The sequence below is a fragment of the Psychromonas algarum genome (assembly GCF_004376845.1).
Taxonomy (GTDB): Bacteria; Pseudomonadota; Gammaproteobacteria; order Enterobacterales; family Psychromonadaceae; genus Psychromonas.
On the sequence record NZ_SNUW01000010.1, the window covers coordinates 1 to 57,671 of the forward strand.

Annotated in this window: 51 protein-coding genes, 3 tRNA genes and 1 pseudogene (1 of these 55 running past the window's edge); 30 read left to right on the forward strand and 25 right to left on the reverse strand. The window is 36.0% G+C overall.

Annotated elements, in window-relative coordinates; all coding sequences use genetic code 11:
• Positions 1–415: 415 nt before the first annotated feature.
• Both E2R68_RS10205 and E2R68_RS10210 read right to left on the reverse strand, forming a co-directional pair.
• Positions 416–1,111: pseudogene (locus tag E2R68_RS10205) on the reverse strand (IS6 family transposase).
• A 66-nt stretch (positions 1,112–1,177) separates the two neighbouring features.
• Complete coding sequence (locus E2R68_RS10210) at positions 1,178–2,755, reverse strand: DNA cytosine methyltransferase (protein ID WP_134277590.1); 1,578 nt, start codon at positions 2,753–2,755, stop codon at positions 1,178–1,180.
• Positions 2,756–3,154: 399 nt separating this feature from the next.
• On the opposite strand from E2R68_RS10210, the gene E2R68_RS10215 reads away from it, so the two are divergent.
• Entirely contained in the window at positions 3,155–4,600 is a 1,446-nt protein-coding gene (locus E2R68_RS10215) for an MvaI/BcnI family restriction endonuclease (RefSeq protein ID WP_134277591.1), read from the forward strand.
• Positions 4,601–4,854: 254 nt separating this feature from the next.
• On the opposite strand, the gene E2R68_RS10220 is transcribed toward E2R68_RS10215, so the two are convergent.
• Genes E2R68_RS10220 through E2R68_RS10230 form a run of 3 tightly spaced genes read right to left on the reverse strand, consistent with a single transcriptional unit; the run spans position 4,855 to position 6,609 of the window.
• Entirely contained in the window at positions 4,855–5,211 is a 357-nt protein-coding gene (locus tag E2R68_RS10220; protein ID WP_134277592.1) for a hypothetical protein, read from the reverse strand.
• Positions 5,204–6,388 carry a site-specific integrase gene (locus E2R68_RS10225; RefSeq protein WP_134277593.1) on the reverse strand — a complete coding sequence of 395 codons (1,185 nt, stop codon included), beginning with the start codon at positions 6,386–6,388 and terminating at the stop codon, positions 5,204–5,206. The genes E2R68_RS10220 and E2R68_RS10225 overlap by 8 nt, the downstream gene beginning before the upstream one ends.
• An 8-nt stretch (positions 6,389–6,396) precedes the next feature.
• On the reverse strand, positions 6,397–6,609 hold the full coding sequence (locus E2R68_RS10230) for a hypothetical protein (protein WP_134277594.1): 213 nt from the start codon (positions 6,607–6,609) through the stop codon (positions 6,397–6,399).
• A gap of 136 nt (positions 6,610–6,745) precedes the next feature.
• On the opposite strand from E2R68_RS10230, the gene E2R68_RS10235 reads away from it, so the two are divergent.
• Entirely contained in the window at positions 6,746–6,952 is a 207-nt protein-coding gene (locus E2R68_RS10235; RefSeq protein ID WP_445177084.1) for a helix-turn-helix domain-containing protein, read from the forward strand.
• 162 nt (positions 6,953–7,114) lie between these two features.
• On the opposite strand, the gene E2R68_RS10240 is transcribed toward E2R68_RS10235, so the two are convergent.
• From E2R68_RS10240 to murB, 5 genes are all read right to left on the reverse strand, one after another.
• Positions 7,115–7,189 (reverse strand) — tRNA-Gly (locus E2R68_RS10240).
• 93 nt (positions 7,190–7,282) lie between these two features.
• Positions 7,283–7,366, reverse strand: a tRNA-Tyr gene (locus tag E2R68_RS10245).
• A 10-nt stretch (positions 7,367–7,376) separates the two neighbouring features.
• Positions 7,377–7,452, reverse strand: a tRNA-Thr gene (locus E2R68_RS10250).
• A gap of 117 nt (positions 7,453–7,569) precedes the next feature.
• A complete protein-coding gene (birA, locus tag E2R68_RS10255) occupies positions 7,570–8,541 on the reverse strand; it encodes a bifunctional biotin--[acetyl-CoA-carboxylase] ligase/biotin operon repressor BirA (RefSeq protein ID WP_134277596.1) in 972 nt (323 codons plus the stop codon).
• A complete protein-coding gene (gene murB, locus E2R68_RS10260) occupies positions 8,534–9,592 on the reverse strand; it encodes a UDP-N-acetylmuramate dehydrogenase (RefSeq protein WP_134277597.1) in 1,059 nt (352 codons plus the stop codon). The genes birA and murB overlap by 8 nt, the downstream gene beginning before the upstream one ends.
• A gap of 95 nt (positions 9,593–9,687) precedes the next feature.
• Between murB and E2R68_RS10265 the strand changes: the two genes are divergently transcribed.
• Positions 9,688–10,113 carry a GNAT family N-acetyltransferase gene (locus tag E2R68_RS10265; RefSeq protein WP_134277598.1) on the forward strand — a complete coding sequence of 142 codons (426 nt, stop codon included), beginning with the start codon at positions 9,688–9,690 and terminating at the stop codon, positions 10,111–10,113.
• Positions 10,114–10,116: 3 nt separating this feature from the next.
• Here E2R68_RS10265 and msrB read toward each other — a convergent pair whose 3' ends face one another.
• Positions 10,117–10,563, reverse strand: coding sequence for a peptide-methionine (R)-S-oxide reductase MsrB (msrB, locus tag E2R68_RS10270; protein ID WP_134277599.1), 447 nt, complete (start codon positions 10,561–10,563; stop codon positions 10,117–10,119).
• Positions 10,564–10,879: 316 nt separating this feature from the next.
• Between msrB and leuA the strand changes: the two genes are divergently transcribed.
• Both leuA and E2R68_RS10280 read left to right on the forward strand, forming a co-directional pair.
• Positions 10,880–12,430: a 2-isopropylmalate synthase gene (leuA, locus tag E2R68_RS10275; RefSeq protein ID WP_134277600.1), complete on the forward strand. Its 1,551-nt coding sequence runs from the start codon at positions 10,880–10,882 to the stop codon at positions 12,428–12,430.
• 208 nt (positions 12,431–12,638) lie between these two features.
• Positions 12,639–13,268: an MBL fold metallo-hydrolase gene (locus E2R68_RS10280; RefSeq protein WP_134277601.1), complete on the forward strand. Its 630-nt coding sequence runs from the start codon at positions 12,639–12,641 to the stop codon at positions 13,266–13,268.
• Between the two features lie 63 nt (positions 13,269–13,331).
• Here E2R68_RS10280 and E2R68_RS10285 read toward each other — a convergent pair whose 3' ends face one another.
• Positions 13,332–14,546 (reverse strand): DUF945 family protein, encoded by a 1,215-nt coding sequence (locus E2R68_RS10285; protein WP_134277602.1) that lies wholly within the window; start codon positions 14,544–14,546, stop codon positions 13,332–13,334.
• 161 nt (positions 14,547–14,707) lie between these two features.
• Between E2R68_RS10285 and nhaA the strand changes: the two genes are divergently transcribed.
• Complete coding sequence (gene nhaA, locus E2R68_RS10290) at positions 14,708–16,003, forward strand: Na+/H+ antiporter NhaA (protein ID WP_134277603.1); 1,296 nt, start codon at positions 14,708–14,710, stop codon at positions 16,001–16,003.
• Between the two features lie 70 nt (positions 16,004–16,073).
• A complete protein-coding gene (gene cobO / locus E2R68_RS10295) occupies positions 16,074–16,682 on the forward strand; it encodes a cob(I)yrinic acid a,c-diamide adenosyltransferase (protein ID WP_134277604.1) in 609 nt (202 codons plus the stop codon).
• A gap of 144 nt (positions 16,683–16,826) precedes the next feature.
• Here cobO and prlC read toward each other — a convergent pair whose 3' ends face one another.
• Both prlC and yihA read right to left on the reverse strand, forming a co-directional pair.
• The gene (gene prlC / locus E2R68_RS10300; protein WP_134277605.1) at positions 16,827–18,878 is read right to left on the reverse strand and encodes an oligopeptidase A; all 2,052 of its coding nucleotides are present in this window, start codon (positions 18,876–18,878) and stop codon (positions 16,827–16,829) included.
• Positions 18,879–19,080: 202 nt separating this feature from the next.
• Entirely contained in the window at positions 19,081–19,761 is a 681-nt protein-coding gene (yihA, locus tag E2R68_RS10305) for a ribosome biogenesis GTP-binding protein YihA/YsxC (protein ID WP_208380203.1), read from the reverse strand.
• 128 nt (positions 19,762–19,889) lie between these two features.
• Here yihA and E2R68_RS10310 point away from each other — a divergent pair, with 128 nt between their 5' ends.
• The 9 genes from E2R68_RS10310 to E2R68_RS10350 all read left to right on the forward strand — a co-directional run bounded on the left by E2R68_RS10310 (position 19,890) and on the right by E2R68_RS10350 (position 28,801).
• Entirely contained in the window at positions 19,890–20,492 is a 603-nt protein-coding gene (locus E2R68_RS10310; protein WP_134277606.1) for a c-type cytochrome, read from the forward strand.
• A gap of 197 nt (positions 20,493–20,689) precedes the next feature.
• Positions 20,690–21,277, forward strand: a complete 588-nt coding sequence (yihI, locus tag E2R68_RS10315) for a Der GTPase-activating protein YihI (protein WP_134277607.1) — start codon at positions 20,690–20,692, stop codon at positions 21,275–21,277.
• A gap of 19 nt (positions 21,278–21,296) precedes the next feature.
• Complete coding sequence (locus E2R68_RS10320; RefSeq protein ID WP_243834651.1) at positions 21,297–21,770, forward strand: DUF2489 domain-containing protein; 474 nt, start codon at positions 21,297–21,299, stop codon at positions 21,768–21,770.
• Positions 21,771–21,897: 127 nt separating this feature from the next.
• Positions 21,898–23,265 carry an oxygen-independent coproporphyrinogen III oxidase gene (gene hemN, locus E2R68_RS10325; protein WP_134277609.1) on the forward strand — a complete coding sequence of 456 codons (1,368 nt, stop codon included), beginning with the start codon at positions 21,898–21,900 and terminating at the stop codon, positions 23,263–23,265.
• A 22-nt stretch (positions 23,266–23,287) separates the two neighbouring features.
• Positions 23,288–24,391, forward strand: coding sequence for an anhydro-N-acetylmuramic acid kinase (locus E2R68_RS10330; protein WP_347876588.1), 1,104 nt, complete (start codon positions 23,288–23,290; stop codon positions 24,389–24,391).
• A 186-nt stretch (positions 24,392–24,577) separates the two neighbouring features.
• Entirely contained in the window at positions 24,578–25,075 is a 498-nt protein-coding gene (locus tag E2R68_RS10335) for a DUF4124 domain-containing protein (protein WP_166738845.1), read from the forward strand.
• A 199-nt stretch (positions 25,076–25,274) separates the two neighbouring features.
• Complete coding sequence (gene nfo, locus E2R68_RS10340) at positions 25,275–26,123, forward strand: deoxyribonuclease IV (protein ID WP_134277612.1); 849 nt, start codon at positions 25,275–25,277, stop codon at positions 26,121–26,123.
• 92 nt (positions 26,124–26,215) lie between these two features.
• Positions 26,216–28,339, forward strand: a complete 2,124-nt coding sequence (locus E2R68_RS10345) for a RelA/SpoT family protein (protein WP_134277613.1) — start codon at positions 26,216–26,218, stop codon at positions 28,337–28,339.
• A gap of 27 nt (positions 28,340–28,366) precedes the next feature.
• On the forward strand, positions 28,367–28,801 hold the full coding sequence (locus E2R68_RS10350; RefSeq protein ID WP_166738846.1) for an META domain-containing protein: 435 nt from the start codon (positions 28,367–28,369) through the stop codon (positions 28,799–28,801).
• Between the two features lie 15 nt (positions 28,802–28,816).
• Here the strand turns inward: E2R68_RS10350 and E2R68_RS10355 are convergent, their stop codons facing one another.
• Positions 28,817–30,490, reverse strand: coding sequence for a DUF2813 domain-containing protein (locus E2R68_RS10355; protein ID WP_134277615.1), 1,674 nt, complete (start codon positions 30,488–30,490; stop codon positions 28,817–28,819).
• Positions 30,491–30,757: 267 nt separating this feature from the next.
• Here E2R68_RS10355 and E2R68_RS10360 point away from each other — a divergent pair, with 267 nt between their 5' ends.
• Complete coding sequence (locus tag E2R68_RS10360) at positions 30,758–31,111, forward strand: hypothetical protein (protein ID WP_134277616.1); 354 nt, start codon at positions 30,758–30,760, stop codon at positions 31,109–31,111.
• A gap of 302 nt (positions 31,112–31,413) precedes the next feature.
• On the forward strand, positions 31,414–32,376 hold the full coding sequence (locus E2R68_RS10365) for a metal-dependent hydrolase (RefSeq protein WP_134277617.1): 963 nt from the start codon (positions 31,414–31,416) through the stop codon (positions 32,374–32,376).
• On the opposite strand, the gene recQ is transcribed toward E2R68_RS10365, so the two are convergent.
• The 6 genes from recQ to plsB form a co-directional block, all read right to left on the reverse strand.
• Complete coding sequence (recQ, locus tag E2R68_RS10370; protein WP_134277618.1) at positions 32,371–34,173, reverse strand: DNA helicase RecQ; 1,803 nt, start codon at positions 34,171–34,173, stop codon at positions 32,371–32,373. The two genes, E2R68_RS10365 and recQ, sit on opposite strands and share 6 nt — an antisense overlap.
• 109 nt (positions 34,174–34,282) lie before the next feature.
• Complete coding sequence (gene hemG / locus E2R68_RS10375) at positions 34,283–34,816, reverse strand: menaquinone-dependent protoporphyrinogen IX dehydrogenase (RefSeq protein ID WP_134277619.1); 534 nt, start codon at positions 34,814–34,816, stop codon at positions 34,283–34,285.
• A gap of 49 nt (positions 34,817–34,865) precedes the next feature.
• Positions 34,866–36,323 (reverse strand): TrkH family potassium uptake protein, encoded by a 1,458-nt coding sequence (locus E2R68_RS10380; RefSeq protein ID WP_134277620.1) that lies wholly within the window; start codon positions 36,321–36,323, stop codon positions 34,866–34,868.
• Positions 36,324–36,335: 12 nt separating this feature from the next.
• Positions 36,336–36,959 (reverse strand): YigZ family protein, encoded by a 624-nt coding sequence (locus tag E2R68_RS10385; protein ID WP_134277621.1) that lies wholly within the window; start codon positions 36,957–36,959, stop codon positions 36,336–36,338.
• A complete protein-coding gene (locus tag E2R68_RS10390) occupies positions 36,952–37,350 on the reverse strand; it encodes a rhodanese-like domain-containing protein (protein ID WP_134277622.1) in 399 nt (132 codons plus the stop codon). Before E2R68_RS10390 ends, E2R68_RS10385 begins: the two co-directional genes overlap by 8 nt.
• A gap of 10 nt (positions 37,351–37,360) precedes the next feature.
• Complete coding sequence (gene plsB / locus E2R68_RS10395; RefSeq protein WP_243834653.1) at positions 37,361–39,685, reverse strand: glycerol-3-phosphate 1-O-acyltransferase PlsB; 2,325 nt, start codon at positions 39,683–39,685, stop codon at positions 37,361–37,363.
• Positions 39,686–39,983: 298 nt separating this feature from the next.
• Between plsB and dnaB the strand changes: the two genes are divergently transcribed.
• The 5 genes from dnaB (at position 39,984) to lpxL (ending at position 46,005) form a co-directional block, all read left to right on the forward strand.
• The gene (gene dnaB / locus E2R68_RS10400; RefSeq protein WP_134277623.1) at positions 39,984–41,384 is read left to right on the forward strand and encodes a replicative DNA helicase; all 1,401 of its coding nucleotides are present in this window, start codon (positions 39,984–39,986) and stop codon (positions 41,382–41,384) included.
• A gap of 2 nt (positions 41,385–41,386) precedes the next feature.
• Positions 41,387–42,490, forward strand: a complete 1,104-nt coding sequence (alr, locus tag E2R68_RS10405; protein ID WP_243834654.1) for an alanine racemase — start codon at positions 41,387–41,389, stop codon at positions 42,488–42,490.
• Between the two features lie 18 nt (positions 42,491–42,508).
• Complete coding sequence (gene menC, locus E2R68_RS10410) at positions 42,509–43,528, forward strand: o-succinylbenzoate synthase (protein WP_134277624.1); 1,020 nt, start codon at positions 42,509–42,511, stop codon at positions 43,526–43,528.
• Entirely contained in the window at positions 43,516–44,955 is a 1,440-nt protein-coding gene (locus E2R68_RS10415; RefSeq protein WP_134277625.1) for an AMP-binding protein, read from the forward strand. Before menC ends, E2R68_RS10415 begins: the two co-directional genes overlap by 13 nt.
• A 129-nt stretch (positions 44,956–45,084) precedes the next feature.
• On the forward strand, positions 45,085–46,005 hold the full coding sequence (gene lpxL / locus E2R68_RS10420; protein WP_134277626.1) for an LpxL/LpxP family Kdo(2)-lipid IV(A) lauroyl/palmitoleoyl acyltransferase: 921 nt from the start codon (positions 45,085–45,087) through the stop codon (positions 46,003–46,005).
• Positions 46,006–46,117: 112 nt separating this feature from the next.
• Here the strand turns inward: lpxL and glnE are convergent, their stop codons facing one another.
• Complete coding sequence (gene glnE, locus E2R68_RS10425; RefSeq protein ID WP_134277627.1) at positions 46,118–48,973, reverse strand: bifunctional [glutamate--ammonia ligase]-adenylyl-L-tyrosine phosphorylase/[glutamate--ammonia-ligase] adenylyltransferase; 2,856 nt, start codon at positions 48,971–48,973, stop codon at positions 46,118–46,120.
• 328 nt (positions 48,974–49,301) lie between these two features.
• Here glnE and E2R68_RS10430 point away from each other — a divergent pair, with 328 nt between their 5' ends.
• The 4 genes from E2R68_RS10430 (at position 49,302) to E2R68_RS10445 (ending at position 51,534) form a co-directional block, all read left to right on the forward strand.
• On the forward strand, positions 49,302–49,715 hold the full coding sequence (locus E2R68_RS10430; RefSeq protein WP_134277628.1) for a YjfI family protein: 414 nt from the start codon (positions 49,302–49,304) through the stop codon (positions 49,713–49,715).
• A 33-nt stretch (positions 49,716–49,748) separates the two neighbouring features.
• The gene (locus E2R68_RS10435; RefSeq protein ID WP_134277629.1) at positions 49,749–50,432 is read left to right on the forward strand and encodes a PspA/IM30 family protein; all 684 of its coding nucleotides are present in this window, start codon (positions 49,749–49,751) and stop codon (positions 50,430–50,432) included.
• Between the two features lie 113 nt (positions 50,433–50,545).
• Positions 50,546–51,193 carry a hypothetical protein gene (locus E2R68_RS10440; protein WP_134277630.1) on the forward strand — a complete coding sequence of 216 codons (648 nt, stop codon included), beginning with the start codon at positions 50,546–50,548 and terminating at the stop codon, positions 51,191–51,193.
• A 2-nt stretch (positions 51,194–51,195) separates the two neighbouring features.
• Positions 51,196–51,534, forward strand: a complete 339-nt coding sequence (locus E2R68_RS10445; RefSeq protein WP_208380205.1) for a hypothetical protein — start codon at positions 51,196–51,198, stop codon at positions 51,532–51,534.
• 141 nt (positions 51,535–51,675) lie between these two features.
• Here the strand turns inward: E2R68_RS10445 and E2R68_RS10450 are convergent, their stop codons facing one another.
• Positions 51,676–53,187: a CYTH and CHAD domain-containing protein gene (locus E2R68_RS10450; RefSeq protein WP_134277632.1), complete on the reverse strand. Its 1,512-nt coding sequence runs from the start codon at positions 53,185–53,187 to the stop codon at positions 51,676–51,678.
• A gap of 179 nt (positions 53,188–53,366) precedes the next feature.
• Between E2R68_RS10450 and E2R68_RS10455 the strand changes: the two genes are divergently transcribed.
• The 3 genes from E2R68_RS10455 (at position 53,367) to E2R68_RS10465 (ending at position 56,040) form a co-directional block, all read left to right on the forward strand.
• Positions 53,367–54,047 (forward strand): TIGR00153 family protein, encoded by a 681-nt coding sequence (locus E2R68_RS10455; protein WP_134277633.1) that lies wholly within the window; start codon positions 53,367–53,369, stop codon positions 54,045–54,047.
• A gap of 15 nt (positions 54,048–54,062) precedes the next feature.
• On the forward strand, positions 54,063–55,328 hold the full coding sequence (locus E2R68_RS10460) for an inorganic phosphate transporter (protein ID WP_134277634.1): 1,266 nt from the start codon (positions 54,063–54,065) through the stop codon (positions 55,326–55,328).
• Between the two features lie 112 nt (positions 55,329–55,440).
• The gene (locus E2R68_RS10465; RefSeq protein WP_243834655.1) at positions 55,441–56,040 is read left to right on the forward strand and encodes a TIGR04211 family SH3 domain-containing protein; all 600 of its coding nucleotides are present in this window, start codon (positions 55,441–55,443) and stop codon (positions 56,038–56,040) included.
• Between the two features lie 95 nt (positions 56,041–56,135).
• Here the strand turns inward: E2R68_RS10465 and E2R68_RS10470 are convergent, their stop codons facing one another.
• Both E2R68_RS10470 and E2R68_RS10475 read right to left on the reverse strand, forming a co-directional pair.
• Entirely contained in the window at positions 56,136–56,957 is an 822-nt protein-coding gene (locus E2R68_RS10470; protein ID WP_134277635.1) for a general secretion pathway protein GspB, read from the reverse strand.
• Between the two features lie 7 nt (positions 56,958–56,964).
• Positions 56,965–57,671: the end of an AAA family ATPase gene (locus E2R68_RS10475; protein ID WP_134277636.1), read on the reverse strand. The gene runs 931 nt beyond the window's last position; only the last 707 of its 1,638 coding nucleotides appear in the window; its start codon lies off the right edge, out of view; the stop codon is at positions 56,965–56,967.

A 57,671-nucleotide genomic window follows, 5' to 3' on the forward strand; every position in this document is an offset into this window, starting at 1 on the left:
AGAAATGGACGATGCCAATAAGAAATTGGAAAACGGCCTTGAATCGTTTTATGATAACGTTCGAAGACCGTCTTAAAGACTACGTTTAAAAACCGCAGTTACACAGAATTATTTACAGGGTCTTATTTTCGGACTTTTGAAAGCTTTGATGTGATGGACGCACCTCCCCTTCTAGCGTCGTTGTACCAAACTAATAGTACAACCAGTGAGAACAGGAGTAACAAATATGTCTATTAAAGTTGTCGGTATCGATATAGCAAAAAATCTCTTCCAAGTATGTGTGTTGAGTACTGATGGACAAATTTTGTCAAACAGAAAGATAAAGCGAGATAGGCTTCTTGATACTATCCGCCGGTACTGTCAACTTATCGAGTTTAACCAAGCAAATCCATTAAAATTAGCTCTAAACTAAATTTTAGACACAACTCACCCTATCCCATTCGACAAAGGAACGATCGCGGAAAAAGCGATAATGTTTCGCTTGCATTAAATGTCGACCAGGTCGAAATAAGTTATTAATCACACCATGGCAACTCAAAAAACGTTGAGCTTGACCATGGGATTTGAATCGCCTCATTTGCCTTTCTTGTTGCCGAGTAGGCTGATGTGATAACTCACATCTATTGTTTTCATACTGAACGGTTGAGTGTTCAATACTTGGCATTAATTCTTTTTTTGCGGCGGAGTAAATTGCCAATTTATCTGTCACAATTTTCAACTGCATCACTCCCTGCCCTTTTAATAACAGCTTAAAGAAACAGATGGCTGCGCCTTTATCTTTGCACTTTTGCACTAAAATATCTATTTCATCACCGTCTTGATCTACCGCTCGCCAAAGGTAATGTAATACGCCATTGATCTTAATAAAGACCTCATCCAGATACCAAGTATCTCCAAGCTGACTACGGCTCTTTTTTATTTGATTGCAATACATTGCTCCATACTTTTTGCACTACTGACGAATCGTTTCATAACTAACAACGATACTTCTGGCCGCAAGCAATTCTTCAATATCACAAAAGCTAAGTGTAAATCGATGATAAAGCCAAACTACGTGACTGATTATTTGGGCAGGATAACGATAACCTGCATAGATATTTAAATTTTTCATCAGCAGATTATCCCACAATTGATTGAGGGGTTGTTAAGTTGACAGTGCCAATCCGCCTAATATTCATTAAAGTAGAATTGTAGATAGACATTGCCCTAATCGAAGTCCTAACAAAGGAGGCACCGCATTTCCTACCTGTGTATACTGGGGCACTTCAAACTTACGCATCTGGCCACCTGTAGTCACCTTTGAACGAAATACAAAATTATCGGGAAATGACTGAATTCTTGCCATTTCTCGAACAGTTAATACTCGAAGTTCATGTTCATCATAGTGACAAGCATCATCTGGAATAGATAACGCTGCGGGTGCTGGAGCATCCGCGACTAAAGCTTTTTGTGTTTGTTTTTTTGTTGGATGTGCTTGAAGATATTCAACAAATAGTTTCTTCGATGAGAAAGCAGAAAGTTCTCCATTCACTTGAAGATATTTATGCTCACGACATACACTCCAAACATCATCAGATAAATCAGTTTCGTTGCCTTTTAAAACAGTAAATATTTCCAGAGTAATGGAACGTAGACCGATGGCTTGCAACACTTGATACAACCTAAAGCGGCGTTGAACAACTTCACCGTTTCTGCGGAAATCATGATTTAATAATGAAATTCGGTTTGGCAGAGCTTCAAATGTCGTATTTAGATTATTTATAAACGCAGAAGGCTCAGCTGGATTATTTTGCTTTAAATCATCCAATACATCTTGAACAGTGACTATGTCGCCATTCACTAAATGAGACAAAAATGACTCTTCAAATAACTTAATGTGGATAGGCTTAGTTGCATCAAAATAATCAAGATGACCAAAAGGTAATGACTCCCCTAACTCTTGTACTAATTCATAGAACTTAAGTGAGGGTGTAAATAACTGCTCATCTGCACAACCTGCTTCAAACTGTTGAGCAATTTTTTCATAATGATCATGCCTAACTGCCATCATGATGAAACGAGGACGATTTTGTGCAATACCTGCTAATCGGGCGTTAATGTGCAAACAAAGAGGCACATATCCAATTGATGCAAATACTTTTGCCACCTCATACCAAGCATGAAAGCTATTGCCCTCAGAATCTTTGAAAGCACGTAGAATGCCAGTTACGTTCTCAAGCATGGCAATTTTGGGTTGCGTATGTTGAACAAATTTCGCAAATTCCCATGGAAGCGTATTTTTTTCACAATCACGTTTACGTAAACCAGCCATACTAAAACTTTGGCATGGTGGTCCACCAGAAACTAAATCAAGTCCTCGCGGTGAACCAAAAGCAGTTCTCAGCTGTGTTACTAATTTTTCATCTGAATCTAATAGTCTATTTAACTCAACAATACTTCCGACAATTAGCTTACCTTCGAGGTCTAAAGTATTAATAGGTATATCAGTGTTAGCATCAACATGATAAGCAGGGAAGGTAAATGGGTTCTCACGTAAACGAGGCTTTAATTCAGAAAAATTACTATTTAGCCAAAGGGTATGTTGAGCTCGCTCTCCATTATTAGCTAACTCTTCTAAGTTTTCATTAAAGAAGTTGTATGCAAATGATTCAGCTGCCATTGGTGAAAGTTCATTGGCCATCGTAAGCTCAAAGCCACTTTGCTCTAAGCCCAAAGACAATCCACCACACCCTGAAAATAACTCAATATGATTCACGCATAACCTCGATAATTATAATTTACAGGGTAGATTCTATACAAATAGAATCAAATGTCCAGGCCTATCTTTTAGATACAAGCACATTGACAGCTATTCACAATATAATATATTGTTCTTAAAGGCTTCTGAGAGAAGCCAACCTTTTATAAGTAAAGACCCCTTCTGGTCCTCTCTGTAGATAAACCGACAAAATTGTTGGTGTCGTTTGCAGTTGAGCACAACTCTTACAACACAACTCCTTTGTAGCTTATCTACCTAGACATTTGTATAGGTGGTTTTCATTCTGCGTCCCCTTACTTTGTCAATTTAGGCTTGAAAGGGGAGCCTGTGAACCAAACGCCTCAGCGTACCCAATGTTTCTATATTTCTACGCAGAAATAATTTGGGTATAACCTAATGACAAATCACAATATAACTCTACCTACAATTAATAGAGTTAAACAACGCGCTAAAAAGTTAAAAATAGAACGTGATATCTCACACTCAGAAGCCCTTTTACTGATAAGTAGTGAACATGGTTTTTCTGATTGGAAATCATTTCAAGAAGAGCTAAAAAATAACGAACAAGCCAAAGCCCCTACCCCTCAACCTTCAATAGCATTCGTCGAATATGACGATGTTGAAATGAGCGATGATGATTATGACTTGCTTGATCAAGAGCGGGAAGCAGAGTTAGCTGCAGATATTAAGAAAAGAGTCGCTAGTAATAAACGACAACTGACAAAGCTAGGTATTGAATTCTCTGTGTTTGAGCCAACGATAACGGGCTTAAAAAAATCTATCTTAGATGCAACACAGCAGATTAGAGTCCATTTTGAATTAGAAAACTTTCATTTTTACTGGGCTCAAGGACAAGGCCCAGACTACAAAGTAATGAAAAATGCGTATCTCTTAAATGATAATGAAGTCACGGAATCAAAAGCCAGTTTATATAGGCCAATGACAAAACAAGGTGATCCAAGAGTTTGGTTTAGAAAACTACCTTCTTATACGACACCGGGTGATCAGGTCGCAATAATAATCAAAGACGATGAAACTTATCTTATTAACCTGACCACTATAGTTATTGAAGAATCATTAAGCGATAGCAAATCCCACATTAAAAGCTTCCTAGACAACTTTGTAACACAGCACAATACGATTGCAGATGAGTTGTTAGGGAAATTAAAAGAACTCGCTAAATCACCATTTCCAGCGCTTCGCACAGGTGATACAGCAATTGGTTTTACGCTAGAAGAGAAGCTGGGAATATCAGCTAACTCTAGCAAACTGCCTGACTATAAAGGTATAGAATTAAAATCAGGTAGAGGTAATAAAACTCGTACAACACTGTTTGCACAAGTCGCAGATTGGAGCATTAGCCCTTGTAAAAAAAGTGCTGAAATACTGAATAAATACGGTTATGAACGAGAAGATGACTTTAAGTTGTATTGCACAATTACTACACAAAGAGAAAATACACAAGGGCTAGCCTTCATCTACGATCAAGCCAAAGACCAATTACAAGAGTGGTATAACAACACAGATCTCGTTGCAGTATGGCCCGGCGCTTTGTTACGAAAAAGACTGAAAGAGAAGCACGCTGAGACTTTTTGGGTAGAAGCAAAAAGTGAAGTCGTAGATGGGGTAGAGCAATTCCAATTATTAAAAGTAACCCATACTAAATCACCAATTCTTAGCCAGCTCTTACCTCTAATACAATCCGGGGTTGTTACCATGGACCACTTAATAAAACGTAATGGTAGTAATAATCGAGTGAGTGAGAAAGGACCTTTGTTTAAAATAAATAAGCGGGATCTTGAACTGCTATTTCCTCAACCAGTTATTTATTCTTTAATTTAATAATAGATACATACAGTGATGAGGTGATATTCGAGCAGTCCAAGAGCAACTAGGACATTCTGATTTAAAATATACACACATGCATTATAAGCCGGCAATAATTGTATAAGAGCCTATTATCAGACTAAATAACAGCAAGCCTGATTATCAAAAACTAATTAAATCTAACTCACAATGTCCTTCTTAGCACCTTAAAAAATAAATCGAGTCAATATGTAAAGTACTTATGCTTATTGACTCGATTACATATCAAATTAATACAAAAACATATCCTGTTGTAGGCTGTTTAATCGCATCAAAAGGCGGTTCTGTAGTTCACTTACAGGGCAATAAAACTCACACTGATTCAATTCCACTAATTGCTCAAGTAACCATTGTTCAACCATTTGAATGTTAGTCAGATACTCATAACCAAAGAGTAAAGCAACTGCCCTTTCTTGTTGTTGAATATTTAAGTTTCGACAAAGTATTCGCGCATACTCATAAGTAGACTTTAATAACGCCTTGGTTTTAGCAATTCGCTCCGTCTGTAAATAAGCCAACTTCGCTTCACGATGAAGTATTTCATTATCAATTTGTTGCACTATTGGATGATCTTGGACACTAAGCATTGTTTTCTCCTTGTGTTTCGATATAACGATCAAAAGCACTACCATCTTGACGAGTAAGATTGGGTACATAACGCGAATAGACACGAAACAACATCGTCGTAGTGCTATGCCCCATTTGTTGAGCAATCCATTCTGGTGACTCACCTGCGGCTAATAGTAGAGTCGCAAAGGTGTGACGAGTTTGATAAGGATTACGGTACTTAAATTTCAAACGCTGAAGCATTGGCTCCCAAATAACGCGACTGATTGTCTGATAATTGAAGGGTTTGCCATCTTTTTTACAGAAGACAAATGGCCCTAAGTGCTTGGTCATTTTCATCTGGATTTTTAATGCCTCTACAACGCGGTCAGTTAATTGAATGACACGATTGGATCCATCTGTTTTGGCTTCTGTCATCACTCCTTTTACAAGGCTTTGATCAATGTAGATTTGCTTTTTATCTAAATCGACTTTGTCCCAATGAAGTCCATCTATTTCCCCCGTTCTCAACCCAGTGAAGAAACGCACTGTGTAATAAGGTTTAAAATCTTCTGGTGCTGTTTTGATAAGTCGTTCAACTTCATTCAAAGAGAATGGGTTTACCTCTGTACGAGGGACTTTTAAGGCTTTTATATTTTTCCAAGGTGTCGTAAACTCATAGCGATCAGCGGCTTCGTTAAGCATCATTCTTAGTGGTGTCATGATATGATTGATACGAGAGGTCGACAGTGTTTTCTTTGTTCGAGTCTGGACTTTGGCGAGAGCAGCTCGAAACGTTAAGATATCTTGTTTTTTGATGACGCTGATCTTCATTTTTCCAAACGCAGGAATAATGTGAGACTCTAAGATACCTTCGATAGATTCCTTATGACTTTGACGCCATTCAATGGCTTTTTCATTAAACCAAATGACAGAAAACTCTTTTACTGTTGGTGCATCAGTACTGTTAAAATAATTTGATGCTGTTTGTTTGCGTTCTTGAATTTCTATAAATTTCGCTGCACGTTTACTGTTTGGAAAGTATTTACAAAAATCAAAAGTATTCAACATAATTTCTGCCTCTATTACTTTTAATAGTTTTTCCATACGTTTACGATTTGCAGGAGTATCAACTAATTTTGTTTGTTCTCTGCAACGAAGCCCTTGAGCTCTAAACTCAAGCACTAACATATTACTTCTTACACTTATATTTCCCATTTTTAACCTCACATGCCGATTGTTAATGTATTTAATGAAACACCATTCAACATTTCTTCTTCGATACGCTCCCATAGATACAAAATTTTTCTTCCGCCAAATGGGCGAATATAATGCACCCCTTCGAATAGCACTGAATCTTTCAATTGTTCACGAATTGTTCTTTGATCATATTTAATGCGTTCTGATAACTCAGAAGTTGTCATATATGTAATATTCATAATATAATCTCCTATTAATAAAACTAACTGTCTAAAGAGAACTTTAATCTCCTACAGGTCAAAATATAGCATTAAAATATAACATTGCAAGACATTTTGTCTCGCTATAGAACATTTTTTAACTAAGGAGAACATTTTGAAGTGTCATTTATCAAAAATCATGGGAGTTAAGCGATTAAAAATCGCAGATGTAGCAAGAGATACAGGAATCAATAGAGGGACGATCACAAGGTTATATAACGAGACGGCAACAAGAGTTGAACTGGAAGCAATTGATGCGTTGTGTGCTTATTTAGATGTGCCTATTGGGGAGTTATTTGAAGCAGGTGAATTAATAAAATAATTAAAAGTATTTTATTTTGTATGGTTAAGGGAAATGTAACGTGGGAACGACAATAAATAGCATTTGCCACAGATTGGCCACAAAGTTGCCACAAATTAATTTTATTGGAAAGCAGAAACAAAAAAACCAAGCACAAGTGCTTGGTTTTAAAGTATAAATAGTTGGAGCGGGCAGCGGGAATCGAACCCGCATTATCAGCTTGGAAGGCTGGAGTAATAGCCATTATACGATGCCCGCAAATAGTGCATCAATTATAGCAAAGCTATAAAGCAAAAAACAATGCGCTGCATTGTTATTTACTGTCTCACTGTGACAAGTGAGATAAAAATATGGTGGAGGGAGGTGGATTCGAACCACCGAAGCTTTCGCGACAGATTTACAATCTGTTCCCTTTGGCCACTCGGGAACCCCTCCAGGACTTAGATGGTGCCGACTACCGGAGTCGAACTGGTGACCTACTGATTACAAGTCAGTTGCTCTACCTACTGAGCTAAGTCGGCGCTGTCTAAGTGCCGCGAATATTAAAGAACTTGAGCGCACCTTGCAAGTGTTTCTTAGTAATTAATTGGAGTTTTTTGATTGATTGCTTAAAAACAAATCAATTTATTTAGTTTCGATTAATTATTCGCCAAACGCAATGAAATCTCTCCACCAATAAAGGGTTTTATTTGTTGGTCAATTTCTAACAATAATGCACCTTGTTCATTAATTCCTCTACAAATACCTGATTGTACTTTGTCTGCCACAATCAAATTTACTTGTTGATTAATAAAACAGTCGAGGTCAAACCAGCGGCTTAAAAAAGGAGACAAGCCTTTTTCTTCATAGTCCATTAATAACTGATGCAGTTCTTTAATTAATAAACCAGAAAGTTGATTTCGATCGACAGGTTGTACGGTAATACTATTTAAATCAACCCAAGGTTGATCAATTAACTTACCTTGTTCTGCAGACATTCGCACGTTAATACCAATACCAATCACACTATGACAGGCATCCGATGCTTGGGCTTTTAATTCAATTAAAATACCTGCTAATTTTTTACCTTGATAATAGAGATCATTAGGCCACTTTAAGCCGACGCCTTGAATACCTATTTTTTCTAATGCATTTACGGTTGCAATGCCCACCAGCAAACTTAAACCAGAGGCTTTTTCAATGCCTGCATCTAAACGCCAATACATTGAAAAATACAAATGGGATGCAAAAGGTGAAATCCATTCTCGCCCTCTTCTTCCTCGCCCTGCTGTTTGATATTCTGCAATACAAGCGGTACCATTTTTTAAAAAATCCATGTTATCTAATAGGTACTGATTTGTTGATTCGAGTATTTGTTCTACATGAATATGTTCTACACCACTTACTTGTTTAATCGTTTGTTTATCTAACAGTGTTAATGGAGTGGCACTGCAATAGCCTTTGCCAGTTACCTTGTATATATCCAAGCCAATTTCTTGTAAGGCTTTGATGTAGTTATTCACTGAAGTACGTGAAACGCCTAATAACTCACCTATTTTTTCACCTGAATGAAACTCACCATCTGCGAGTAGATTTAACAGTTTATTTCCTTGCTCATTCAATTCAGACATTGTTTATTACTCGCTGTAAATTAGTTTCACCTAAGGCATCAATAAAGCGCACTTCATGCTCTAATAACACGGCAAATTTTTGTAATACCTGTTCTCTCACAAACCATGCTAGTTGGATAACATCTTGTGCTGTTGCGTTACCGTTATTAATTAACACTAAAGCTTGGTCTTTATGCACTGCTGCACCACCAATTGTTTTACCTTTTAAACCACACTGGTCAATCAACCATCCGGCGGCTAATTTAACCATGCCATCTGCTTGTGGATAATTTGGCATTTCTGCATGGTGCGATAAAAGCTGTTCAGCTAGATTGGCACTAACTACTGGATTTTTAAAAAAACTCCCCGCATTACCTAACACCCTTGGGTCTGGTAACTTTTCACTACGAATACGACAAACATTATCAAATATTTGTAGTGCACTGACTGAGGCTTCAGTTTCATCTAAGTCTTTTAATAAACCATAGCGACAATGTGCTTGCCATTGTTTAGGTAATTTTAAAGAAACAGAGGTAATTAAGGTGCGATCTTTTAACTCACCTTTAAAAATACTATCACGGTAGGCAAACAAACAATCTTCATTAGATAGAGTTTTAAGTTCACCATCAATCAGATCAACATAATCAACACTGACACAAACATCTTTAAACTCAACACCGTAAGCTCCAATATTTTGTACAGGTGCAGCTCCGACTACGCCGGGAATTAATGCTAAGTTCTCTAACCCATATATTTCTTGTTGAATTGTGCTTTTAACGAGTTGATGCCAATTTTCACCTGCTGCAACTTGTAATAAATGATGGAGTTCATCTTCACTTTGAGTAATACCCATCAGCTCAACTTTGATCACAAGGCCACTGAAGTCATTACAAAATAACGTATTACTACCACCGCCTAAGACTAAAACGGGTTTATTAAGCGATCTCATCTTTTTAATCAATGTTAATAATTCAGGCAGTTGAGAAAGTTGCTGGAAATGAAAAAGTAGATGCGCATGGGCATCAATTGAAAAACTATTAAAAGTTTTGAGTGAGCTATTTTTTTCAATCATGATAACCTCTTATACATTGATACGTTACCCTACTATAAAATATGTCGATACAGTCTACCTCATCAAACACTTGAAACAAGCAACTCGGAACTGAGATGGATCTTAACTCACTACAATTTGAACAATTACAGAAACAACAGACCCCATTGGTGAATCAATTTTATAAACGAGTTTATAAAAAGGGAGTGGCCAATAAGAATGATCACGTATTTATATTAAAAAATCAGCAGATATTATGTGCGGCACGATTAAAAGAAGTGCAAGGGGAATTATTATTAACAGGGGTTGCTTGTGCACCTGATGTGCGAGGAAAAGGCATTGCAAGTTTATTGATTAAAAAGATTCTTCACTTACAAACACAAGCCATTTATTGCTTTCCTTACCCTCATTTACAGAGCTTTTATCAACAACTTGGCTTTGAACTTTATTCTCCAGAACAATTACCTGAAAGATTAAATATGCGATACCAAGGCTACAATAGCCATAAACCATTATTGTGTATGATAAAAAAGATCGCCTAATTTCTAACCTTCAAATAACGTTAATAAATGTTCATAACCTTCTTCTGCCATTTTATTTTTGGCAATAAAACGAAGTGAAGCAGAGTTAATACAATAGCGTAATCCTGTTGGTGCAGGGCCATCATCAAATACATGCCCTAAATGAGAATCCGCTTCTGTACTTCTTACCTCTGTACGTTGTGAGAATAATTTATTATCTACTTTTTCTGTTAACGCCGTCTGAGCTAATGGCTGCGTAAAGCTTGGCCAACCACAATGCGCATCAAATTTATCCAGAGAACTAAATAACGCTTCTCCTGAAACAATATCAACATAAATCCCCGGCTCAGTATGATCCCAATATAAATTATTAAAAGGAGGCTCAGTTCCCTCTTGTTGAGTGACTTGGTACTGTAAGTCATTTAATTGTTGTTTTAACTCATCCGCTGATGGCTTTTTAAATTCACTCATTATTATCCCTCTATATAGATAACTTGATGATACGACTTTATTAAACAAAATTAAACGCTACAAAGGCTATGGTCATTATCTAGTTATAAGCCTTATTGATATCGCGGTTATTAGAATAAGCACTTGACGCACAATTTAAAAAGCGTAACTATTCTAGGAGTTGTTATTAAATTGTAAAAATTAGAGACAATTGATGTTTATACTCAATACGTAAAGATGGTAAGTATTTAAGTAATATCAGTTAAACTCTTAAAACCCGTGCCCTGTACGGGTTTTTTATATCCACTTTAAATCAATCTAGAAAGAGGGATTTCTTATGTCTGAACAAGTCATTATTTTCGATACTACTTTACGCGACGGTGAACAAGCATTAAGCGCGAGCCTTACAGTGAAAGAAAAACTTCAAATTGCATTTGCACTGGAACGTTTAGGTGTGGATATTATGGAAGTTGGTTTCCCTATTTCCTCTCCAGGTGATTTTGAATCAGTACAAACTATTGCTCGTGAAATTAAAAATAGCCGAGTTTGTGCTTTGTCTCGAGCACTACCTAAAGACATCGATGCCGCCGCTCAAGCATTACAAGTAGCAGAAGCTTTTCGTATTCATACTTTTATCTCCACCTCTACTATTCATGTTGAGAGTAAATTAAAACGCTCTTTTGATGATGTACTAGAAATGGCTGTAAATGCGGTTAAATATGCACGTAACTTAACTGATGATGTTGAGTTTTCATGTGAAGATGCTGGCCGTACACCTATTGATAATTTATGCCGTATGGTTGAAGAAGCAATTAAAGCAGGGGCTCGTACAATTAATATTCCAGATACCGTGGGATACACCTATCCAAGTGAATTTGGCGGCATTATTAAAACGTTATTTGAACGTGTTCCAAATATCGATCAAGCCGTTATTTCTGTGCATTGTCATGATGATTTAGGCATGTCTGTTGCGAACTCTATCACCGCAGTTGAAAATGGTGCTCGTCAAATTGAATGTACTATGAATGGTATCGGTGAGCGTGCAGGTAACTGTTCGCTTGAAGAAGTCGCTATGATTTTACATACTCGTAAAGCAAAAATGGGCTACACAACCAACATTAATCCTGTTGAAATTGCACGTACTAGCCAGTTAGTCAGTCAGATTTGTAATATGCCAATCCAATCTAATAAAGCGATTGTTGGTGCAAACGCATTTTCTCATTCATCAGGAATTCACCAAGATGGCGTGTTAAAAGCTCAAAATACTTACGAAATAATTACACCTGAAAGTGTAGGTATTCTAACGAATAAATTAAATTTAACTTCTCGCTCAGGTCGTCATGTTATTCAACACCGTATGCAAGAACTAGGTTACCGAGATACTGATTATGACCTAGAGGAGTTATACACTAGCTTTTTAGCGCTAGCCGACAAAAAAGGCCAAGTATTTGATTACGATTTAGAAGCATTAATGTTCTTTAATCAAATAGAAAGTGAGCCTGAATACTATAAATTATCTAGTATCAGTGTGCTTTCAGGTTCTGGTTTAGTCGCTACTGCAAGTGTTGTCATGGAGATTGGTGAAGATAAACGCGTGGTAGAAGCTTCAACGGGTAATGGTCCAATTGATGCGGCTTATCAATGTTTAATGCGTATCTCTGGATTAGATATCAGCATGGAATCTTATAAAATCAGTGGCAAAGGTAAAGGTAAAGATGCCTTAGGACAAGTTGATATTGTAGCGACTTATAATGGTCAGCGATTCCATGGTATTGGTTTATCAACAGATATTATTGAATCATCTGCAAAAGCCTTAGTGCATGTGATGAATCATATTCACCTTGCTAAAGCAGTTGAAATTAAAAAGAAAAATCTAGCACAAGTTTAAAAACTGACGCGACTTATATGCTCAAAGGCAACTTCGGTTGCCTTTTTTATTTCCCTCATAGATAACTCCAGCCATACCAACTTATAACAAAGAAGTGAGTTATTTTAACTAGAAAATTTAGCTCACTTAATTAATGTCATTGGTATAACCCATTTTTCTGCGTAATATTAACCCATTGAATTAATACAATTGCTATATAGGATTTAAAATGAAAATAGTGGTCATTCCCGTTACACCTTATCAACAAAACTGTAGCCTCATTATTTGTGAAGAAACTAAACAAGCAGCCATCGTTGACCCTGGCGGCGAAGCTGATCGCATTTTAAGTGCAGTAAATAATCACAAAGTAAATGTTGATAAAATAATCCTGACTCATGGTCATTTAGATCATGTAGGTGGAACAGAAGTATTAGCAGAACGTTTAAATATTCCTATTGTTGGGCCAGAAAAAGAAGATGCTTTTTGGCTAAATCAATTAGAAGCACAAAGCACTATGTTTAACTTCCCAAATACCCGTAGTTTTTTGCCAACACAATGGCTGCAGGAAGGTGACGTAGTTGAAGTTGGTAATATTAAATTAAATATTTTACATATCCCAGGACACACGCCTGGACATGTTGCTCTTTTTGATGCGGTAAGTAAGCAGATTATTGTTGGGGATATATTATTTAATGGCGCAATTGGCCGTTCAGATTTTCCTAGAGGTAACCATTCCCAACTGATCAGCGGTATTAAACAAAAATTATTAACGCTACCTCAAGATACAGTTGTCTTTCCAGGTCATGGGCCAACAACTACGATTGCTCACGAAAAAGCAACAAACCCTTATTTACGTTAATTTAATGAACTTCATCCTGCTAACAATTAATAATGCAGGATGAAGTTATGTTAGATCTTTAGCTTACTGTAAAGGAATAACCTGTCCGTTTACCGTTAGCTCTCCTCTATCTAAACTAGAATGTAACGTTAATTGCTTATCTTCTTGCTTCAAGACTCCACTGATTATTCCCATTCTAATGCCTTCTGAAAATTCAGGGTGTTGTGATAATTTTTGTGGAATACTTAAATCTAATTCACCATTTACATAATCAATTAAAAGCAATGGATTATTGATCACTTCTTGCAGAATAGCACCCGGTTGAATATCCATGTGCAATTTGCCATCAACAACGCCCCATGGAGTATTCGAATGTAGAGTTGATAGTTCAACCGTTGCCCCTTGTTTTAATAAATTAATCAATGCTTGATTAATCAAAATAGCGTTCTCATTACCCGATTTAAGTGTGCTAATTGCTTGTAAGTTAAGACCTAATAATGACAGATTAATATGATTATCAGTAAATACTTGCCCATTTTCTTGGTACTCTTTTACCTTCCAATTATTTTTACTATTCACCGTGGTTTGATCATGGCTGGTTTCAGTTTCACCTTCTAATAATATACCAGACACTCTTAAATTGCTGTGCGGATCAGAAAGAGCCAGTGACTCAATATGTGTTCGGTATTGATAATCTAATAGATGACTATTATTCACGCCGGCAAAAGTAGAGTGGATCTCAAAACTTTGTACATCAAATGTTTGGCCATCAAGCGAATTTCCATCAAATCCCGCCCAATCAATATTAAACTCACCTGAATGCTGGCTAACATTATATTGATAAGAAAGGGCTAATGGCTCACTATTAAAACTCTCTTCCGGACTTGTAAAAGAGCCATTCACTAATTTTAATTGACCAGTAATAGAACCTAAGATGCTCACTTCTTCATGTGAAGTTAACCAATCTTTAGTTTCAAAAAAATCTTCTACTTTTTCAGCGATTTGTTCATCTAAAAAAGTAATATGGTTTGAAGTTGTTGCTTTATAAGGGTAATGAGTAATATCAGAATCAATAATAAATTGTAATGGTGTTCCACCTTCCATTGGAATAGTTACTTTAACTTGCATTTGCGCTGTTAGAAATGATTTTTGATAACTTACTAATTCAATTTGGGCCGATTGATCAGATTGCTGCTTAATTAGTTTTTGTAATTCAGTTTGCACCATTTCGCCAACGAAATAGGTACTACTTAACAAACCTAGAAATATAATTATTAGTGCAATGATTGATTTTTTCATTATAACCTTATAAAAAAAATGGCTTTTTTTGAGATCTTAAATCGATCTTAATGTGTAGTGGATTTACTTCATTATTTATCGAAAACGTTGTAGATTACAACAGTCAGATCACATTATGGAAAGATCTAACTAAAATAAATTTAAATTAAAATGGAGTTACAATGAGTTCTCACAAAATGCACTGGCTGCACAGCCCTATTACAGGTGGTGTTTTATTAGTCATCTCAGCGGTTATTGCCCTACTTTGGGCAAATATATCCCCTGATAATTACCATCATGTATGGCACGATACGTTATGGGAAGTTTCAACTGGGCTAAGCGACAAAGTTCATCAAGTAAATTTACATAAAATTGCTAATGAATTTTTAATGGCGATCTTCTTCTTCTTTATTGGTTTAGAGATTAAACGTGAATTATTAGATGGCGAATTATCAAGCGTAAAAAAAGCAGCACTACCTCTTTTTGCTGCAATTGGTGGGGTTTTATTCCCTGCAGGTATTTACTTCTTCTTCAACGCAGGCACAGAAACAGTAAACGGTTGGGGTATCCCAATGGCAACGGATATTGCTTTTGCACTTGGTGTACTAGCAATTGTAGGTAGCCGTGTTCCTGTTACTTTAAAAGTCTTTTTATCAGCACTAGCAATTGGTGATGATTTGATGGCGGTTATTGTTATTGCAATCTTCTACACCGAACAAATATTCATGAATGAATTAATGGTCGGTTTAGCAGGTATTGCTATATTAGCAATCGCAAACAGAGCTGGTATACGTAACCGCACTTTCTATTACACTATTGGTTTATGTGTTGTATGGGTAAGCTTCTTAGCTTCAGGTGTACACGCAACTGTTGCCGGTGTTGCTGTTGCATTCACTATCCCATCACGTCGTGAAATTTCAATGGATAGCTACCTTAACCAAGCAAAAGAATTATTAGCAAGCCTAGAAGGCGAGCGCTTCCAAAAACAAGATGTATTAGCGCATGATAGCATTAAAGCACTGAAGAAAATGAAGTCACTAAGTTTTCAAGCAGCTAATCCACTACAGTTAAAAGAAGATGCACTGCACCCTATTGCAACTTTATTTATTGTGCCAGTTTTTGCCTTAGGTAATGCAGGTGTAATTATTGATAGTGGTATGATTGACCAATTAACAAACCCAGTTGTATTAGGTATTGCTGCTGGTCTAATCGTTGGTAAACCGCTTGGTATCTTCTTGTTTACTAAACTACTAACAATCATGAAGTGGGGTTCTTTACCTTCTGGCGTAACTTGGTCACATGTAATTGGTGCTGGTTTCCTAGCAGGTATGGGTTTCACCATGTCATTATTTATTACTGATTTAGCCTTCCAAAATCCTGAGCATCAAATCATCGCTAAAGTTGCGGTATTAATTGCCTCTGTTATTTCAGGTATTATTGGTTACACTATCTTAATGAGAACGCCCAAAGCAGATTAATAAATAAAATTATTAATGTCTTTATAAAAGCCTGCTTCTGCAGGCTTTTTATTATCAATAAGGAAATAAAATGACTACTGATAAGATATCTGAAGAAAAGCATTTAAAGAAAATGAAAGCGGTTAAAGAAAAGCAGGATCAAAAAATTGCAGCTGCAAGTGAAGAGCGTGGCGTCAGCATTCTTTTGGCTGGACCAGGCAAAGGCAAAAGCAGCTCGGCATTTGGTATGTTGGCTCGCTCACTAGGGCACGGTCATAAAGTTGCTGTCGTACAGTTTTTAAAGGGCGCTATGTCTACAGGTGAAGAAAAGTTTTTCACTAGTCATGATAATGTAGATTGGTTCACTATGGGTGACGGGTTTACTTGGGAAACCCAAAACAGACAAAAAGACATTGAGAGTGCAGAAAAAGCATGGCAAAAAGCAGCTGAATTAATGGCTGATGAAAAGTATAACTTAGTTATTCTAGATGAAATCACTTATATGTTTAAGTACCAATATCTTGAGATCCAACCAACACTCGATGCATTAAAAAATCGCCCTAAAAATATGAATGTTGTATTAACAGGTCGAGGTCCAAAACAAGAATTGATTGATGCGGTGGATACCTACAGCATGATTTTAGCAGAAAAACATGCCTTTAAAGATGGCGTCAAAGCACAAGCTGGAATTGAGTGGTAGTTATAGCAATGACAATAAAGAATTGGTAACACGAGACTCTTTTTCGTTATAAAATAGCCATCAATAAAATGGCTTGAAATTATTAATTCCAAGCCATTTTTTATATCAGTAATTTAAGCGATGACTCTCAATATTATTGACTGATTATTTAATGCCAGAATGACGTAATAACGCATCAATTGATGGTTCACGTCCCATAAAGGCTTTGAATAAGGTCATTGGTGCTTCACTACCACCTTTTTCAAGAATGTTAGTTAAAAATGAACGCCCTGTTTCCGCATCAAAAATACCATTTTCTTCAAATTTAGAAAATGCATCTGCAGATAATACTTCCGCCCATTTATAACTGTAATAACCAGCTGCATAACCACCAGCAAAAATATGGCTAAAACTATTCTGAAAACGATTAAACTCAGGCACTTCCATTACCGCTACTTTTTTTCTAACTTCTGCTAAGACTCGCCCTGCTTGTGCTTTTTCACCAACTTGATACTGATGATGCAAGATAAAATCAAATAATGAGAACTCTAATTGACGCACCATTTGCAGTGCACTGTTATAGTTTTTAGCTTCTAGCATTTTTTTCAATAAATCAGCAGGCAGAATATCATCGGTGTCAACATGACCTGAAATTAGCGCTAAGGCTTCTGGTTCCCAACACCAATTTTCTAAAAATTGACTTGGTAATTCAACCGCATCCCAAGGAACACCATTAATGCCAGATACATTTGCAGACTCTATTTTAGTTAGCATGTGGTGAATACCATGGCCAAATTCATGGAACAACGTCACAACTTCATTATGTGTAAATAATGCTGCTTGATTACCAACTGGTTTATTAAAATTACAAGTTAAGTAAGCAACAGGAAGTTGTAAGCTACCATCCAATTGACGACGTCTAACTCGACAATCATTCATCCACGCTCCGCCGCGTTTATGAGCTCGAGCGTATAAATCTAAGTAGAAGCTACCGATATGCTCTTTCTGGCGATTATAAATCTCAAAGAAACGTACATCTTGATGCCAAATATCAACTTCTTTTGACTCTTTGATATTTAAACCAAATAAACGATGTACTACGTCAAACAAGCCCGAAATAACTTTATTCTCAGGGAAATATGGACGCAACTCCTCATCTGAAATTTGGTAGCGTTGTTGTTTTAATAATTCAGAGTAATAACCTAAATCCCATGAATATAATTTATCTAAACCGTCTTTTTGTTGGGCAAATGCTAAAACCTGATCTCGTTCTTCACGCGCTTGTGGGATTGATTTTTCAGCAAGTTCACTTAAAAAGTCAATGACCTGTGCTGGTTTGTCTGCCATTTTGGTTGCTAAGCTATATTCACCAAAGTCATTAAAACCTAATAATTGAGCAAGTTCATGACGCAATGCTAAAAGTTCTTCAATAATATCGCTATTATCAAACTCATTTGCATTAGGGCCTTGATCTGATGCTCGTGTTGCAAAAGCGGTATACACCTCTTCACGTAATTCTCTATTATCTGCATAAGTCATTACTGCAAAATAACTTGGGAAGTCTAACGTGAATAAATAACCCTCTAACTCTTGCTCTTCTGCGGCTTGTTTTGCTGCAGCAATGGCAGTTTTTGGTAATCCCGCCAACACTTCAATATCAGTAACTAATTTGCTCCACGCTAAAGTCGCATCCATTACGTTATTGCTAAATGTTGATTGCAACTGTGAAAGCTGCTGCTTTATTTCGCCGTAACGTTGTTTTTTCTGATCACTTAATGCAATACCTGCCAGTTCAAAGTCACGCAGTGCATTTTCAATGACCTTTTGTTGTTCGCCTTTTAGCTGCGCAAATTCTTCACTATTTTTAATGCTTAAATAGGCTTCATATAAACCTTGGTGTTGACCAACAAAAGTCGCGTACTCAGAGAACAATGGTAAACAAGCATCATGTGCTACACGTAACTCATCAGTACTCACTACTGAATTCATATGTGAGATAGGTGACCAAAGTTTACCGAGGTGATCATCAGCTTCATCTAATACAGCAACAAAATTATCCCAAGTATAGGTATCTAGCTCAGTTAATTTTTGTTCGATTAATGCTTTATTATCAGCAATTGTTTGTTTGACAGTAGGTTCAATTTCATCAATTTTCAGTTCACTGAAAAAAGGAAGGCCATCAGTTTTTGTTAAGATCGAGTCTTTTTGTATAGTCATAGCATTCATCTTGTCTTAGAAGGAAATAATAATATGCGGTTAGTCATAACAAAATTCAAGGTGTTATAGCAATCACATTCAGACTAATTCATATAGTCACTTAAAATAGCTCAACATAGTAAATAAAGAAGTAAAAAAAACACCGCCATTAATCAATTAAGGACGATGTTAATATTTTGTTACTTATTGTGAAGAATCAAGCTTAAAGAGTTTCTGATTCAATCTCTTCTTCAACTTCATCTGAGCTACTTTGCTCTGATAAATCATGCTCTCCATACCACTGTGCAATTTTACGCTCTAGTAGATCCACACCTAATCCTTTTAAAGAAGAGAATAATTCTACTTGTACGTCACCCTCAAAATTTTCAGCCTCTTCGCGCATTTTCAATAATGTGGCTTTACGAGCACCTTGCTTTAATTTATCTGCTTTTGTTAATAAGGCTAAAACAGGAATGTTGGCATCGATTGCCCAAAAAATTAATTGTTGATCAAGGTCTTTGAATGGATGGCGAATATCCATAAGAACAACTAACCCTTTTAACGACTCCCTTTCCTGTAAGTACTCTCCAAGGGATTTCTGCCACTTTAACTTCATCGCCAGCGGTACTTTTGCAAAACCATATCCTGGTAAATCGATCAGTCTTTTACCTTCTTCTACTTCAAATACATTAATAAGCTGAGTACGCCCAGGTGTTTTACTTGTTCTCGCTAAACTTTTTTGACGAGTAAGACGATTTAATGCACTCGATTTACCCGCATTTGAACGACCAGCGAACGCAACTTCGATACCACTTTCCACTGGTAAATGTTTATCTAAATGGCGAATATCAGGTGCACTAATTAAAAAGTGCGCTTTTTGAAAATGTATTTTTGGAAATTCCACGATATGCCTCATATGTTTGTGTAGCAAAATTGTTACTTTTCTGAAACTTGTGTAAACTGTACAAGCTCTATTTGCACATATTGTAGCACGCCTAAAACAACAAACTTTAAGAATTAGATTGGATAGTTATGAATAAATTATTAGTAGCAGTGATCGCCGTATTGAGTTTTATGAACGTAGCTCAGGCACAAGGTGATATGGAAGCAGGGAAAACTAAATCAGCAACATGTGCAGCTTGTCATGGCGCTGACGGTAACAGTCCATCAAATCTATATCCAAAATTAGCAGGTCAACATTACTATTATCTTGTGAAACAAATACACGAGTATAAAAGTGGTGCGCGTGAAGATGCGATTATGGCAGGCATGGTAGCCGGTCTTTCGGATCAAGATATAAAAGATATTGCCGCTTACTTCGCGGCACAGACAATGACACCTGAAACGGTTTCGCCTGAAATTGCAGAAGCGGGTAAGAAGTTTTACATGGGCGGCGATAAAGAACGCGCAATCCCTGGTTGTACTGCTTGTCATGGCCCTCGTGGTAATGGTTTAGAGTTAGCTCATTTCCCTAAACTATCTGGTCAACATCCAGCTTACTTAAAAGCACAACTTGAAAAATTTCGTACAAATGCACGTCATAATGATCCAAATGGCATGATGGTAGATGTTTCTGGCAAGTTAAGTGATGCAGATATCGAATTGTTATCTAAGTACATTTCAGCGTTACATTAATTTTAAAAAATTAATTAACCTAATAAAGGCATATCCGTAATGGTATGCCTTTTTTTATATGCTTTTTTAAGTGTTATAAACCTGTTATTCTGCGCAACACTAACAACCCCAATTTTGGTGTGAATAACACCGCCGTTAATGATGCTAAAATAAGCTAAAAAGCTGCACATCATGACTGACATAAAAGGTAATTAAACATGTCTCGCTCTAAAAAAACTCGTACCGCAGGTAATTCAGAACCTAAATTTGACGGTCGCAGAAAAGAAACATCATCACAAGCAAAAGAAGCTCGTGAAAAAAAACGTAAAGATAAATTGAAAGGTAATAAAGCGGGTAACCGTAATGCCGTTGAGTCAAAACAGAGTGCACAACAAAATCAGCGTCAGGCTAAAAATGATAAACGCCTTGGTAGTAAAAAACCAATCGCATTAACTATTGATGACAAACCACAAGAAGTGGCAAAACCTAAAGTTAATCTACAACCAAAAGTTAAAGTACTTAAAAGTGCAGCAGCACTAGAGCAACTTGTACAAAAACCTGCAGTACAAAAAATATCACCAGAAAAAGAACTCGCTGCAATTGAAAATGATGAGCGTTTAAACGAGTTATTAGAGCAAGCAGAGACTGACCAAGCTTTATCGAAAGAAGATCAAGCTTGGGTTAATCAACAAATGGAACGTCATCAAGAACTAATGCAAGAGTTAGGTTGGATTGATGAAGAAGGCGAAGAAGATTTATTACAGCAATTTGAAGATGCAAGCTCAGCACTAGACGAATTCAGATAGGTTTTAACAGAATATGAACATGGATATAGTATTAGCCGCGATAGCGGTTGTAATAATAGTTGGACTTGCTTTTTATGCAGGCATATTGATTAATAAAATCAAGAAACAAAAAGCAAAAACATTGCTAATTGAACAAGCTCAAGAGCAGGAAAAGCAACAAAAAATACAAGATAGAAATAATAATATTGCAGAAAGTATTCGTTTTATTGCAAAAGCAACTTTGCAGAAGCAATGTAATATTTCAGAAGCAGCTATTCGTTTAACAGTGTTATTAGAAACATTACAGTTAAAAACAGCAATCGATATCCCTGCAACCTACCCTGCTTTAAACGCAATGTATGAAAAAGTAAAAGATATGCCAACACATGACGAGCGAAAAGCCCGCCCTGTTAAGGAAATTAAACTACTGGATATGAAGCGGGAAATATTTGAAGCGGAAATGGAAGCCGCTATCATCGAAGAAAGCATTCTATTAGCTGAATTTAAGCTTTAATAGTCTGAGTTAGCGCAAGCATTATAATAAAGCTGAATGTTATGCTTATGGTATTCAGACTTAAAATAATATCTGTCGATTCATTTAATAACGATGGGTATAAATAACAAAAATAAAGAGAGACAGCATGCAACAGTTGGTTTGGGATCAGGCTTTAATTGAAAAATATAATTACAGTGGCCCCCGCTATACTTCTTACCCTACCGCCTTAGAGTTTGATGAGAGCTTCGAACATACGGATCTTATTACTGCAACAGAGACTTATCCGACTCGTCCTTTATCTCTTTATATCCACATCCCATTTTGTCATAAGCTTTGCTATTTCTGTGGTTGCAATAAAGTGATCACTCGTCACCAAGAAAAAGCAGACAAATACCTAGATTATTTAGAAAAAGAAATCGTTAACCAAGCCATTCACTTTAAAGATAGAACCGTTAGCCAATTGCATTGGGGCGGAGGCACACCAACCTTTTTATTGCCTCCTCAAATAACACGTTTAATGACCTTATTACGAACTAACTTTAATTTTTCTGACCAAGCTGAATTAAGTATTGAAGTTGACCCGCGGGAAATTGAATTAACCACTATCGACCATCTGGCGAAAGAAGGTTTTAATCGTTTGAGTTTAGGCGTTCAAGATTTTAACAAAGAGGTTCAAAAAGCAGTTAATAGAGAACAAGATGAAGACTTTATTAAGCAGCTTTTACAACGAGCTAAAGAGCAAGGTTTTCAATCAACTAATCTCGATATGATTTATGGCTTGCCATTACAAACAAAAGATAGTTTTGCTTTTACTTTAGAAAAGGTCTTAGCGTTAGATCCCGCTCGTTTATCTATTTTTAATTATGCGCATATGCCAAGCTTATTTGCTGCACAACGCAAAATTAATGAAGGCGATATGCCTAAACCTGCTGAGAAATTAGCAATGTTGCAATATACCATCGAGTTTTTAACCAAATCAGGGTATCAATTCATTGGTATGGATCATTTTGCAAAACCAGATGATGAACTAGCACTGGCACAGCAAAAAGGTGTTTTACACCGTAACTTCCAAGGGTATACCACTCAAGAAGATGCTGATTTATTAGGGATGGGGGTTTCTGCTATCAGTCAAATAGGCCATTGTTATTCGCAAAATCAGAAAAAGTTAAGTGATTATTATCAACAGGTTGAAGATTTAGGTCATGCACAATGGCGTGGCGTTGCATTAAATGAAGATGATCTCATTCGTCGAGAAGTCATCAAACAACTCATTTGTAATTTCAAACTAGATAAGCACGAAATTGAACAAACTTTTTCATTAGATTTTGATCAATACTTTGCTGAAGATATTGCTTTATTACAAACATTTATTAACGACCAGTTAGTAAGTATTGATGGACAATATATCCAAGTATCATCTACTGGACATCTACTGATCCGTAATATTTGTATGTGTTTTGATGTGTATCTACGCAACAAAGCTCGTCAACAGCAGTTTTCCCGTGTTATCTAGTCCAACTTTAAACTCGTCACCAATAGCAACCTATTATATAGGGTTAATGTCAGGTACGAGTTTGGATGCAATTGATGTTGCGTTATGTCAACGCACGGGAAATAACTCACGGTTTACTCAAGTTTCTGGTTTAGCAGTCGAACTACCTGCACAATTACGCACACAGCTATTAACTATTTGTAATGACAAACAAGTTACTCTGCAAACTTTAGGTGAAGTCGATCACCAATTTGCACTCGCTTGTGCTCAAGCAATTACCACACTATTAAAGAATGAAAATATAGATAGCCATGAAGTTTGTGCAATTGGCAGCCATGGACAGACTATTTTCCATTCCCCTGATAGCGAATATGCATTTACTCAACAAATTGGTGATGGCAGCTTAATTGCCGCTAAAACCCAAATTCCTTGCGTATCGGACTTTAGAAGAATGGATATGGCTTATGGTGGTCAAGGAGCGCCCTTGGTTCCAGCTTTTCATCAAGCTTTATTTGCAAAAGAAGGAACAAAACGTGTAATACTAAATATTGGTGGTATTGCAAATATCAGCATCCTCAATGGAATGGACAGCGCTTTAGGTTATGACACGGGCCCTGGTAATATGTTAATGGATGCTTGGATCAACTTACATTACCAAAAAAGTTTTGATATGAATGCTGAATTTGCATTAACAGGAAATATCAATAACGTACTATTAACAACACTTTTAAGCGATCCCTATTTCACACTCTCTGCACCTAAAAGCACAGGAAGAGAAAAATTTAATTTAGCTTGGTTACAAGATCAACTAATTGGCTCTCAATTAAGTATTGGTGATATTCAGCGTACTTTATTAGAGTTCAGTGCCGTCACCATTTGCGATCAAATAAAACAACACAGTAATAATGGTGAAGTCTATGTTTGTGGAGGTGGCGCTTTAAATCCATTATTAATGCAACGCATTACAGCATTACTTCCTTCCCATAAAGTACAGACAACAAACGCTCTCGCTATTGACCCAATGTATGTTGAAGCCGTTGCATTTGCTTGGTTAGCTGAGCAACGCCTATTACAAAAAACAATCTCATTAAAAGCAGTTACAGGAGCCGATAGGGATGCAATCTTAGGTTGTATTTATTTGCCCTAACCAATATATATACACACTATTTTTAACAAAGATCACCACGGAAATAATTTTTTACACGCTAAATTAATCAGCAGCTTTTATCCCTCACACTTTTCACAAAATTATATCTCTGCAAAGTCTATTATCTTGTTAATAAATAAGTTTTTATTTATGCTTTCTGCTCAATTAATTTACTGAGCGATGGATATGCCGTATTTTTTCAATTTATTATTATTTTTAGTCCCTTTTTCAACAGCTGCTGAAATTTATACCTGGAAAGATGACAAGGGTGTCACTCATTTTGCACAGGAAAAACCAGCTGATCGACATGCAGAAAATGTTATTGTTAATGAGCAAAAACCAGCGACACAACCACAACAAGCAAGCTCAATGGCTCAGCAAGATGAAAGTGAAGCCCCAGCAACTGAAGTTAATCAGGAAGAGCAAACAAGCACTCAACAAATTGATGATTCAGACGCTAACGAAAGCCAACCCGTTGAAGTGCATCAAGAAGTTACTCATAGTAAAAAAATAGACAGTAAAGAAAATAGTGCTTCAGAACGTTATATTCAAAAAAATCAAGCCGCAGGTACAACAACAAATAACACCACAGCAAGCGAACAAATCGATGATATTAAAAGTGAAGGTGGCAAACCAATGGTTGAATTTATTAATAACAATGAAATAGCAGAGCGACCTGAATAAATACTTTTACTAAAAGCAATAACCGCCTTAATAAGCAAATAGGCGGTTTTAAATTTAAAAAAACAATTAGATAAACAGCAGTCAATTTATAGAGTTTAATCCCCTAATATCTTCATTTATAATTAACAATTTAACTCTTAACAGTATCATTAATTAATGTAACCTGTACCCCCTTCAATTTAATTTAGAGTAATCATTAATGAAATATATTGGTGCCCACGTTAGTGCTGCAGGGGGCGTTTTTAATGCGCCTAAAAATGCACATGATATTGGAGCAAACGCATTTGCCCTATTCACTAAAAATCAACGTCGTTGGGAAGCTAAAGCGCTCGATGAAAATACGATTCGAAAATTTAAAGCCGCTTGTTTACGCTACAATATTTCAGAGAAAAACATTTTACCGCACGATTCATACCTCATTAATTTAGGGCATCCTGAAAAAGAAGCATTAATCAAATCACGAATGGCTTTCTTGGACGAAATGCAGCGCTGTGAACAACTAGGCTTATCATTATTAAACTTTCATCCCGGAAGCCACCTCAAAAAGATATCTGAGCAAGACTGTTTAAAAAGAATTGCCGAATCAATCAACTTAGCCTTACAGCAAACAAGCTCCGTTTCTGCCATTATTGAAAACACTGCAGGACAAGGTACTAATTTAGGTTACCGTTTTGAGCATCTCGCCAATATTATCGAACAAGTTGATGATAAAAAGCGTGTAGGTGTTTGTATTGACACTTGCCACACTTTTACTTCGGGATATGACCTGCGAGGTAAAAATGCGACAGAAACTACATTCAAAGCCTTTTCAAATATTGTAGGATTTGAATATTTACGAGCAATGCATATTAATGATAGTAAAGTTCCCTTTGCAAGCAGAGTGGATCGTCATGCTCCATTAGGAGGCGGTGAAATAGGTTGGCCATGCTTTGAATATATAATGAAAGATAAACGCTTTGATAATATCCCATTAATACTAGAAACAACCGATGAAACACTATGGCCAGCAGAAATAGAGCAATTAAATCATTGGTCGAGCACAAATTAAGAAAGTATTTATCATTTAATAAGCATTAAATACTTTGAAAGTCATTAAACAGCCATTATGCTATTGATGTAAGACTAAAAATAAGGGAAACAATGTCAATTTTTAAAACTCTCAAAGCATCCATCCATACTTATATGACAGAAGAGCAATGTGCTTTTGTAGAACGCGCATATCATTATGCATACGCGGCACATGATGGTGTGAAAAGAGCGAGTGGCGAGCCTTATATAACGCATCCCGTGGCAGTTGCTGAAATCCTTGCAGACATGAAATTAGATTATGAAGCCATTTCAGCTGCTTTAATGCATGATGTTTTAGAAGACACAGATACCACACATCAAGAATTATCCGATGCATTTACTCCGAGTGTTGCACAACTGGTAGAAGGTGTAACCAAGCTCGATAAGTTTAATTTTGAAAATCGCGAACAAGCACAGGCAGAAAACATTCGAAAAATGTTAATTGCGATGTCAAAAGACTTTCGCGTAATGCTAATTAAATTAGCCGACAGAGTGCATAACATGCGTACGTTAGACTCATTGCGTTTAGATAAACGTCAACGTATTGCACAAGAAACCTTTGAAATATTTACTCCCATTGCCAACCAGCTTGGTTTACATCATTTAAAAAATGAACTGGAAGAATTGTCATTTAAAGCAAGAAATTCTGCTCGTTATCATGTACTTAAAGATGCAATTACCAAAGCGAGAGGAAATAGAAAAGATTTTATACAAAGTATCTGTGATGAGATATCTACAAAATTAGACTCAATGTCTATTGAAGCGCAAGTTCTTGGACGCGAAAAACATTTATATAGCTTGTATAGAAAAATGCGTAAAAAAGGCTGTCAATTTCACGATGTAATGGATGTGTATGCATTTCGAATTATCGTAAAAGATCTCGATACCTGTTATCGCGTATTAGGGCAAATGCATCATCTTTACCAGCCTAAAATAGAGTATTTTGAAGATTATATTGCTTTACCTAAAAGTAATAGTTATCAATCTTTACATACCACGTTAATCACCCATCAGGGGGTTAATATTGAAATCCAGATCCGTACAGAAGATATGGATGCAGTCGCAAAATACGGTATTGCAGCCCACTGGAGTTACAAAGAAAGTGCACAAAGCTCTAATATTGCCGCACAGTTACAAACTCGTAACTGGTTCCAAGGTTTAACCGAGCAAGAAGATAGCAATACAAACTCAATTGTTTTATTAGAGAACATTAAACAAGAGTTAGGTAAAAACGATATTCATGTCTTAACCCCTCAGGGAAAAATTATCGTACTACCTGCTTTTGCAACGCCAGTTGATTTTGCTTATGCATTACATACAAAAATTGGCCACTGTTGTATTGGTGCGAAAGTAGATAACGAATATTCGTTATTAAGCCAAAAGTTAGAAAGTGGGCAAACCATTGAAATTATTACCGGTAAAAAACAAAATCCAAGTCCTGAATGGTTAAATTTTGCAGCAACACATAGAGCAAGAAACAGTATTCGTAACTATCTTAAACAACTACCAGAATCAACAACAGTTCCATTGGGTAGACGCTTATTAAAACAGGCCTTAAATTCAACTAACTTAACGGATATTGCACAAGAAAATATTGATAAAGTTGTTGGTGATCATCACTTCGAAAACTTTAATCAACTGTTAAACGAAATTGGCAACGGTAAATTATTAAGTATTGTTATTGCACGACGTTTACGCGGTAATGCCGATGAGTTAACAGAATCACAGCATAAGCAAAAAATACGACAGAGTGCTATCAAAGGTGCAGAGGATATTATGATCTCCTATGCAAACTGTTGTAAGCCATTACCAGGTGATCCAATTGTTGCTCATACAAGTTCAGGTAAGGGTTTAGTTGTTCATGTGAAAAATTGTCACAATGTTGTTGGCTTTGAAAGTGAACTTGATAAGTATATTGCTGTCGAATGGGACATGAACTTTATGAATCAGTATGAGTACTCAAGTGATCTGAATATTCAAATGGTAAACCATAAAGCCGGACTAGCAAAAATGTTTAATATTATTGCTAAGAGTAATGCTAATGTACTGGACTTGCGGACAACAGAAGTGAGCAATCAACTGTATTCAATTAATGTCACGTTAACAGTGATTAATAGAGTACACTTGTCGCGAATTATGCGTCAAATTAAGAAATTACCAGGCATTAAAAGTGTTAAGCGTAGCAATAAGAAATAAATATTTAAAATAATGGACTATACAACTATGGCAAGCGTTAAAGCGGGCTTCCTGTTATTAAGCACAATAATATTAAGTGCTTGTACTTCAGATGCTCCAATTGAACCAAAACAAATAAAGGTTGAACAACTACAGCACAACTGGAAATTAACACATATTGATAATATTCAATTGGCAGCAATAATTAATAGCACATTAAATATCACTGCAGATAATAAAAGTACGGGCAGCTTAGGATGCAATCATTTTTCAGGGACAGCTGAATTGAGTAATAACCAATTACAAATAGCTAAAATAATGAGTACTCGTAAGCTGTGTAGTAAGCTAGAAAATGATGTTGAAATGGATGTTAGCCAAGTACTAAGTGACTGGACAAATATAATGATTGATGATGAAACACTTATATTAAGTAATCAAAAACATTCATTAACTTATCAACAGATTGATCAAGTTGCACAATAAAAATAATTAATAGATTTATCCCGATTGGCTACGCGCCATGCCAACCAGTCGGGAAAAAAGTCTTTTTAATAATAAGGGCGTCAATTCCGCTCCTTGTGACTCCACAGCTTCTGCAATCGCAATACCCAACCCTGGTTTAGAGTATTTATGTACCGCTTTATCAATAACCTTACTAACACTTAACCTATCTAAATCTTGTTTTGTATAATTAGCCGCTTTTAAATAAACATCTTCAAAACCATTTTCAAAAAATAAATGTTCAATATCATGTGCTGGCAAAACAGTAAGGCGACTGATTAAGGAATCATGCTCTCCTAACATATCCTTTACTCTACTTGCATATTTCTGACCCGCACTATCACCGTCAGTCAAGGTATGCCATTCAATATTCAGATCTTGAGCTAATTTAATAAGCGGTTTTAAACCACATTGTGCAAATTCAATAACCTGTATACCTTCCACAAGAAAGTGATAACCACATAATTGTGCTAATTCAGTTAATAACCAAGTTTCTGTTTCCCCTTCTACTAATAACCAAGAGCGAGCAAATAAACTTTGCGGACGATTCATACGTAAATGAAAAGCAATTCTTCTTAAATCATTATTTGAATAATGGGTAATATTCATGGAATAACTTTTAATAATATCCGTTTGACGAACTAAGCGCTGAATTCGACTTAAAGGAAAAAAAGATAATAATTGTGAAGAATTGGTACTCACCAATTTTTGCATTGGCAATAATGAAAAGAATCGCCAAGTGATTGCTAGATTAACAGGGTGTAAGTTATTTTCTGGCTCTTCTAATAATAATATTGGTGTCGCACCACGGCGGAAAAGATGCTCTCCACGCTCTTCCAAAAACTGGCCCAACACAAGTAGAAGCATTGCTCGATCAGTTTTATGGCCATCTTTTAATAAATCATTAAAGCGTGTTAAAGCATTAAATGAGAAGCTGTGATCTACATATCTTAGCTGTTTAGTATTCGGCTCACGATTCACCTCTCCATAACGCTTCAATAGATAATGGTCAAAAAGGTAAGCTAAAGAATCACAACCATTTTTTAGCTCTAATTCTGACAACTGCTGAGATGAACTAGTTAAATGTTGAAAAATACGCTTAATACGCGCCTCTGAGCGTGCTCGTTGGCTATTAAGTAAATCACTTTCAGGACGGTACGCCTGTCCTGTATGGCTTTGTTCAAAGCCCATTCTTAAGACAGGGACAAAAGAAAGAAACTCATTAATTAACGTTTTTAGTATAGTTTGAGGGAAAATTTTTCGATGGCCACTTTCATCTAAAAAATGTCGATCTGTAAAAACATTACCAGCACTATCAACACTCCCATCGACTTGATAAATAATACTTTTTTTACGATCTGGCAACACAACCCAAGCATCATTTATGCTTTTAAAATGACGCTGAGACGCTTCATTTTCATACTGCTCTTTAAACGTAAAAACAAGATAAATGTGATTGATAATAGGCAATTCAGAAACAGGAGGACGGTGAAAATCATCTAAATTAAAGTGGTAACTTTTTCTGGATCCAGATAGAAACAGAGAGAGCGCTTCAAATAAACTTGATTTCCCCCAACTATTCTCACCCAATAATGCACTCAGTTCATGCACATTAATAGATAAACGGTTAATTCCTCGAAAACCAACTACTTCAATATGATCCAGTCGCATAATGACTCCTAAATCAGGGGGATTATTATTAAAGCTATCAGATGTTTATGATAAAACAAGCAAGCAAAATAATAATTGTATATTAAATAAACAAATTGGTTACATATTAGCTTAAATTGATTTATACTTTCCTTGCAATAACCACAAAATAAAAGCGGATAAGGCTTTTATTTTTTAATCACAACAAATAGGATATTTTAGGTCGATTAAGGCCGATTAAAAATAAGGGCAACAGTTCTATTTGTTACAGCTTCAGAGGAACTAAAAATGAGTAATTTATATGACCTGGATATTTTACCACCACAAAATACCATCAATTTAATCGCTTCTTATAGTAAATACTTTGAACGAGAAAGTTTTAACTATCCACTGTTATTAGAAAAATTAAATGCCACGATGTTGAGCAGCCATTTTATGGAAAAGCAGGATAATGCAGCATGGATGAATCACCAAGGTAGTGATTATATTGGTAACCCTAAGTTATTTGCACATGCACCCTTAACTTATTTGTGTGCATTCTTAAGTGAAGTGTTTAAACAACGCCAAGTTAAAGATATTGAAAAAAGAATCCCTCCTAAAATATTCAGAGCAGCTTTAAAGCGCCTGAATGAGTTTAAGTAAAAACACAGAATAACTAATACCTAATTAAGCTAACTTCGGTTAGCTTTTTTATTACCATTTACAGTACACTCAAGTTTTAATACCAATCACAGTAAATAGCTGATCTATTTTACTGATTAAAACAACCCACTTCTTTGTTATAAATTCCGTAAATGGACCAACCATTTATCTCAATTTACATCTCGAATTAAATTGTTTTTTCTACACAAAATTTAGATCATATAGTTAATGTAATTGGTATAACTTCAGTTCCATTATGCAGAATTGAAATTATTTACTAAAAATGGTGATTTAGAGAGTATATGGATTCATTAACACAGATAACTTTAGGGGCAAGTATTGCAGGTGCAGTTGCTATTAAACCCTTTGGTCGAAAGGTATTATTAACAGGTGCCATTTTAGGAACTTTACCTGATTTAGATGTTTTACTCAGTTACTCCACTGCCATTGATAACTTCACTTACCACCGAGGTTTTAGCCACTCTTTATTTGTGCTAAGTGCACTGAGCATCTTACTGTATTACTTTATTTTATGGCTTAAACCACAGCTTTCTATGCATAAGAAAACATTGTTTTTAGTGATTTTTTTGCCTTTAGTCACTCACCCCTTATTAGATGCATTTACCAGTTACGGTACTCAGTTATGGTGGCCAATTGCAGTACAACCGACCTCTTGGTCAAGTATTTTCATTATTGACCCGCTCTATACCTTACCTTTATTAATTGCAGTCATCGCACTTTGGTGCCACCAAACATCTAAAAAATGGCAAAAAGTAAATAGATTAATGTTATTAATAAGCTGCTTATATCTTGCTATAGGGCAGGCTCAAGTAATGTATTTAAAAGGAAAAGTAGCGCAAGATACATTGGCAAAAAATAGCCAAGTATTTTTATCTCCAACTCCTTTTAACACTTTTATTTGGCGCATAATAAGTTATCAAGATGACCTCTATTATGAAACATTTACTAATGTACTTGATCAGCAACCTTTGAAATGGAAAAAACTTACAACAGGGCGCACATTACTAAATGACTTTGATTCAAAGGAACTACAAAGATTAGAATGGTTTAGTGGTGGGTTATTATCATTTGAAGAGAAAAATAAACATTTAATTGCAACAGATTTACGCATAGGTTTATCAAGTTATTATCCATTTTCTTTCAGTATCGCAAAACAAGAAAATCATTGGATTGCAATTCCCTCTAAAAAAGCACCACAAACAGAGGTTAAATTAGAAACAATATTAGAATCAATACGTTTATAGCTGATCAACATACTCTTTAATTTCAGCTAAAAAGTCTTCGCCGTATTTATCTAATTTGATATGGCCAACGCCTGTTATTGATAAAAATTGAGAGTCATTCGAGGGCATTAATTCGCTCATTTCCGATAAGGAAACATCACTAAAAATAACGTATGGAGGGAGGTTTTCTTGATCAGCAATTTGTTTACGTAAATGGCGTAATTTAGCAAATAATTTACTATCCGCATTCGCCACAACACTTCGACGTTTTTGTTTTGCCGTCGTTTTCACTAACTGCAATCTTGGTACTGCTAGCATTAAACTATTTTCAGATTTTAATACTGAACGTGCAGCTTCTGTTAATTGTAGCGCAGAGCCTCGCGTTAAATTTTGCATCAATAACCCACAATGAATCAACTGCCTAGCAATACTAAACCAATGCTCTGTTGATTTATCTTTACCAATACCAAAGGTTGATAATTGATCATGTCCAAGACTTTTTACTCGAGCTGTTTGTGCGCCTCTTAATACTTCAACAACATGCGTAATACCAAAATGTTGCCCAGTACGATAAACACAAGATAGAATTTTTTGAGCATCCACTGTCGCATCATAGCTTTGCGGAGGATCTAAACAAATATCACAGTTGCCACAGGCTTGTGGGCTATATTCACCAAAATAGTTTAAAACAACTCGGCGACGACAAGTCTGTGCTTCGGCAAAAGCCACCATAGTATTTAATTTATGTAACTCAATACGTAGCTGTTCTTGATTGGGATTTTTCTCTAATAAACTACGAATGCGTGCAGGATCAGCAGGATCATAAAACAACATGGCCTGAGCAGGTAAGCCATCACGTCCCGCTCGTCCTGTTTCTTGGTAATAAGACTCTATATTTTTAGGGATCTCATAATGCACCACAAAACGTACATTGGGTTTATCTATCCCCATTCCAAAAGCAACCGTTGCAACAACAATCTCTACTTCATCTTTAATGAATAAGTCCTGCACATTTTGACGTTCTTCTAACGGTAAACCAGCATGATAACAACGCGCATTTAAACCTTTAGCTGCTAACTTTTGGGCAATCTCTTCGGTACGTTTACGGCTAGTACAATAAATAATACCGCTTTCATCTTTATGCTGATCTAAGTAATTAAACAACTGAGATAAAGGACGATATTTTTCAATTAGCAGGTATTCAATATTAGGGCGATCAAAGCTGCGAATTTCTATTAAAGGATCAGTTAATTGTAAACGCTGTAAAATATCTTGTTGGGTTGCATGATCCGCAGTTGCTGTTAAAGCCACCAGTGGAATGCTTGGAAAATATTCTTTAAGATGACCTAGCTGTGCATATTCAGGTCTAAAGTCATGCCCCCATGATGAAATACAATGCGCTTCATCAATGGCAAATAAATTTATGGGCAGATGCTGTAAGCGAACAATAAAATCAGGGCGTAGTAAACGTTCAGGAGCAACATATAGCAGCTTTAACTCACCACGATGTAGGGAGTTAATAATGTTATTTTGTTCTTGATAAGAGAGACTAGAATTTAAATAAGCAGCGGCAATACCACAAGCTTGTAACGTATCCACTTGATCTTTCATTAACGAAATAAGTGGAGAGATGACAATACAGATACCTTCTCTCACTAATGCGGGAATTTGAAAGCATAGGCTTTTTCCTCCACCGGTAGGCATAACAACTAATGCATCACGACCTGCAATTAATTCATTGATAACCGTCTCTTGCCCATCTCGAAATTGCTTATAGCCAAATACATCAAATAAAACGGCATGTGCTGTATTAGTCATATTTGAGCTCAAAATATAGCAACCTATTGGACGTCAGAGAGAATAAAGGGGCACGTATTGTAAATCAGTAAGCTGATTATTTCAGCCTAAATTTTTTATTTACAATAAACTACAAATCATTAAATTTTTGACTGAACAGATCAACTTTCTGCCAATCAGTTAGCTCAATGTCTTTTGATTTATCAGTGCTACCGCCGGTCATTTTCATAATTAATTGAATAAGTAGGGTCTGCCACCAATTGTAACGTGAGTATAATAACGCTCCCGCAAATACAGCTTTAATATTTGGCTGCCATTGCGATATTTGGTCAAACTTTTTCATATAAGTATTGTTTGCTGGGTCTGCTTTTTCAGGTTTACGAGCCGTTAAACATACTAAAAAGAATGCATTCGGTAGCGCATCTAATTGTGCTTTATGTTCATTAACAAACTGGATCATATTAGGGCGTAAATTACCATAACGAATAGAAGCACCAATCAATACTTTTTGATATTGAGAAAAATCGATAGTCGGCTTGTCATCGATATTTATAACACTCAAATTATCAGTCGTAGCTAATTTTATACGATCTATAATTTTAATCGTTTGCCCTTCCACTGAAGAATAAAGTACTAATGTGTTTTTCTTGTTTTCATTATTCATTACTTATTTGCCATCACTTTATTTATCATTGTTACTTAATAGGTTTTTATTAGTTTTTCCAGAATACTGGTGTAAACAACACCAATAAAGTAAATACTTCTAATCTCCCAAATAACATCGCAATAATCATTACCCATTTTGATGCGTCGCTAACATCGTTAAAATGTAAAGCAACTTCACCTAAACCTGGTCCAAGATTGTTGAGCATAGCAACAACAGAAGAGAAGGCGCTGAGCTCGTCCATACCTGTCATTAATAGAGCCAACATACAAAGAATAAAAACCAAAGCATAGGTTGAGAAAAATCCCCATACGGCTTCTATTACTCTATCGGGCAAGGCTTTATCACCTAATTTTATTTTATAAACCGCTTTAGGGTGAACTAAACGTTTCAGCTCTCGCTGCCCTTGTAAATTTAGTAACAACACACGGATCACTTTTAAACCACCACCCGTTGACCCTGCACAACCACCGATAAAACTGGCAAATATTAATAATACAGGTAAAAACAAAGGCCATTCGGAGAAAGAAGTTGTTGTGAAACCTGCTGTTGTAGAAATTGAAACGGCTTGGAATAAAGCATGTGAAAAAGTCGTTTCTATGGTGTCATAAACATCATTCCCCATTAACATCCAAAAACAGATAACCGTTAAGGCAACTTGAATAAAGACAAATGCGCGCACTTCTGGATCTTTACTATAAACATCAAAACTGAATTTTTTGGCTGAGAAAGCGGCAAAATGTAATGCATAGTTGATCCCTGAGATAATCAAAAATACAACAGTAATAGTATTAACAACATGACTATCGAAATGCCCCATACTATCGTCATAAGTTGAAAAACCACCAATAGAAACAGTGGAAAAACTATGCCCTAACGCATCAAATAACGACATGCCAGCAAGCCAAAATGCAAGCATACAAGCAACGGTTAAACACAGATAAATGTACCACAGTGCTTTTGCTGTTTCGGCAATTCTCGGAGTCATTTTGGCATCTTTTACCGGGCCTGGCATTTCTGCCCGATATAACTGCATTCCACCGATACCTAACATAGGTAAAACTGCAACGGCTAATACAATGATCCCCATTCCACCAAACCACTGCAGCATTTGGCGATAAAATAGAATTGATTTAGGTAATGCATCTAAACCAGAAATAGTTGTTGCGCCGGTAGTGGTCAAACCTGAAAAAGATTCAAAAAATGCCGTGGCGACATTCATATCTACACTGGAACTCATTAAAAAAGGAATTGCTCCTACACTGCCTAATGTTGCCCAAAATAAGACAACAATTAAAAAACCTTCTCGGGCTTTTAACTCTTTTTTATGGCGACGATTGGGGATCCAAAAGAAAAAACCAATCAATAAAGTGACAAAAAAAGCAGCCAAAAAATCATTGCCACCACCATCTTGATAAATGTAGGCAATAAAAACAGGCGGTAACATGGTGAGACTAAATAAGCCGATCAACATGGCAACAATTCTTATAATCGAACGGATAGCCACTAGATATTCCAGCTAAATAGAAGTATTAATTTTTTTTGCAATGACTTGTCCCTGCAACAATGACTGTAACTTTTCCTTGAACAACACTACCTGTTCATTATCAACTTCGATGAACGCTTCAATTGTTTGTTGATAATCAACATTGATGATACGCCCAGATATACTGGATAATAAACTTTCTATGGTAGCCATTTGAGCATAATCACATTGTAACTGAAATTGTTGAAAAAAACGCTTTTCAGTTTTAGGCATAGTTGGGCACAATTGTTGTAAACCATTGCTATAAGCTCGCACCAAACCACCAGTACCTAATTTAATTCCCCCTGAATAACGAACCACAACGGCAACCATTTCACCCACTTCAGTTCCTTGTAGTACTGCGAGCATTGGTTTTCCTGCGGTACCTTTAGGCTCTCCATCATCACTACACCCCATATTGACACTGTCTTTAGGACTACCACCAATATAAGCCCAACAATGATGACGCGCATCTTTATGCAATATTTTTATTTCACTTAAAAATTGCATAGCAGCTTCTTTACCTTTTGCTGGGTGAATAAAGGTTAAAAAGCGGCTCTTTTTTATCTCTTCTTGAAAAAAGACGGGTTGCTCTAAAATAAGGTAAGGTTTATTCACTTTGAACAGGTAAACCTTGTGCTTGCCACGCTATAAAACCTCCAGCTACCGAATAAACATTTTGATAGCCCATTTGTTGCAATGAAGCAGCAGCTAAGACACTACGAGCACCAGAACGGCAAATTAAATAAATAGGCAATTGTGCTGCAGAAGGTATTTCTTTAATAAGTGATTGATAGAGTGGTAAACCAGTTAATTGCATTTCTAATACACCACGCGGGACTAATTGACTTCCAACAGGGTAACCTGCAGCGGTTTCTTTAGGCTCTCGAATATCAATAAATAACAGCGGTTGTTGTTGCTGCTGTAAACACTGAGCTGTTGTTACACAATCCACTTCGTTGACTTGAGCACGTAATGAATCAACCAAGCCTTTCCCATCTAAAATCATTTGTTAATTCCTATTCAATTGATAAATAAGTTAATAGTTTTTCAACATGTGCTTGTTGTAATGTATTTCTATCAAGCTGTTTAATAAATACATTAATCACTTTTGCATCAAAAGGTTCAAGACTTTTATCTAATAAATTTTCTTTAGTTGCTTCTAATAAGACAAGATCACTTTGTTCAAAGTCCTTCTGTAACAATGACAGAACACAATAATAACGTGCTCTAGTCTCATGCAAATGAGCGCTTAAAACTTGTAAAGAAGGCAATTCAATCGGTGTAATAATATCATTATCAAAACGAATTATGCCTCTCTCCATAAATTGTTCAAGTAATCCCAAAACAACCTCTTTAAATGTTCCTTTTAAAGGCGTCAAAAAATATTCCGCTGCAACAAAAGTATATAACTCATCTAATAAGGTAATAAGAGCCTGAACATCTATTTTATCTTTCCCATCAGCAAGTTTTAAGATGCCAAAGCTAATGAGTGAAGGTAACGCAAATACATGAATAATCGTATTACGATAATAAGTGAGATGAGTACTCTGTTGATGATCACAACTCACGACATGATTTAACTCTGAAAATTTATGCATTGCTAAAGCTTGCTGGTAAATCAGTTCAGGGGCTTGCTCTGGATAGGTAATATCAGTACTTTTAGCCGTATATGCTAACAACTGTTGATGCAATTGTAATAAGGTTAACATGCGTTGTTTACCTAGCTGACCATTTTCATTTGCTAATAAAATCGCGCTACACAAAGGTAATGCATTAACCGCAGTGGCATGATTAATTCCTTGCATCACGTTTGTTGCAAGATGATTAACTTGCGCTGTAAATTGTTGTGTTGATAATGGACTTTCTCGCCATTTGGGTTGTTGCTGATCGAGATAATGTTTAAGGTTAATAGGCTCACCAAAATTCACAAATGCACGTCCAAAATTACGTAGCTTTTTAATAATCCCTAATACCTGCCATGCACTTTCTTTTTCTTTTTTCTGCCCAGACAATTCCTTCATATAAGTGCTCACTTCCATGATATGGTCATAACCAATATAAACAGGCACAATTATCACATTACGTTCAGGTTGTTCTAAAAAGGTTTGTAAACTCATCGCCAACAAACCAGTTTTTGCAGGTAATAATCGTCCCGTTCTGCTACGCCCACCCTCAGTAAAGAACTCAATGGGATAACCTTGTTTAAATAACATCGCAAAATAAGCTTTAAACACTTTTGCGTAAAGCGGATCATCTTTAAAACTACGCCGTAAAAAGAAAGCACCAGAACGTCTAAAAACACTACCAGCAGGGAAGAAATTTAGGTTGACTCCAGCAGCAATATGCGGAGGCATAAGTCCTTCAGAATACAATAAATAAGAAAGTAATAAATAATCCATGTGGCTTCGATGACATGGCATATAAATTATTTCAGCACCACTTTGTGTGGCGTCCCGTACTTGTTGCGCATGATTAACTTCAATACCTTGATAAATACCATGCCAAACTTTTGATAAAAAAGCACGAAAGAAACGTAAAAAACGATAAGAAAAATTACTACTGATCTCTTCTAAATAAGAATGACACTGTTGACGTACTACAGCTTCTTTTTCTGATGTTTCAGCACAATGTTGAAGGATCATTTCCTGCATCATTGGGCTTGCAATAACCTTTTTAATCATCGCTTTACGATCAGGAATTTGCGGACCACGACTCGAACGCTGCTGAGTACTAAAATAATGTAATGCAACACGAGCAAGTTTATAAGCTTGTTGTTTTGAACCTTTATTTTTATCCATTAATTTACGCACTGAAATAGGCGCATTAAAGCGTACTAAGTGGTCTTTTCCTGTGCGAATAATTAAGCTGATTTTTTTAAAATAACTTGGATTACTGTGTCCTGAAAAAGCTTTTCGAAGATTTTCTTTGCCAGGGTTTCTTCCCCAAAAAAAAGTAACAGGGACAAGTTGAATGTCTAGTTCTGCATGCTCTTGATGTAGATTTAATAATTGTTGGTATTGCGCAAGATAAAGCGATTGCTCTTGTTTAAGCGAGCTTTTTTTAAAGAAGTAGCCATTGTGTAAGTAAATAACAGCGGATAACTCAGTATTATGAATACTAATGGATTGATAAGGATCGGGCAAAGCAAGTTCTGCACAAGCTTTTGTTAATGCTAAGAGATCACTCCTACTATTTTGATCTAATACATAAATAATTGGTCGAGATAGATCTAACTTTAATTCAGTAAGTGGATTATGCGGAACAACCACACTATTTACCCAGAATCGATTCACTATTCTTGACCAAAAAGAACCTTTAACTAACACAGACTTTCCTTTCATATTTCACTTCATTTCGGCTGCAGTCTAGCATACAAGGTAAGGTCGTATAGGCATACGAAGGTGGTTCTGCGATAAATAGCAAATGATTAAAATAAATAAATCGCAGATGAAGGATCTAGCAATAATTAAAAATGCGTATGATAGGCAATCGTTCACCTTTAATTATTCTTATAAAAGCAGTAATATCAGCAACACATTAGATAGAGTAAGCACATAAATTCAATCGCTTTATTCTTAACCGCAACCATTTGGATTAAAATCCCTTTTTTAACCCATTCAACCAGTTTAGGATTTAAAAATGGCGGACAAACCTGCTTTTACAACCAACAAAAGTAAAACCATTTCTCCAATCAAAACAGTGCCTCATTCATTTGAAGCTGAACAAGCGGTTATTGGTGGCTTATTATTAGATAACGATACATGGTCTGATGTTTCTGAGAGAGTAGTTGACCGTGATTTTTACACTCGTGCACATCGTCTTATTTTTTCCACCATTGAAAAACTAAGTAGTAATGATGTTCCTGTCGATATTGTTACATTATCTGAAAAATTAGAAGATACACAGGAATTAGAAGGCATAGGCGGTATTGCTTATTTAGCCGAACTATTACAAAACACACCTAGTGCAGCCAATATTAACAATTACGCAGATATTGTTCGTGAACGAGCAATTGTACGAGAGTTAATTGGTGTTGCTAATGATATAGCCGAAGCTGGTTATGATACTGAAGGCCGAGATAGTGCTGAACTTTTAGATTTTGCCGAAACTAAAGTGTTCCAAATTGCAGAAGCTCGAAGCAATCAGAATGAAGGCCCACAACCAATTAAAGACATCCTGAAAGAGACTGTCGCTAAAATTGATGACCTTTGTAAAAACCCTCGTGATGGTATCACAGGGTTATCTTCTGGTTATAACGACTTAGATCAAATGACTACGGGCTTTCAGCCGGGTGATTTAATCATTGTGGCTGCACGTCCTTCAATGGGTAAAACAACATTTGCAATGAATCTAGCTGAACATGCAGCATTGAATGCAGATAAACCAACCATTATTTTCTCATTAGAGATGCCCTCAGACCAGATTATGAATCGTATGCTGGCTTCATTAGGGCGCATCGACCAAGGTAAAATTCGTACCGGTCAATTAGATGAAAATGATTGGGCTTCATTATCTTCAACCATGTCTATTTTATTAGATCGCGGTAAAATGTTTATCGATGATAGTTCAGGTTTAACCCCCACTGAATTACGCTCTAGAGCACGTCGAATAGCACGTGATCATGGTGGAGTAAGTATGATCATGGTCGATTATTTACAACTGATGCGTGTTCCTTCTTTAAGTGAAAACCGTACCTTAGAAATATCTGAAATATCACGTTCTTTAAAAGCGCTAGCAAAAGAATTACGCTGCCCAGTAATTGCGTTATCACAGCTCAACCGTGGCCTTGAACAACGAGCAGATAAACGTCCAATTAACTCAGACTTACGTGAATCGGGCGCAATCGAGCAAGATGCCGATTTAATTATGTTTATTTATCGTGATGAGGTTTATCACGAAGAGAGTGAGCACAAAGGTATCGCTGAAATCATTATTGGTAAACAACGTAACGGCCCTATTGGTAAAGTACGCTTAACATTCCAAGGACGTTATTCTCGTTTTGATGATTACACTGGCACAGCCTACCATGGTGATGAATAGTAATGATGGACATCGTACAAAAAGACACAACGTATGCTGAGATCAATCTCAGCGCATTACAGCACAATATAAAAATATTAAAACAACATGCACCACAGTCAAAAGTAGTGGCTATCATTAAAGCAAATGCTTATGGGCATGGCATGTTAAAACTAGCTGAACAGCTACAAATATCCCAACAAGTCCATGCTTTAGGTGTTGCTCGTTTAGGTGAAGCACTGCAATTGCGTGAAGCAGGGATTCGATTACCCATTATTTTGTTAGAAGGTTTTTTTAACAATAGTGACTTACCTTTGTTAGCTGAACATCAATTGCAAACGGTTATCCATTCACAGGATCAATTACAAGGACTGTTAAACAGTGATTTAACAGAAAAATTAACGATTTGGTTAAAACTTGATACCGGCATGCATCGTTTAGGTTTTCACCCTTCTGAATTTAATCGCACCTTAGAAATATTAAAAAACACAAAAAAAATACAGCAACCTGTTAATTTCATTACACATTTCAACAGTGCTGATGAATTAGACAACCCAATCACAACACCACAAATTCAATTATTTAAAACACAAACGGCAAATCAACCGGGTTTATGCTCTTTAGCAAATAGTGCAGGTGTATTAGCTTGGCCAGAAGCGCATGCAGATATGATCCGTCCAGGTATTGCAATGTACGGTGTTTCACCATTTCCTGATAAATCATCTAACGAACTGCAATTAAAACCAGTCATGACATTAAAATCCCATTTAATTGCAGTCAGACAACATAGCGTCGGAGAATCTGTTGGTTATGGAGCAAGTTGGACTGCACAAGAAAATACAATCTTAGGGGTTATTGCTGTGGGTTATGGAGATGGTTACCCAAGAATGGCTCCAGCGGGAACACCTATTTTAGTTAATGGACGAATAGTACCTATTGTGGGTCGAGTTTCTATGGATATGATCACCGTGGATCTAGGTATAAATAGTAATGACCGAGTAGGTGACGATGTAGTTTTATGGGGAGAAGGATTACCAGTAGAGCTTGTAGCCAAGCATATCGGTACGGTAGCCTATGAATTAGTCACTAAGTTAACTGTTCGCGTCCCATTAAGTTATTGTGAATAACGATAATGGCGATAGATCATGAACAAGCTTAATAATCACTTTGATATTACAAATAAACAATTAAGCTTGTATCGTTTTTCAATACCTTTTAAAAAAGCCATCAACTTTAAAGGGCAGCAATTAAAAACACGTGAAGGATTATGGTTAGTTGAGCAACAATCTCAAGGGCCAGACATCATAGGTGAAATGAGCCCTCTCCCAGGTTTCAGTCAAGAAACATTAGCTGAATGTGAAGCGCAAATATTAACGCTGTTACAACAAAAAAACACCTTAGACTTCTCCGACTTATTAGCCAGTGTCAGCTTTGCTTTATTTTGTTTACAACAACAAATCCCATGGAATAATGAATCAATTAATACAACTAAACTTAATAATATTCCTTTATTACAAGGTAATTTATCTGAGATCATTAAGCGCTATCAATTATTAAACAGCCCTAAACAAGTGAAACTAAAAGTTGCACGTGTATCTGCAATAGAAGATATTGCCATAATACAAAGCTTAATCACGATTAACCCAGATATACGCTTTCGATTAGATGCAAATCAGCAATGGTCTTTGAAGCAATACACTAGTTTTTTAACAGCAATAGATGGTCAATATCTTAACAATATTGATTACATTGAAGAGCCTACCGCTTCATTAACTGACAATATTGCATTATCTGAAAAATTTAACGTCAAAATAGGATTAGATGAAAGTTTATTGTGCAATCCTATATTACCCACTAGTCCATGTATTAAAGCATTTATTATAAAACCTACTTTAATTGGTGATATGGCACGTATTAAGACACTACTAAAACATGCCCAACAACAACAATTAGAAGTGAGTGTTAGTGCAAGTTTTGAGTCTCCGATTGCACTTAAACAGCTACATTATCTCGCATTACAATGGCAACAAGAATTTCAATTACCAATACATTTAGGGCTAGATACTTTGGCTGCATTTGATGATCCAATAGCCACAAAAAATACTCATGATACCAACTTAATAACTCATTTATTAACACAGGCAACCTGCTTATGGCACTCTTAATAAATTATTGTCCCGTACGCTGGCAAGCAGTCCATCATAGTCAATCGATTGCATTACAAGATGATCAAAAACAGTTAACTTTTTTGCAAGTTGATCAATTATTAAATAGCTTACAAAAACAGTTATCTAAAAAAATTGGGCAATCAGATGAACAACAAGTTATTCGACTTGTTTGTATTGCAAGTAACAGTGTTAAACTCATTTTATTGCAATTGTTATGTATACGCCTTGGTTGGTTATTTTGTCCATTAAACCCTCGTTTTACCCAATCAGAAATACAACAAAGGTTAACAATATTAAATAGCCCTTATTGCTGGGTTGATGAATGCAATAAGCAAACTGCAGAACATGCTCGATTTAATACATTACAACTTGATTTTTCATTACAAAACATCTTCATAGAAGAGCCTATTAAGCAGCTTATTATTTCTCCTATACAAGCCTGTAATATTATATTTACATCAGGTAGCAGTGGTTTTCCAAAAGCGATTGTACACAATTATCAAAATCATTTTTTTAGCGCGTTAGGCTCTCAAAAATTGATTCCACTTACACCTCATGAGCATAATTTATTATCTTTACCTTTATTTCATATTGGTGGTTATGCCACAGTAATTCGCTCTATTATTGCAGGTGCTTGTATCCATCTAACACAATCACCATTAACACTTTCGCTATTACAAGAGCGTTCAATCACACACATTTCATTAGTATCAACGCAGCTTATACGTTTATTAACAGAGCCATTATTTATTGCGGAAAAATCTACAATTAAGCACCTATTATTAGGTGGTAGTGCATTTTCAAAACATTTATTAAGTACGGTTGAGGAGCGAGGCTTTAATTATCATCTTAGTTACGGTAGTACTGAAATGGCTTCTCAGATTGCAACCTCTACCAACAATAGCGAATTAAAAATATTGCCTCATAGGGAAATTAAGATACAAGAGGGCGAGATATTATTACGAGGAAAAACCCGTTTTATTGCTTACTTTCAAGACCAAGGATTTATTAATATAGATGAAAAACAATGGGTTAAAAGCGGAGATACAGGAGCCTTAAACAAGTCTGTCCTACAAGTTTCCGGGCGTAAAGATAGGCAATTTATTAGTGGCGGTGAAAATATTATACCGGAGGAAATTGAACGGGTTTGTTTGCAACTAACACAAGTCAAACAGGCTTATATCTGTCCCATCGCAGACAAGCAATATGGGCAAAGAATGGTGTTATTTGTTGCTTTTAATAACCCAGAAAATAAAGAATTTGAAAAACAAATACAACAACTTAAAAGTCATTTAGAAAAAAACTTAACTCGCTTTAAGCGACCAGAACATTACTTTCCTTGGCCTCTATTAACAGAAGCTCAGACACTAAAAATTCCCAAGCAAGCTTTCCAAACAATATTAAAAGAGCAAGGATTGTACTAACCACAATACATAGCTAATCAATATTAATTTAATCAAATTTGTAAAAGGACTCAAAAAAGATCATCTGCAAAATAGGTATTTATCATAATATTCGGTAGAATAATTTTTCTTCAGGCTAGAGAGTAGATTATGGATGCATATAAATTAAAATTGAGTTTTATTCACCCAAAGTACTGGCTTGCTTGGTTAGGTATTTTTGCTCTATTTTTATCTTCATTATTACCTTATTCGACGTTATTAAAGTTAGGTCGATTAATGGGCCGTGTCGCAATTCCTTTTGCTAAAGAACGTTTTCATACTGCACGTCGTAATATTGAGCTTTGTTTCCCGGAGTTAACTCCAGAACAAGTCGATCAGAAAGTAAAAACCAACTTTGAAAATACAGGCATCGCTTTATTTGAAATGGGTATGGCTTGGTTTTGGCCTACATGGCGAGTACGTGGTTTATTAAGTGTTCGTGGTATTGAACATTTACAACACGCAACTCGACAAGATAAAGGAATTATTTTTTTAGGTGCTCATTTCTTAACTCTCGAAATGGGGGCTCGTGCATTAGGTTTAGTTCACCCAAGTTATGCCGTATATCGAAAGAATAGTAATGAAGTATTAGATTACTGGTTCTATTGGGGAAGAATGCGTGAACATAAAGCGATGTTAGATCGTAAAGACTTTAAAGCCATGCTCAGAGTGTTAAAAAGCAGTCAGGCATTATGGTATGCACCAGATCATGATTATGGCCGGCATAAAAGTAGTGTTTTTGCCCCTTTCTTTGACGTTAAAAAAGCTAATACAGTATCAGGGACCAGTACACTTGCAAGAGTTAAAAATACGGTAGTGATCCCAATGTTTTTAAAACGCCTACCAGGAAATGAAGGTTATGAATTAGTGTTTTATAAAGCATTAGATGATTTCCCAAGTAATGATTTAGAGCTTGATACAACACGCACTAACCAACAAATCGAAGAAATGGTCAAAGAATGTGATGACCAATATATGTGGTTACATCGCCGATTTAAAACTCGCCCTGAAAATGAAGAATCTGTTTATTAAAGCCAAGGAAATTTAACTCAATACGGGATTCAAAAAATATTGGATCCACAAAATAAAAAAGCTAGTTTGATAGCAAACTAGCTTTTTTATTGTTCAAACCAAATATATTAGATCAGCTCGAAAAAAGTAGCTCCCATACAGTCACAACCGCTTTGCGTTCAGCAACAAATAATTCAGCTGTAACAATACGAGTTTCTTTACCCAAAGTTAAACGATGTGCTGCATCTCGAATATGACAATAAGCTTCAATGAGTTCATGAGCTTGTAACTCTGTTAATAACCCCGCTTGCTGACACGCGGCAAAAATACGTAGATTATCTGACCATTCAGTTAATAGCTCAGGGAATTTATGTGCATTTGCAAGAACCAAATATTGTGCAATAAATTCAATATCCACCATACCGCCAGGAGATTGCTTTAAATCAAATTGGTCTGATTCAGCACGGTTTAAATGAGCACGCATTTTTGTGCGCATCTCTGACACATCTGTTTTTAATTTATCAATATCGCGCTGTTGACTTAAAATCTGCAAACGTATTTTCGAGAACTCTTGGTGCATTAGATCATCAATAAATACAGGACGAGTCCTTACTAAAGCTTGGTGTTCCCAAGTCCATGCATCCTCTTTTAAGTAACGATTAAAACCTGACATACTTGCGACTAAAGGGCCAGAGTCACCAGAAGGACGTAAACGCATATCGATTTCATAGAGAATGCCGGAATTAGTACGAGAACTAAATAAATGAATAATGCGTTGCGCTAAACGGAAATAAAACAATTGATTATCAATAGCGCGAGAGCCGTTGGTTGTTCCTGCTATATCGCTATCATGTAGAAAAACAACATCGAGGTCAGAACCATAGCCTAATTCTAACCCACCCATTTTCCCATAGCCTATAACAGCAAAACCTTTACGATCAGTACCCACAACATTACTTGGCAAACCAAATTTTTCAGTAATTTGTGCCCATGCGATTTGCACAACATAATCTAAAATAGCCTCACTAAGACTAGTTAAATGATCGCTCACTTGTGGCAATTTAATACCACCTGCAATATCGGCAGTGGCAATATGCAAAAATTGCATTTGTTTAAATTGACGTAAAGCCTCCATTTGTTGTTCCATATCCTCTTCAGGGATACGCAACATAAATTGCTGTAATTCACTTTTATAGTTATTTAACTCAGTTGGGTTATACAGTTCTTGAGGATCTAATAATTCATCTAATAAAATGGGATGGCGCGCTAATTGAGCAGAGACACGAGGACTAGCAGAACAAAGTTTTAATAGTTGATTTAACGCACCTTCGTTTTCATTTAATAATTCTAAATAAGCCGTTCGGCGCATGATATTTAAAATTAAATGATGAATACGCTCAAACAGTTTTTGCGGTTGAGGGTAGGCGCAAATTAATGAGATCAGGCGAGGCAATAATTTATCAATCGTTTCTTGTCCACGAGGACCGATGGGACGCTTACTGATATCTTCTTTCAACGATACAACCATTTTTGAAAAGGCACTAACCTGATCTGACGTAACCTCTTTATTAACAATATTATCTGCTAATAGCTGCTCCATTTCTGTGCTGCTTAAATCAAGTTCCCATATTTCAATAAACTCTTTTTCAAGTTCATTCTGTTGCTCTTCAGATTCACCAATAACCCAATTAAATTCATCATGTACATTCTTCATCACTTTATTTAATTGTGCATAAAAACTAGGCCAATCAGCAAACTTCATCACTTTAATTAAACGTAATTTATCAAGTTCATTATCAGGTAACGTTTGAGTTTGTTTATCTCCTATTTGTTGTAAGATATTTTCAACAGAGCGTAAGAAGTGATACGACTTTAATAAACAATTAACACGCTCTTGTGATAACGCTCCAATTTCAGCAATTGCTTTTAATGTTTGCTGTAAACCTTTGCATTGTAATACTGGGTTACGCCCACCATGAATAAGTTGAAAAGCCTGCGCTACAAATTCTATTTCGCGGATCCCACCCATACCTAATTTGATGTTATCTTTTAGGCCTTTACGACGAACTTCGGCACTGATCATCGCTTTCATTTTTCGTAATGACTCAATCGCGCTGAAATCGATATAACGTCTAAACACAAAAGGTTTGAGCATGTTTTCAAGCTCTTGTTTATATTCACCCTCTTGACCCAACACTCGTGCTTTCACCATAGCGTATCGTTCCCATTCTCGGCCATGGGTTTGATAATAATCTTCTATGGAAGTAAAGGTGGTAACTAATGGACCAGAATCACCAAAAGGTCGTAAACGCATATCAACTCGATATACAAATCCATCAATGGTTATTTGGTGTAAAGCCGCAATTAAACGTTGCCCTAATTTAGTGAAAAAAGCTGAATTTTCAATAACACGGCGTCCACCTTCTGTTTGTCCTCGCTCTGGGTATGAAAAAATAAGATCAATATCAGATGAAAAGTTAAGTTCTTTTCCTCCTAATTTCCCCATTGCAAACACATACATGGTTTGTGCATTACCAGATTCACCAACTGGTGTGCCCTGCTCTTTGCATTGCATCAGATATAACCAATCTAAGCTCTGTAAAATAAGTTGATCAGCAAGTAATGAAATGTGTTCAAAACTCTCCTCTAATGAACTTAAATTTAATAATTCTCGCCACGCGATAATCACCATATGCTTTCGTCTAAATTGACGTAATACTTGGTGTAATTGAATTTCATTTTCTGTCGCTGCTAATACTTCCTGTAACTCACTCGTTAATTGCTTTGTACGATCGTCAGAAGTTAGTAGATCACTTTCCAATAATGAAGGAATAAGGTTTGGCTGCTTTATTAATGATTCGGCAATAAAGTCACTTAAAGAAAAGACTTCATTTAGTTGTGCTACTTGCTGCTCACTTAAAGTTGATAAATCAAAGCGCTCACTTAATTGTTGAAGATGCTTTGTTGCGACTTCCATTAATAACGACATAAATCACCTATAGAAAATTAAACTATTTATTAACTTAACAGGAGTTTTAAATGCGGTCAGTACTTTTCACTACTTGATCATTGAAAAATGATGGAAAGTCCGCATTATTACCATGCGGAAGAGCTAATATAGAAATGGTTATAAACATTGTGACACACACTCATAACGCAACGAATTAAACAAAAAAGTAGTCATTCGATAAAGCGATGTAAAAGTAATTTATCAAAAATGATATAAATAAAAAATCACAAATCCATTGACATATAATGACTTGATCACTAAATTAACACTCACAAGACATTTAATGTCCAAACGGTTAAGGAACACGATGAACATTCATACTATTGCTACCCATTTAAATAAGCTAGCAGACGAAACCGAAACTGGCTTCAATTTTGACTGTACACCAATCAATGGTGACATTGATGTACTACAAGTAGAAATCATTGGTCGAGAAGAGATCCCTATTTTTGTTTCAATTAGTGACAATCAAATTTTATGTATTGCCTACTTATGGGGTGAAAATGAAATTAAAGCAGATTTAAAAGCCAATATGATGGAAGCAATGTTAGAAATGAACATTCCAATGCCACTATCAGCTTTTGCCAAAGTTGAAGACAAATATGTTGTTTTTGGCGCTTTATCAATCAACTCAAGTCTTGAGGATATTGAGTTGGAATTAGTCACTCTCAGTGACAACAGTCTTGAAGTGATCAGCGAAATGGACAGTTACTTAAACTAGTTGATAGCTACTTAAATTAATTCGGAGTTAAAAATGAGCATATTTAAAAAAATTATTACAGCAGTACGTGGTGGCGCAAGTGAAGCGGGTGAAGCAATTGTAGATGCAAACTCAACAAGAATTTTTGAACAAGAAATTCGTGATTCTGAAAAACACATTACTATCGCTAAACGAGATTTAACGGAAGTGATGGCAAAGCAAATGCAAGCTGCGCGTGAATTATCACAACTTCAAGCAAGCATTAAAGAGCACGAAGGTTACGCAATGCAAGCCTTAAACCAAGGTAATGAAGCATTAGCGATTGAAGTAGCAGAAAAAATTGCAGAATTAGAAAGCAATGCGGCGGATCAACAACAAGCAAATGAGAGCTTCTTAAAAAGTGCAGATCGCTTAAAAGAACTGATTAAAAAGAGTGAACGCCAGTTAACTGAATATAAACGTCAATTAACTATGGTTAAAACAACTGACAGTGTACAAAAAGCAACCTCTGCAATTACAGATAACTTTACTGCGAGCAACTCTAAGCTTCTGAATGCAAAAGATTCTTTAGAAAGGATCAAGAAAAAACAAGCATTGTTTGATGACAAGCTAAAAGCTGCAGAACAGTTAGAATCTGAAACACCAGAGCAAACATTAAAAACTAAATTACAAGAAGCGGGCATTGGAGCACAACAAAATAGTGCACAATCAGTATTAGATCGTTTAAAGAAGAAATAAGTAAAAATACGTTATAAAAACACGACCTACTTTTGTACGTCGTGTTTTTTGCTTTTAATCATTAACAGCTAAGCATATTAAGTCTTCTTTATATGCAGTTCATAAGGAACTCCATGCGCTTTCTAAAATCATTGTTTAATAAAAAACCAGCTGCACCAAGCCGAGTTTTAAATGAGCCTAAACAGTTGTTAACAGGTGATATTTTTTGTTTTGGTGATAGTTTTGCATTGCCTGAAGCCATGCGTAAACAGCAACTACAAGTTAACGATATTATTACCGTTGAATTTAAGCATGAACACTATATTCAACTGATTGGCCAAGGTGCTGGTGATAAGTTAGTGTATGTAAGTTTCCCTAGAAACCCTAAACAACTAATAAAATGCAGCTTATTATTAAGTCGAAGTGAAGTTGAAGCTTTATTTGATCTTGACGACTTCTCTGAAATTTTTGAAGAGCCGGGAAAAGCGCGATTAACACCATTAACAGAACAGCATAGTTATGGTGATATGTTAGCAAGTGAATACATTCAACAAGATTTTTCTACTTCAGGTTATATCCATCAAGCAGATTATCGAGATAGCAAACCACCGCAGTATTCAGATCAAGAACATGGACAAGAATTTGAGTATTACTCTCTGTCTGGCAATCAAGGTTTACGTTTAATCGAAATTTTTATTTTTGAAAATGGTGATACTGATGTTTATTTATCAAGCTTACGTCCTGCCAATGACATTGCAGAGCTATGGATAAAAGGAGAGTAATGATGTCAAAGGGAGAATTACCAAAGAAGTGGCAACAATCAGCGAAAGTAGTTAAAGCAGTACAAATTGCTTTTGATATGGATAGTAAATTGCAATATAGCATTCGTCGTAGTGCTTTAGATGAAGGGATCAGCCCTTCTGAAAAAATCCGTGACTTGTTAGAATTACCAACTCATAAAAAACCTAAACGTCCACGTTTAACCGTCAGCTTAAGCAATGAAGATTATATGCAACTGGGTTTACGTTATAATATTTCAGCTGAAAATCAGCTTGAAATAAAAAAGTGTGTAATAGAAGAGTTAACTAAATTTGCTTCAAACAATGAATATTTTGAAAAATAATAATACCACCACAATAAATAGCTTATCTATTTCACTAGTTAAAACAGATAAGCTATTTAAAGTAATCGATATCAGAAAATTGTTAACTGCAAAAATAACAAAGCACCTTAATCGGTGCTTTGCATTAAAGTTTAGGTTTTATTAATTCTCCGGCTCAAGCCAATACATTTCATTCATAACCGCTCGTTGTTTTGATTGCTCAATAGCACTTAATAAAGAGTCTTGTTTACGCTTAACCCATTTAAAATATTCTGCTTGGATTTCACCTTCATCTTCATCTGCGGCTAATTCATAAATAGCATCAAGCATCGATAATTCCATCATGCCCTGATAAATATCTAACCATGGATAACAATATTTAGTACATTTTTCGAAATCAAATACATTACCTAAACTCAATTCCGTCATTAAATTAGAGATCAGCAATCCTTGGTTAGGTAATAATTGTTCAGTACTTAATAATGCGTCTGCAGATAATAATTTAATTAATTTAGACCAACCCTCTGTCAATACTCCTTCAGAAAAAGTAACTAACGATATAACCTCTTCATTGACCTGAACCGTTTTTTCAAGTTGAATTAACCACTCAGTTAACCCCAATATGAAATTACAATAACGAGTATTGTGTAAAAGATTAAAGATATCTTCTTCATTAGGTAGAGCCTGATCAGCAATACGTATGCGCTTTTGCAAATGTTTTAGTTTAGGAAGCTTACGAATGTAATAAGATTTATTCTCTAATAAATTGCGAAAAACTAAACGTTCATCAATCCAAGAAAAGCTTCGAGCTAACCATTGTAGATCTTCAACCCAGCTACAACCGACAAAAGAAATACCAGCTTCTTTAAATAAATGAATATTTTGATGTAAGAACATAATGCTTTTCTGCAATTCTACTAATGCTGAAAAATCACCACTTTCTAAATAACAGTTTTCATTATATTGGAGGTATTTTAAACCATGCTGAAAATTAACAGATAATGCTTGTTGTAAGGTCATCCCTGCAGTTAAGTCAGAAAGGTCAATTGATTTAGCTTCAAAATGCGCACCTTCTGTCAGCATATAACCACGTTGCGCTTTACTTACATTTCCTAAACGCACTTGTGGCAAAGCAGCAATATCTTTCGCTAAAATAAATAGTTGTGCTTCATCTCCTTTTACTAACTCTAATTCGATTTCACAAATTTCAGACTCGGCTTGATTCGCTACGATTTTGCCACAGTCATAAGCGACTTCAATTAAAGTACCGTCTTGCATTTCCAATAGCCAATGTAAGCGTCTAAAGTCAGTACTAAATAATGGCTCTAACTGCTCTTGTAACTCCTTTACATTAGTATTTTCAGGCCAAATTTTGCTTTTAAATCGAGCTAATTCAGGCTGTAATCCATCTATTGGCTCATTATATTCAGGACGTTGATGTAATCCACCAATCACTCGACCTGAAGTTTTAATGGTTTGAGTACACTGCTCATCTATACGACGTACTCTTAATCCCATATCCATCGCACGTAAAGCACGGGAAGGCGTTTCAAAATAAACGTTATATAACATTTGATTTTTATGAGAAATAACAGTGTGTTGGCTTATTTCCTCCAACAGCTCGTCAGCAAAATGAGCATTAAAAAAAAACTTAATTTCTATCTCTGTTTCCATAATTGACACCCATATTTGCTCTTGATTTAATCGCTTAAATCATTTTTAATCGTAAATTTTCCTGAATTATACTAAATTGATGTTCTATTGTGTGCAAAAGAAAGTTAACATGCGCCGCATATTAGATGTTAAATTTAATCATAATAGGGTTATTAACCCATAAAAACTTAAGGTGAATCATGCCAGTTAATTCGATATTTGGAGTTTTTGCAAAATCTCCAATCAAACCGATTCAATTACATATAGATCAAGTTGCTATGTGTGGTGACTTGCTAATCCCATTTTTTGAAGCGAGTTCAAAAAACGATTGGATTAAAGCAGATGAAATCCGTAAGCAAATTTCTAAATATGAAAGACAAGCTGATGAGTTAAAACGTGAATTACGTTTAACACTACCAAAAGGTTTATTTATGCCTATTGATCGTGCTGACTTATTAGAACTTGTTAATCGCCAAGATAAAATTGCCAATACAGCAAAAGATATCTCGGGTCGTATTTATGGCCGTCAACTACAGATACCAAAAGAGATATTTGTAGATTTTATGGCCTATGTACAACGTAGCTTAGATGCTATCCAACAAGCAAGAAATGCAATTAATGAATTAGATGAACTACTTGAGACTGGCTTTAAAGGCCGCGCTGTAGATATTGTTACTCAGATGATTGAAGTACTTGAAACCATTGAAGACGATACTGACTCATTACAAATTAAACTGCGTCGTAATTTATTAGCTATTGAAGATAATTACAAACCTGTTGACGTTATATTCTTGTATAAAATTTTAGAATGGGTAGGTAGTCTTGCCGATCACTCTGAATTAATCGGTACTCAGTTAGAACTTATTCTAGCTAGAACTTAGCTCTAAGGATTCATTATGGATATTTTAAATACATACGGCAGCATGCTAGTAATGTTTGCTGGTGCGGTAGGCTTTTTAATGGCCTGGGGTATCGGTGCAAACGATGTGGCCAATGCAATGGGTACATCTGTTGGCTCAAAAGCATTAACCATCAAACAAGCAATCATTATTGCAATGATTTTTGAATTTGCTGGTGCTTATTTAGCAGGTGGTGAAGTCACATCAACAATCCGAAAAGGGATTATTGATGTATCTTATTTTATTGACCAACCTGAATTACTTGCATTTGGTATGACCGCGGCGCTATTAGCAGCAGGTTTATGGTTAATTATCGCCTCTTTCTTTGGCTGGCCTGTTTCCACTACGCATTCCATTGTTGGTGCTATTGTAGGTTTCTCAGCAGTAGGTGTAGGTGTTGATAGTGTAATGTGGAGTCAGGTAATTGGTATTGTTGGGAGTTGGGTAGTCACCCCTCTCATATCCGGTATTATTGCCTATTTTATATTTATGAGTTCCCAAAAGCTCATATTTAATACTCAAGATCCAATTGCTAATGCTAAACGCTTTGTTCCTTTATATATGTTCTTAGCTGGTTTCATTTTATCACTAGTTACTATCACTAAAGGCCTAAAACATGTTGGTTTACATGTTAGTACGTTTGAAGCAAATATATTAGCAATTGCAATTGGTGTTTCAGTTGCAGTGATCGGGAAAATCTTCATTAATCGCGTTAAAATTGATCCTCAAGCAGATAAACGTATGCACTTTGCTAACGTTGAAAAAATATTTGCTGTATTAATGATTGTAACAGCTTGTGCAATGGCATTTGCTCACGGTTCAAACGATGTTGCTAATGCAATTGGCCCTCTTGCAGCCGTCGTAAGTATTGTTGAAAGTCATGGTCAAATTGCAGCGAAAGCAACCTTAGCTTGGTGGATTTTACCACTAGGTGGTATTGGTATCGTATTGGGTCTAGCAATATTTGGTAAGCGTGTAATGGCAACTATTGGTCAAGGTATTACTCATTTAACACCTAGCCGTGGTTTTGCTGCTGAATTAGCAGCCGCTTCTACTGTTGTTATTGCATCAGGTACAGGGTTACCAATCTCAACAACACAAACATTAGTTGGTGCTGTATTGGGTGTAGGTATGGCGCGTGGTATTGCAGCATTAAATTTAGGTGTTGTGCGTAATATTGTAATCTCTTGGATAGTAACATTACCAATTGGTGCAGGCTTATCAATTGTATTCTTCTATATCTTAAAAAGTGTTTTTTCTTAAAAATTAATGCTTCAAACTAACAAAAAGAGAGCTTATGCTCTCTTTTTGCTTTTACTCAGCCCTAATTACTTTTAGAATGATGGCTCAATTTCTTTGTTAAAAGGTATTTATCTTGAAATCGATTAAATTTTTACTGTGTTTGCTATTTTCTTCGACAAGTTTCGCAGCAACACAATATGTTAGCGATGACCTATCAATTTACATGCATTCAGGCCCTAGCTTAGAATATCGTATTATTGGCACGGTAGAAGTAGGTACACCTGTTAGTACTTTGAAATACAACGAAGCCACTAAGTTTATGCAGGTAAAATCTCCCACAGGTCGTGTTGGTTGGGTAAAATTATCTGAACTGCAAAAACAACCACCAGCAAAAAAATTATTGCCTGAAGTACAAAAGAAACTGCAAGCAAGTGAAGATAAGTTAAAAACAATTAACGATGACAATAAACAAGTCATGGCTGATAAAGTACAAGCGATTATTGATAAAGACAGTTTAATTGCTCAACTTGAAAGCGAAAAGAAAACGTTACGCGATACTATCTCAGACTTAGAAACTCGTAATATGGAATTAGACCTATTGCAAGATACAAAAGATGAACGAGTTAAAATGGAATGGTTAATGTACGGAGGTAGTGTTTTATTCTTTGGTATGGTTGTTGGTTTAATCCTACCATTTGTTCCACGCCGTAAAAAACGTAGTGATAGCTGGTAAAAAGTGCCACCAATTACATTAAATATATAATGTAATTTACACATAGAAAAACGCACTAAGGTGCGTTTTTTTGTAGCCAATTTTCGAGCAAAATATTAACCGGTCCAGTCTTCTAATGAATCCAATGTAAAGCTCTGCTCACCTAAACGAAACACACTTTTTTTAGGTAGAATATCAATTAACTCAACGTCACCAATATGATCCCCTACGTGTAAATCAATACCATTAATGCGGATCCAGCGATCGTCTTTATTTGTTGAATACATGTGAGAGTCATAACGCATCACAGGAACTTGAAATTGGAACTGAACTGGCATTAAAGAAATATCAGTCTCAGGTAAATTCGCTTTTCTGTTTCGTTTTATATCACTCACATTACTTTGCTGCTCAAGCTCAACAGCTCTTGCAAAGCGCTCTTGTAATTCACTTGGTACATCAGCTAATGTATGATCATTAGATGCCACCTGTTCTGTTACAGCTTCATTTACAGGTGATTTTTCTACTTGTATCTCTTTAGTTTTCTTTATAGGTTGTTTAACGCTCAACTTCTCTGCAGAGACCCATTTAACATCCATTTCATCGACTTTAGGAATAATAGGCAAAGGTTGAGTTTTAAAATTCATATCACTAACAGCATACTGATTAACTTTACTCATTTGTATTTCATGACTTACTGGAGTTTGTTGAACACTTTGTTGCTGAATTTGGATAGCTTTTTCTTGAGATAATTCAGTATTTATAACTTGAGTAGGTACACTTGGTTTAAAGATTAAAAAAACGACCACTGAAGATAAAATAACAATGACTAAACCAGCAGTAACCATCAACCCTTTCCAGTAAGGAGAGAGTGATTGCTCTGTCCCACCCACGGCTAAGTTATGTTTGTTTTTATCTAATGCTTTTAATATGGTAGACATAATAACTCTATAATAGTGAAGGTGTTTTAGGTTCTAATTGCTGGGTTAATGAAATCAATGTGCGTTTACCTACGATGCCATCTGCAACTAAGTTATTTTCATATTGAAACTTGATCACTTTCTCTTTTAATTTCCAATCAAAACGATCGTTATTATTTTCAGGTAAACCATACAAAGTATTTAACTGCATATTTAACCAAGCAACATCATTCCCTTTTTCTCCAAATGACAATGGTTTAGTCACTTCAAAGGGAGTGCGCCATAATAACGTTATGCCACCATTCCAATACTTTATTAACCAAGCTTCTGAAACTTGTATTTTTTGCTCTCCAATCAAAATCTCATATTGATCTGATGCTTTATAAAGCACAGCATATAATGAACTTTTCTCATTAACCAATTTAATAACAGTAGGGTAATTGATCTCTTTTAATTTTTGTAAAGACACATTGTCAGAGAAACACTGTAAGAAAACACTCTCACCATTTTCACAAGTAGCATCTTTTAAATCAACGCTATACCCCCAGACAGCATACAGAGTCTGCAATGCATGGCTAAATTGGCCTTCAGTCAGATCTAAGCCAGTATAGTTATCAAACCATGTGGGTGTTTCTTTAGGCAACTGTGAGTCTTGACTGACTACTTCAGGTGTATCAGGAATACTATTCGATGTATTATCCATTTTTTTAAGTTTGAAAACACTTTCAATCGCTT

What these genes read in the sequence shown, in the direction of transcription:
- E2R68_RS10350 (WP_166738846.1), top strand. Translation starts at nt 28,367, where the DNA reads ATGGCAAGCGTTAAAGCGGGCTTCCTGTTATTAAGCACAATAATATTA.
- lpxL (WP_134277626.1), top strand. Translation starts at nt 45,085, where the DNA reads ATGGATGCATATAAATTAAAATTGAGTTTTATTCACCCAAAGTACTGG.
- glnE (WP_134277627.1), bottom strand. Translation starts at nt 48,973, where the DNA reads ATGTCGTTATTAATGGAAGTCGCAACAAAGCATCTTCAACAATTAAGT.
- leuA (WP_134277600.1), top strand. Translation starts at nt 10,880, where the DNA reads ATGTCTGAACAAGTCATTATTTTCGATACTACTTTACGCGACGGTGAA.
- E2R68_RS10470 (WP_134277635.1), bottom strand. Translation starts at nt 56,957, where the DNA reads ATGTCTACCATATTAAAAGCATTAGATAAAAACAAACATAACTTAGCC.
- murB (WP_134277597.1), bottom strand. Translation starts at nt 9,592, where the DNA reads ATGATTGAAAAAAATAGCTCACTCAAAACTTTTAATAGTTTTTCAATT.
- yihI (WP_134277607.1), top strand. Translation starts at nt 20,690, where the DNA reads ATGTCTCGCTCTAAAAAAACTCGTACCGCAGGTAATTCAGAACCTAAA.
- hemG (WP_134277619.1), bottom strand. Translation starts at nt 34,816, where the DNA reads ATGAATAATGAAAACAAGAAAAACACATTAGTACTTTATTCTTCAGTG.
- recQ (WP_134277618.1), bottom strand. Translation starts at nt 34,173, where the DNA reads ATGACTAATACAGCACATGCCGTTTTATTTGATGTATTTGGCTATAAG.
- plsB (WP_243834653.1), bottom strand. Translation starts at nt 39,685, where the DNA reads ATGAAAGGAAAGTCTGTGTTAGTTAAAGGTTCTTTTTGGTCAAGAATA.
- cobO (WP_134277604.1), top strand. Translation starts at nt 16,074, where the DNA reads ATGACTACTGATAAGATATCTGAAGAAAAGCATTTAAAGAAAATGAAA.
- E2R68_RS10365 (WP_134277617.1), top strand. Translation starts at nt 31,414, where the DNA reads ATGGATTCATTAACACAGATAACTTTAGGGGCAAGTATTGCAGGTGCA.
- E2R68_RS10215 (WP_134277591.1), top strand. Translation starts at nt 3,155, where the DNA reads ATGACAAATCACAATATAACTCTACCTACAATTAATAGAGTTAAACAA.
- nfo (WP_134277612.1), top strand. Translation starts at nt 25,275, where the DNA reads ATGAAATATATTGGTGCCCACGTTAGTGCTGCAGGGGGCGTTTTTAAT.
- menC (WP_134277624.1), top strand. Translation starts at nt 42,509, where the DNA reads ATGAACAAGCTTAATAATCACTTTGATATTACAAATAAACAATTAAGC.
- E2R68_RS10390 (WP_134277622.1), bottom strand. Translation starts at nt 37,350, where the DNA reads ATGATTTTAGATGGGAAAGGCTTGGTTGATTCATTACGTGCTCAAGTC.
- E2R68_RS10445 (WP_208380205.1), top strand. Translation starts at nt 51,196, where the DNA reads ATGTCAAAGGGAGAATTACCAAAGAAGTGGCAACAATCAGCGAAAGTA.
- E2R68_RS10310 (WP_134277606.1), top strand. Translation starts at nt 19,890, where the DNA reads ATGAATAAATTATTAGTAGCAGTGATCGCCGTATTGAGTTTTATGAAC.
- prlC (WP_134277605.1), bottom strand. Translation starts at nt 18,878, where the DNA reads ATGACTATACAAAAAGACTCGATCTTAACAAAAACTGATGGCCTTCCT.
- E2R68_RS10450 (WP_134277632.1), bottom strand. Translation starts at nt 53,187, where the DNA reads ATGGAAACAGAGATAGAAATTAAGTTTTTTTTTAATGCTCATTTTGCT.
- alr (WP_243834654.1), top strand. Translation starts at nt 41,387, where the DNA reads ATGATGGACATCGTACAAAAAGACACAACGTATGCTGAGATCAATCTC.
- hemN (WP_134277609.1), top strand. Translation starts at nt 21,898, where the DNA reads ATGCAACAGTTGGTTTGGGATCAGGCTTTAATTGAAAAATATAATTAC.
- E2R68_RS10415 (WP_134277625.1), top strand. Translation starts at nt 43,516, where the DNA reads ATGGCACTCTTAATAAATTATTGTCCCGTACGCTGGCAAGCAGTCCAT.
- E2R68_RS10455 (WP_134277633.1), top strand. Translation starts at nt 53,367, where the DNA reads ATGCCAGTTAATTCGATATTTGGAGTTTTTGCAAAATCTCCAATCAAA.
- E2R68_RS10430 (WP_134277628.1), top strand. Translation starts at nt 49,302, where the DNA reads ATGAACATTCATACTATTGCTACCCATTTAAATAAGCTAGCAGACGAA.
- E2R68_RS10355 (WP_134277615.1), bottom strand. Translation starts at nt 30,490, where the DNA reads ATGCGACTGGATCATATTGAAGTAGTTGGTTTTCGAGGAATTAACCGT.
- E2R68_RS10225 (WP_134277593.1), bottom strand. Translation starts at nt 6,388, where the DNA reads ATGGGAAATATAAGTGTAAGAAGTAATATGTTAGTGCTTGAGTTTAGA.
- E2R68_RS10230 (WP_134277594.1), bottom strand. Translation starts at nt 6,609, where the DNA reads ATGAATATTACATATATGACAACTTCTGAGTTATCAGAACGCATTAAA.
- E2R68_RS10220 (WP_134277592.1), bottom strand. Translation starts at nt 5,211, where the DNA reads ATGCTTAGTGTCCAAGATCATCCAATAGTGCAACAAATTGATAATGAA.
- E2R68_RS10285 (WP_134277602.1), bottom strand. Translation starts at nt 14,546, where the DNA reads ATGAAAAAATCAATCATTGCACTAATAATTATATTTCTAGGTTTGTTA.
- dnaB (WP_134277623.1), top strand. Translation starts at nt 39,984, where the DNA reads ATGGCGGACAAACCTGCTTTTACAACCAACAAAAGTAAAACCATTTCT.
- nhaA (WP_134277603.1), top strand. Translation starts at nt 14,708, where the DNA reads ATGAGTTCTCACAAAATGCACTGGCTGCACAGCCCTATTACAGGTGGT.
- E2R68_RS10440 (WP_134277630.1), top strand. Translation starts at nt 50,546, where the DNA reads ATGCGCTTTCTAAAATCATTGTTTAATAAAAAACCAGCTGCACCAAGC.
- birA (WP_134277596.1), bottom strand. Translation starts at nt 8,541, where the DNA reads ATGTCTGAATTGAATGAGCAAGGAAATAAACTGTTAAATCTACTCGCA.
- E2R68_RS10460 (WP_134277634.1), top strand. Translation starts at nt 54,063, where the DNA reads ATGGATATTTTAAATACATACGGCAGCATGCTAGTAATGTTTGCTGGT.
- E2R68_RS10265 (WP_134277598.1), top strand. Translation starts at nt 9,688, where the DNA reads ATGGATCTTAACTCACTACAATTTGAACAATTACAGAAACAACAGACC.
- msrB (WP_134277599.1), bottom strand. Translation starts at nt 10,563, where the DNA reads ATGAGTGAATTTAAAAAGCCATCAGCGGATGAGTTAAAACAACAATTA.
- E2R68_RS10335 (WP_166738845.1), top strand. Translation starts at nt 24,578, where the DNA reads ATGCCGTATTTTTTCAATTTATTATTATTTTTAGTCCCTTTTTCAACA.
- E2R68_RS10360 (WP_134277616.1), top strand. Translation starts at nt 30,758, where the DNA reads ATGAGTAATTTATATGACCTGGATATTTTACCACCACAAAATACCATC.
- E2R68_RS10345 (WP_134277613.1), top strand. Translation starts at nt 26,216, where the DNA reads ATGTCAATTTTTAAAACTCTCAAAGCATCCATCCATACTTATATGACA.
- E2R68_RS10280 (WP_134277601.1), top strand. Translation starts at nt 12,639, where the DNA reads ATGAAAATAGTGGTCATTCCCGTTACACCTTATCAACAAAACTGTAGC.
- E2R68_RS10320 (WP_243834651.1), top strand. Translation starts at nt 21,297, where the DNA reads ATGGATATAGTATTAGCCGCGATAGCGGTTGTAATAATAGTTGGACTT.
- E2R68_RS10435 (WP_134277629.1), top strand. Translation starts at nt 49,749, where the DNA reads ATGAGCATATTTAAAAAAATTATTACAGCAGTACGTGGTGGCGCAAGT.